Annotated in this window: 56 protein-coding genes, 4 tRNA genes and 2 pseudogenes; 8 read left to right on the top strand and 54 right to left on the bottom strand. The window is 71.0% G+C overall.

Annotated features, from left to right (window positions below):
• Positions 1 to 89: 89 nt before the first annotated feature.
• The 40 genes and pseudogenes from rpsQ to ABZ573_RS10590 form a co-directional block, all read right to left on the bottom strand.
• On the bottom strand, positions 90 to 368 hold the full coding sequence (rpsQ, locus tag ABZ573_RS10785; protein WP_151453331.1) for a 30S ribosomal protein S17: 279 nt from the start codon (positions 366 to 368) through the stop codon (positions 90 to 92).
• Positions 365 to 601: a 50S ribosomal protein L29 gene (gene rpmC, locus ABZ573_RS10780; RefSeq protein WP_007073028.1), complete on the bottom strand. Its 237-nt coding sequence runs from the start codon at positions 599 to 601 to the stop codon at positions 365 to 367. Before rpmC ends, rpsQ begins: the two co-directional genes overlap by 4 nt.
• A complete protein-coding gene (rplP, locus tag ABZ573_RS10775) occupies positions 601 to 1,026 on the bottom strand; it encodes a 50S ribosomal protein L16 (RefSeq protein WP_007465292.1) in 426 nt (141 codons plus the stop codon). Before rplP ends, rpmC begins: the two co-directional genes overlap by 1 nt.
• Before the next feature lie 3 nt (positions 1,027 to 1,029).
• A complete protein-coding gene (gene rpsC / locus ABZ573_RS10770) occupies positions 1,030 to 1,887 on the bottom strand; it encodes a 30S ribosomal protein S3 (protein ID WP_151453330.1) in 858 nt (285 codons plus the stop codon).
• On the bottom strand, positions 1,887 to 2,345 hold the full coding sequence (gene rplV, locus ABZ573_RS10765; protein ID WP_151453329.1) for a 50S ribosomal protein L22: 459 nt from the start codon (positions 2,343 to 2,345) through the stop codon (positions 1,887 to 1,889). Before rplV ends, rpsC begins: the two co-directional genes overlap by 1 nt.
• Before the next feature lie 40 nt (positions 2,346 to 2,385).
• The gene (gene rpsS / locus ABZ573_RS10760) at positions 2,386 to 2,667 is read right to left on the bottom strand and encodes a 30S ribosomal protein S19 (RefSeq protein WP_088647003.1); all 282 of its coding nucleotides are present in this window, start codon (positions 2,665 to 2,667) and stop codon (positions 2,386 to 2,388) included.
• A gap of 12 nt (positions 2,668 to 2,679) precedes the next feature.
• Positions 2,680 to 3,519: a 50S ribosomal protein L2 gene (gene rplB / locus ABZ573_RS10755; protein ID WP_091627702.1), complete on the bottom strand. Its 840-nt coding sequence runs from the start codon at positions 3,517 to 3,519 to the stop codon at positions 2,680 to 2,682.
• 12 nt (positions 3,520 to 3,531) lie between these two features.
• Positions 3,532 to 3,834: a 50S ribosomal protein L23 gene (rplW, locus tag ABZ573_RS10750; RefSeq protein WP_088998352.1), complete on the bottom strand. Its 303-nt coding sequence runs from the start codon at positions 3,832 to 3,834 to the stop codon at positions 3,532 to 3,534.
• Entirely contained in the window at positions 3,831 to 4,481 is a 651-nt protein-coding gene (gene rplD, locus ABZ573_RS10745) for a 50S ribosomal protein L4 (protein ID WP_151453328.1), read from the bottom strand. The genes rplW and rplD overlap by 4 nt, the downstream gene beginning before the upstream one ends.
• Positions 4,478 to 5,143, bottom strand: coding sequence for a 50S ribosomal protein L3 (rplC, locus tag ABZ573_RS10740; RefSeq protein ID WP_151453327.1), 666 nt, complete (start codon positions 5,141 to 5,143; stop codon positions 4,478 to 4,480). Before rplC ends, rplD begins: the two co-directional genes overlap by 4 nt.
• An 11-nt stretch (positions 5,144 to 5,154) precedes the next feature.
• Positions 5,155 to 5,463 (bottom strand): 30S ribosomal protein S10, encoded by a 309-nt coding sequence (gene rpsJ, locus ABZ573_RS10735; RefSeq protein WP_007073037.1) that lies wholly within the window; start codon positions 5,461 to 5,463, stop codon positions 5,155 to 5,157.
• 350 nt (positions 5,464 to 5,813) lie between these two features.
• A complete protein-coding gene (gene tuf, locus ABZ573_RS10730) occupies positions 5,814 to 7,007 on the bottom strand; it encodes an elongation factor Tu (protein ID WP_151453326.1) in 1,194 nt (397 codons plus the stop codon).
• Between the two features lie 217 nt (positions 7,008 to 7,224).
• Positions 7,225 to 9,321 (bottom strand): elongation factor G, encoded by a 2,097-nt coding sequence (gene fusA / locus ABZ573_RS10725; protein ID WP_151453325.1) that lies wholly within the window; start codon positions 9,319 to 9,321, stop codon positions 7,225 to 7,227.
• A 76-nt stretch (positions 9,322 to 9,397) separates the two neighbouring features.
• Positions 9,398 to 9,868 carry a 30S ribosomal protein S7 gene (rpsG, locus tag ABZ573_RS10720; RefSeq protein WP_077938296.1) on the bottom strand — a complete coding sequence of 157 codons (471 nt, stop codon included), beginning with the start codon at positions 9,866 to 9,868 and terminating at the stop codon, positions 9,398 to 9,400.
• A 1-nt stretch (position 9,869) separates the two neighbouring features.
• The gene (gene rpsL, locus ABZ573_RS10715) at positions 9,870 to 10,244 is read right to left on the bottom strand and encodes a 30S ribosomal protein S12 (protein ID WP_014440718.1); all 375 of its coding nucleotides are present in this window, start codon (positions 10,242 to 10,244) and stop codon (positions 9,870 to 9,872) included.
• Between the two features lie 493 nt (positions 10,245 to 10,737).
• Positions 10,738 to 11,085: a hypothetical protein gene (locus tag ABZ573_RS10710; protein WP_327029603.1), complete on the bottom strand. Its 348-nt coding sequence runs from the start codon at positions 11,083 to 11,085 to the stop codon at positions 10,738 to 10,740.
• A gap of 504 nt (positions 11,086 to 11,589) precedes the next feature.
• Positions 11,590 to 11,961, bottom strand: a complete 372-nt coding sequence (locus ABZ573_RS10705) for a hypothetical protein (RefSeq protein ID WP_132230900.1) — start codon at positions 11,959 to 11,961, stop codon at positions 11,590 to 11,592.
• A gap of 110 nt (positions 11,962 to 12,071) precedes the next feature.
• Entirely contained in the window at positions 12,072 to 15,959 is a 3,888-nt protein-coding gene (locus ABZ573_RS10700; RefSeq protein ID WP_151453324.1) for a DNA-directed RNA polymerase subunit beta', read from the bottom strand.
• An 80-nt stretch (positions 15,960 to 16,039) separates the two neighbouring features.
• Positions 16,040 to 19,471 (bottom strand): DNA-directed RNA polymerase subunit beta, encoded by a 3,432-nt coding sequence (locus ABZ573_RS10695; protein WP_132230898.1) that lies wholly within the window; start codon positions 19,469 to 19,471, stop codon positions 16,040 to 16,042.
• Positions 19,472 to 20,042: 571 nt separating this feature from the next.
• Positions 20,043 to 20,426, bottom strand: a complete 384-nt coding sequence (gene rplL, locus ABZ573_RS10690) for a 50S ribosomal protein L7/L12 (protein ID WP_132230897.1) — start codon at positions 20,424 to 20,426, stop codon at positions 20,043 to 20,045.
• 54 nt (positions 20,427 to 20,480) lie between these two features.
• Positions 20,481 to 21,026 carry a 50S ribosomal protein L10 gene (gene rplJ / locus ABZ573_RS10685; protein ID WP_132230896.1) on the bottom strand — a complete coding sequence of 182 codons (546 nt, stop codon included), beginning with the start codon at positions 21,024 to 21,026 and terminating at the stop codon, positions 20,481 to 20,483.
• 336 nt (positions 21,027 to 21,362) lie between these two features.
• Positions 21,363 to 22,052, bottom strand: a complete 690-nt coding sequence (locus ABZ573_RS10680; protein WP_358117419.1) for a hypothetical protein — start codon at positions 22,050 to 22,052, stop codon at positions 21,363 to 21,365.
• Entirely contained in the window at positions 22,049 to 22,903 is an 855-nt protein-coding gene (locus ABZ573_RS10675; protein ID WP_358117417.1) for an ABC transporter ATP-binding protein, read from the bottom strand. The genes ABZ573_RS10680 and ABZ573_RS10675 overlap by 4 nt, the downstream gene beginning before the upstream one ends.
• A gap of 76 nt (positions 22,904 to 22,979) precedes the next feature.
• Positions 22,980 to 23,696: a 50S ribosomal protein L1 gene (gene rplA, locus ABZ573_RS10670; protein WP_132230893.1), complete on the bottom strand. Its 717-nt coding sequence runs from the start codon at positions 23,694 to 23,696 to the stop codon at positions 22,980 to 22,982.
• 81 nt (positions 23,697 to 23,777) lie between these two features.
• Complete coding sequence (gene rplK / locus ABZ573_RS10665) at positions 23,778 to 24,209, bottom strand: 50S ribosomal protein L11 (protein ID WP_151453321.1); 432 nt, start codon at positions 24,207 to 24,209, stop codon at positions 23,778 to 23,780.
• A 183-nt stretch (positions 24,210 to 24,392) separates the two neighbouring features.
• Positions 24,393 to 25,115, bottom strand: a complete 723-nt coding sequence (nusG, locus tag ABZ573_RS10660) for a transcription termination/antitermination protein NusG (protein ID WP_358117412.1) — start codon at positions 25,113 to 25,115, stop codon at positions 24,393 to 24,395.
• A gap of 38 nt (positions 25,116 to 25,153) precedes the next feature.
• Positions 25,154 to 25,546 carry a preprotein translocase subunit SecE gene (secE, locus tag ABZ573_RS10655; RefSeq protein ID WP_088998337.1) on the bottom strand — a complete coding sequence of 131 codons (393 nt, stop codon included), beginning with the start codon at positions 25,544 to 25,546 and terminating at the stop codon, positions 25,154 to 25,156.
• Between the two features lie 214 nt (positions 25,547 to 25,760).
• Positions 25,761 to 25,833 (bottom strand) — tRNA-Trp (locus ABZ573_RS10650).
• A 128-nt stretch (positions 25,834 to 25,961) separates the two neighbouring features.
• A complete protein-coding gene (locus ABZ573_RS10645) occupies positions 25,962 to 26,354 on the bottom strand; it encodes a MaoC family dehydratase (protein WP_132230891.1) in 393 nt (130 codons plus the stop codon).
• 1 nt (position 26,355) lies between these two features.
• Positions 26,356 to 26,802 (bottom strand): MaoC family dehydratase N-terminal domain-containing protein, encoded by a 447-nt coding sequence (locus ABZ573_RS10640; protein ID WP_151453320.1) that lies wholly within the window; start codon positions 26,800 to 26,802, stop codon positions 26,356 to 26,358.
• Positions 26,803 to 26,928: 126 nt separating this feature from the next.
• Positions 26,929 to 27,096, bottom strand: a complete 168-nt coding sequence (gene rpmG / locus ABZ573_RS10635; protein WP_013288652.1) for a 50S ribosomal protein L33 — start codon at positions 27,094 to 27,096, stop codon at positions 26,929 to 26,931.
• A 132-nt stretch (positions 27,097 to 27,228) separates the two neighbouring features.
• Positions 27,229 to 27,301, bottom strand: a tRNA-Met gene (locus tag ABZ573_RS10630).
• A 25-nt stretch (positions 27,302 to 27,326) separates the two neighbouring features.
• Positions 27,327 to 27,399 (bottom strand) — tRNA-Thr (locus ABZ573_RS10625).
• Positions 27,400 to 27,495: 96 nt separating this feature from the next.
• Positions 27,496 to 30,024, bottom strand: a complete 2,529-nt coding sequence (locus ABZ573_RS10620) for a bifunctional diguanylate cyclase/phosphodiesterase (RefSeq protein WP_151453319.1) — start codon at positions 30,022 to 30,024, stop codon at positions 27,496 to 27,498.
• A gap of 51 nt (positions 30,025 to 30,075) precedes the next feature.
• Positions 30,076 to 30,219: a hypothetical protein gene (locus tag ABZ573_RS10615; protein WP_165947696.1), complete on the bottom strand. Its 144-nt coding sequence runs from the start codon at positions 30,217 to 30,219 to the stop codon at positions 30,076 to 30,078.
• A 403-nt stretch (positions 30,220 to 30,622) separates the two neighbouring features.
• A complete protein-coding gene (locus ABZ573_RS10610) occupies positions 30,623 to 31,618 on the bottom strand; it encodes a hypothetical protein (RefSeq protein ID WP_358117407.1) in 996 nt (331 codons plus the stop codon).
• A 225-nt stretch (positions 31,619 to 31,843) separates the two neighbouring features.
• Positions 31,844 to 32,251: an arsenate reductase ArsC gene (locus ABZ573_RS10605; protein ID WP_358117405.1), complete on the bottom strand. Its 408-nt coding sequence runs from the start codon at positions 32,249 to 32,251 to the stop codon at positions 31,844 to 31,846.
• 17 nt (positions 32,252 to 32,268) lie between these two features.
• Positions 32,269 to 32,784, bottom strand: coding sequence for an N-acetyltransferase family protein (locus ABZ573_RS10600; protein ID WP_358117402.1), 516 nt, complete (start codon positions 32,782 to 32,784; stop codon positions 32,269 to 32,271).
• A 20-nt stretch (positions 32,785 to 32,804) separates the two neighbouring features.
• Positions 32,805 to 33,512 (bottom strand): annotated as a pseudogene (locus ABZ573_RS10595) (MIP/aquaporin family protein); the annotation flags it as partial.
• Positions 33,509 to 33,880, bottom strand: coding sequence for a metalloregulator ArsR/SmtB family transcription factor (locus ABZ573_RS10590; protein WP_327029609.1), 372 nt, complete (start codon positions 33,878 to 33,880; stop codon positions 33,509 to 33,511). The pseudogene ABZ573_RS10595 and the gene ABZ573_RS10590, both read right to left, overlap by 4 nt.
• A 77-nt stretch (positions 33,881 to 33,957) precedes the next feature.
• On the opposite strand from ABZ573_RS10590, the gene ABZ573_RS10585 reads away from it, so the two are divergent.
• The 3 genes from ABZ573_RS10585 (at position 33,958) to ABZ573_RS10575 (ending at position 35,885) form a co-directional block, all read left to right on the top strand.
• Positions 33,958 to 34,110 (top strand): hypothetical protein, encoded by a 153-nt coding sequence (locus ABZ573_RS10585; protein WP_358117398.1) that lies wholly within the window; start codon positions 33,958 to 33,960, stop codon positions 34,108 to 34,110.
• 19 nt (positions 34,111 to 34,129) lie between these two features.
• Positions 34,130 to 34,588, top strand: a complete 459-nt coding sequence (locus ABZ573_RS10580; RefSeq protein ID WP_358117395.1) for an ArsI/CadI family heavy metal resistance metalloenzyme — start codon at positions 34,130 to 34,132, stop codon at positions 34,586 to 34,588.
• Positions 34,589 to 35,531: 943 nt separating this feature from the next.
• The gene (locus ABZ573_RS10575) at positions 35,532 to 35,885 is read left to right on the top strand and encodes a hypothetical protein (RefSeq protein WP_358117392.1); all 354 of its coding nucleotides are present in this window, start codon (positions 35,532 to 35,534) and stop codon (positions 35,883 to 35,885) included.
• A gap of 543 nt (positions 35,886 to 36,428) precedes the next feature.
• On the opposite strand, the gene ABZ573_RS10570 is transcribed toward ABZ573_RS10575, so the two are convergent.
• Positions 36,429 to 36,512: transfer RNA gene (locus ABZ573_RS10570), tRNA-Tyr, on the bottom strand.
• Positions 36,513 to 36,660: 148 nt separating this feature from the next.
• On the opposite strand from ABZ573_RS10570, the gene ABZ573_RS10565 reads away from it, so the two are divergent.
• Positions 36,661 to 37,155, top strand: coding sequence for a YajQ family cyclic di-GMP-binding protein (locus tag ABZ573_RS10565; RefSeq protein ID WP_089003198.1), 495 nt, complete (start codon positions 36,661 to 36,663; stop codon positions 37,153 to 37,155).
• 55 nt (positions 37,156 to 37,210) lie between these two features.
• On the opposite strand, the gene ABZ573_RS10560 is transcribed toward ABZ573_RS10565, so the two are convergent.
• The 8 genes from ABZ573_RS10560 to ABZ573_RS10525 all read right to left on the bottom strand — a co-directional run bounded on the left by ABZ573_RS10560 (position 37,211) and on the right by ABZ573_RS10525 (position 46,386).
• Positions 37,211 to 38,470, bottom strand: a complete 1,260-nt coding sequence (locus ABZ573_RS10560) for an MFS transporter (protein WP_151453806.1) — start codon at positions 38,468 to 38,470, stop codon at positions 37,211 to 37,213.
• 142 nt (positions 38,471 to 38,612) lie between these two features.
• Positions 38,613 to 39,488 carry a zinc metalloprotease HtpX gene (htpX, locus tag ABZ573_RS10555; RefSeq protein ID WP_151453805.1) on the bottom strand — a complete coding sequence of 292 codons (876 nt, stop codon included), beginning with the start codon at positions 39,486 to 39,488 and terminating at the stop codon, positions 38,613 to 38,615.
• 170 nt (positions 39,489 to 39,658) lie between these two features.
• Positions 39,659 to 41,176, bottom strand: a complete 1,518-nt coding sequence (locus ABZ573_RS10550; RefSeq protein WP_358117387.1) for a proton-conducting transporter membrane subunit — start codon at positions 41,174 to 41,176, stop codon at positions 39,659 to 39,661.
• Between the two features lie 120 nt (positions 41,177 to 41,296).
• On the bottom strand, positions 41,297 to 42,802 hold the full coding sequence (locus ABZ573_RS10545; protein WP_358117384.1) for an NADH-quinone oxidoreductase subunit M: 1,506 nt from the start codon (positions 42,800 to 42,802) through the stop codon (positions 41,297 to 41,299).
• Positions 42,799 to 44,730: an NADH-quinone oxidoreductase subunit L gene (locus ABZ573_RS10540; RefSeq protein ID WP_358117381.1), complete on the bottom strand. Its 1,932-nt coding sequence runs from the start codon at positions 44,728 to 44,730 to the stop codon at positions 42,799 to 42,801. The genes ABZ573_RS10545 and ABZ573_RS10540 overlap by 4 nt, the downstream gene beginning before the upstream one ends.
• Positions 44,727 to 45,155, bottom strand: a complete 429-nt coding sequence (gene nuoK, locus ABZ573_RS10535; RefSeq protein WP_358117378.1) for an NADH-quinone oxidoreductase subunit NuoK — start codon at positions 45,153 to 45,155, stop codon at positions 44,727 to 44,729. The genes ABZ573_RS10540 and nuoK overlap by 4 nt, the downstream gene beginning before the upstream one ends.
• Positions 45,152 to 45,763, bottom strand: coding sequence for an NADH-quinone oxidoreductase subunit J (locus tag ABZ573_RS10530; protein ID WP_358117375.1), 612 nt, complete (start codon positions 45,761 to 45,763; stop codon positions 45,152 to 45,154). Before ABZ573_RS10530 ends, nuoK begins: the two co-directional genes overlap by 4 nt.
• A complete protein-coding gene (locus tag ABZ573_RS10525) occupies positions 45,760 to 46,386 on the bottom strand; it encodes an NADH-quinone oxidoreductase subunit I (RefSeq protein ID WP_327029622.1) in 627 nt (208 codons plus the stop codon). The genes ABZ573_RS10530 and ABZ573_RS10525 overlap by 4 nt, the downstream gene beginning before the upstream one ends.
• Positions 46,387 to 46,480: 94 nt before the next feature.
• On the opposite strand from ABZ573_RS10525, the gene ABZ573_RS10520 reads away from it, so the two are divergent.
• Positions 46,481 to 47,056, top strand: coding sequence for a Uma2 family endonuclease (locus ABZ573_RS10520; RefSeq protein ID WP_358117371.1), 576 nt, complete (start codon positions 46,481 to 46,483; stop codon positions 47,054 to 47,056).
• Here the strand turns inward: ABZ573_RS10520 and ABZ573_RS10515 are convergent.
• On the bottom strand, positions 47,037 to 47,474 hold the full coding sequence (locus ABZ573_RS10515) for an ester cyclase (protein ID WP_358117368.1): 438 nt from the start codon (positions 47,472 to 47,474) through the stop codon (positions 47,037 to 47,039). The two genes, ABZ573_RS10520 and ABZ573_RS10515, sit on opposite strands and share 20 nt — an antisense overlap.
• Before the next feature lie 197 nt (positions 47,475 to 47,671).
• Between ABZ573_RS10515 and ABZ573_RS10510 the strand changes: the two genes are divergently transcribed.
• The gene (locus tag ABZ573_RS10510; RefSeq protein ID WP_358117365.1) at positions 47,672 to 48,742 is read left to right on the top strand and encodes a glutathione S-transferase C-terminal domain-containing protein; all 1,071 of its coding nucleotides are present in this window, start codon (positions 47,672 to 47,674) and stop codon (positions 48,740 to 48,742) included.
• Between the two features lie 78 nt (positions 48,743 to 48,820).
• Here the strand turns inward: ABZ573_RS10510 and ABZ573_RS10505 are convergent, their stop codons facing one another.
• Together ABZ573_RS10505 and ABZ573_RS10500 are read right to left on the bottom strand one after the other, a co-directional pair.
• Positions 48,821 to 49,783, bottom strand: coding sequence for a complex I subunit 1 family protein (locus ABZ573_RS10505; protein WP_088998320.1), 963 nt, complete (start codon positions 49,781 to 49,783; stop codon positions 48,821 to 48,823).
• A gap of 338 nt (positions 49,784 to 50,121) precedes the next feature.
• Positions 50,122 to 50,688, bottom strand: a pseudogene (locus ABZ573_RS10500) (NADH-quinone oxidoreductase subunit C); the annotation flags it as partial.
• A gap of 372 nt (positions 50,689 to 51,060) precedes the next feature.
• Between ABZ573_RS10500 and ABZ573_RS10495 the strand changes: the two are divergent.
• The gene (locus ABZ573_RS10495; protein WP_151457763.1) at positions 51,061 to 52,107 is read left to right on the top strand and encodes a glucose 1-dehydrogenase; all 1,047 of its coding nucleotides are present in this window, start codon (positions 51,061 to 51,063) and stop codon (positions 52,105 to 52,107) included.
• 6 nt (positions 52,108 to 52,113) lie between these two features.
• Here ABZ573_RS10495 and ABZ573_RS10490 read toward each other — a convergent pair whose 3' ends face one another.
• Complete coding sequence (locus ABZ573_RS10490) at positions 52,114 to 53,430, bottom strand: DUF2252 domain-containing protein (protein ID WP_358117362.1); 1,317 nt, start codon at positions 53,428 to 53,430, stop codon at positions 52,114 to 52,116.
• A 59-nt stretch (positions 53,431 to 53,489) separates the two neighbouring features.
• Positions 53,490 to 54,080: an NADH-quinone oxidoreductase subunit B gene (locus ABZ573_RS10485; RefSeq protein WP_132231313.1), complete on the bottom strand. Its 591-nt coding sequence runs from the start codon at positions 54,078 to 54,080 to the stop codon at positions 53,490 to 53,492.
• Between the two features lie 225 nt (positions 54,081 to 54,305).
• On the opposite strand from ABZ573_RS10485, the gene ABZ573_RS10480 reads away from it, so the two are divergent.
• Positions 54,306 to 55,235 (top strand): hypothetical protein, encoded by a 930-nt coding sequence (locus ABZ573_RS10480; protein ID WP_151457476.1) that lies wholly within the window; start codon positions 54,306 to 54,308, stop codon positions 55,233 to 55,235.
• Positions 55,236 to 55,284 lie beyond the last annotated feature (49 nt).

Raw genomic sequence — 55,284 nt, 5'->3', positions numbered from 1 at the left:
CCTATGTCTGCCGGTTCTCCGGCCGCGCATGGCGGCCGGAGCCTGGCGGAACCCGCGCCCGACTGACGCCGGGCGAGCTCGAGCCTTCGCTACTTGGCCTTTTCCAGGATCTCCACGATCCGCCACCGCTTCGTGGCGGACAGCGGCCGGGTCTCCATGATCATGACCCGGTCGCCGATGCCGGCGGTGTTCTGCTCGTCGTGCACCTTCAACTTGCGCGTACGGCGCATGATCTTGCCGTACAGCGCGTGCTTGACCCGGTCCTCGACCTCGACGACGACGGTCTTTTCCATCTTGTCGCTGACCACGAGGCCCTCACGCACCTTGCGGCGGGCCCGCGCGGCGGCGGTGGTGGTGTTCTCGCTCATGATGCAGTCACCTCAGTCGGCGCGGCCGAGAGACCCAGCTCGCGCTCACGCATGATCGTGTAGATCCGGGCGATCTCCCGACGGATGACCTGCAACCGCCGGTTGTTGTCCAGCTGGCCGGTCGCGGCCTGCACGCGGAGGTTGAACAGCTCCGCCTTGGCCTCGCGCAGCTTCGTGACCAGCTCCTCCTCGGAGAGCTCACGCAGCTCGGAGGCCTTAACGCCCGCTGCCATCAGGATTCACCCACTTCGCGCGTAACAATGCGGCACTTCATCGGGAGCTTGTGGATCGCGCGACGCATCGCCTCTCGCGCGATCTGCTCGTTGGGGAAGGACATCTCGAAGAGAACCCGCCCCGGCTTGACGTTGGCGACCCACCACTCGGGCGAGCCCTTACCGGAACCCATCCGGGTCTCCGCCGGCTTCTTGGTGAGAGCCTGGTCCGGGAAGATCGTGATCCAGACCTTGCCACCACGCTTGATGTGGCGGGTCATCGCGATACGCGCCGACTCGATCTGGCGGTTCGTCACGTACGCCGGCTCGAGAGCCTGGATCCCGAACTCGCCGAACACCACCCGGTTACCACCCTTGGACGCGCCACTGCGGTCCGGGTGGTGCGGCTTGCGGAAGCCCTTCGGGGGCTTGCGCGGCATCAGCATCTGTCAGCCCTCCTGCTGCGTTTCTGCCGCGGCGGCGACGGCGGCGGGATCCACCGCGTCACCACTCGGCGTCTCGGCCTGCTGCGCGATGGTCGTCGCGGCGGCGGCCCGGCCGGCCTCGGTCCCGCCGGCGGTCGTGCCGGACGAGCCGGACCGACCACGGCGCGGCCGCTCCGGGCGGTCGCCACGGTCACGGCGCGGACGCGACGGAGCCTCGGTCGGGGTCTCCCGGCCCGGCACCGCGTCGCCCTTGTAGATCCAGACCTTCACGCCGATCCGGCCGAAGCTCGTACGGGCCTCGAAGAAGCCGTACTCGATGTTGGCCCGCAGCGTGTGCAGCGGAACCCGGCCCTCGCGGTAGAACTCGGTCCGGCTCATCTCGGCGCCGCCGAGGCGACCCGAGACCTGGACCCGGATGCCCTTGCAGACCGGGTTCTTCATCGCGGACTGCATGGCCTTGCGCATCGCCCGACGGAAGCTGACCCGGCTGGAGAGCTGCTCGGCCACACCCTGTGCGACGAGCTGCGCGTCCGACTCGGGGTTCTTCACCTCGATGATGTTCAGCTGGACCTGCTTGCCGGTCAGCTTCTCGAGCTCGCCGCGGATCCGGTCGGCCTCCGCACCCTTACGGCCGATGACGATGCCCGGCCGGGCGGTGTGGATGTCGACGCGGACCCGGTCGCGGGTGCGCTCGATGTCGACCTTGGAGATGCCGGCGCGCTCGAGGCCCTTGGACATCATGCGGCGGATCTTGACATCCTCGCCGATGTAGTCCTTGTAGAGCTTGTCCGCGAACCAGCGGGACTTCCAGTCGGTCGAGATGCCGAGCCGGAACCCGTGCGGGTGAACCTTCTGACCCATTACTCGGCGCCCTCCGTCTTGCTCTGCGTCTCGGCCGGCTCCGCCTGCTTCGCCGGGGCAGCCTTCTTCGCGGCCGCCTTCTTCGGCGCGGCCGGCGCCACCGCCTCCACCGCGACGGTGATGTGGCAGGTGCGCTTGCGGATCCGGTACGCCCGGCCCTGCGCCCGCGGCTGGAACCGCTTCATGGTCGGGCCCTCGTCGACGTACGCCTCGCTGACGAGCAGCGCGTCGGGGTCCAGCCGCTCGTTGTTCTCCGCGTTGGCGATGGCGCTCGCGAGCACCTTGTACACCTGCTCGCTCGCAGCCTGCGGCGCGAACTGCAGCACCGTGAGCGCCTCCTTCGCGGGCAGGCCGCGGACGAGGTTGACCACCCGGCGCGCCTTCATCGGCGAGATGCGCACGTGCCGCGCAATCGCCCGCGCGCCCGGAAGCACCGGAGCGTCGCCCTTTCCTGGCATCGCTGTAACCCCTTGTTCCTCTATCCGTATGCCCGCGGCGTCAGCGCCGACGGCTCTTCCGGTCGTCCTTCTCGTGACCCTTGAACGTGCGGGTCAGCGCGAACTCGCCGAGCTTGTGCCCGACCATCGCCTCGGTCACGAACACCGGGACGTGCTTGCGTCCGTCGTGCACGGCGATCGTGTGGCCCAGCATCTCGGGGATGATCGTCGAGCGCCGCGACCAGGTCTTGATGACGTTCTTCGAGCCCTTGTCGTTCTGCGTCTCCACCTTCTTGAGCAGGTGGTCGTCGATGAACGGGCCCTTCTTCAGGCTGCGAGGCATGTCTTATCTCCCTCAGCCGCGCTTACGCGTGGCGTAGCGGCGGCGGACGATCAGCCGGTCACTCGGCTGGCCCTTACGACGGGTGCGGCCCTCGGGCTTACCCTGCGGGTTGACCGGGTGGCGACCACCGGAGGTCTTACCCTCACCACCACCGTGCGGGTGGTCGACCGGGTTCATCGCGACACCACGGACGGTCGGGCGCTTGCCCTTCCACCGCATACGGCCGGCCTTGCCCCAGTTGATGTTCGACTGGTCGGCGTTGCCGATCTCGCCGATGCTGGCGCGGCAGCGGACGTCGACCCGCCGGATCTCGCCGGACGGCATGCGCAGGGTCGCGTACACACCCTCACGGCCGAGCAGCTGGATGCCGACGCCGGCCGAGCGGGCCAGCTTGGCGCCGCCGCCCGGACGCAGCTCCACGTTGTGGATCGTGGTACCGACCGGGATGTTGCGCAGCGGCAGGTTGTTGCCCGGCTTGATGTCGGCGCCCGGACCCGACTCGACGCGGTCGCCCTGCTTCATGTCCTTCGGCGCGAGGATGTAGCGCTTCTCGCCGTCGGCGTAGTGCAGCAGCGCGATGCGCGCGGTGCGGTTCGGGTCGTACTCGATGTGGGCGACCTTCGCCGGCACGCCGTCCTTGTCGACCCGCTTGAAGTCGATCAGACGGTACTGGCGCTTGTGGCCGCCACCGTGGTGCCGCGCGGTGATCCGGCCGTGGGCGTTACGCCCGCCCTTCTTCGGCAGCGGAGCCAGCAGCGACTTCTCGGGCGTCGACCGGGTGATCTCAGCGAAGTCGGCGACGCTGGAGCCACGCCGGCCCGGCGTCGTCGGCTTGTACTTACGGATAGCCATTGTCTACACCCCTCAGCTGACCGGGCCGCCGAAGGCCTCGATACGGTCACCGTCAGCCAGCTTCACGATCGCCCGCTTGGTGGCCTTACGCTGCCCGAAACCGGTCTTGGTCCGCTTGCGCTTGCCCTGGCGGTTGAGCGTGTTGACCGTCAGGACGCGGACGTCGAAGATCTGCTGGATCGCGATCTTGATCTCGGTCTTGTTCGCGTCCGGGTGCACCAGGAAGGTGTACCAGTTGCGGTTCAGCTCGCTGTAGCTCTTCTCCGAGACGACCGGCGCCACGATGATGTCGCGCGGGTCGGCGATCGTGCTCACTTGCCACCCTCCTCGGTGGTCTCGGCGGGAACACCCAGGAACTCGTCCAGGGCGTCCTTGGTGAAGACCACGTCGTCGGCCACCAGCACGTCGTACGTGTTGAGCTGGCCGGCCTCGATCAGGTGCACCCGCGGCTCGTTGCGCAGCGACACCCAGTTCAGCTCGTCGGTGCTGCTCAGCACGACCAGGACCCGACGGGCCTCGGTCAGCTTGGTCAGCGTGGCCAGGGCGGCCTTGGTCGACGGCTTCTCACCCGAGACGAACGCCTCGACGACGTGCACCTGCCCGGCGCGGGCCCGGTCGGAGAGGGCGCCACGCAGGGCGGCGGCCTTCATCTTCTTCGGGGTCCGCTGGCTGTAGTCGCGCGGCACGGGGCCGTGCACGACGCCACCGCCGGCGAACTGCGGCGCGCGGATCGAGCCCTGCCGGGCGCGACCGGTGCCCTTCTGCTTGTACGGCTTCTTGCCGCCACCGGCGACCTCGCCGCGGGTCTTGACCTTGTGCGTGCCCTGCCGGGCCGCCGCGAGCTGGGCCACCACGACCTGGTGCATCAGCGCGACGTTGGCCTGGACGTCGAAGATGTCGGCGGGCAGCTCGACGGAGCCGCTCTTGGAGCCTTCGACGGTGAGGACGTCAACGGTGGTCACTTGGCCGCACCGCCCTTCTTCGCCTTGGTCTTGGCCGCGGTACGGACCAGGACCAGCGCGCCCTTGGGGCCGGGAATGGCGCCACGGACGAGCAGGAGGTTGTTCTCGGTGTCGACCGCCTGGACGGTCAGGTTCTGCACGGTGTAGCGCACGCCACCCATGCGGCCGGCCATCCGGGTGCCCTTGAAGACACGACCCGGGGTGGCGCAGGCGCCGATGGAGCCCGGCGAGCGGTGCTTGCGCTCGACACCGTGGCTGGCGCGCAGACCGTGGAAGCCGTGCCGCTTCATCGGGCCGGCGTAGCCCTTGCCCTTGGTCTTGCCGGTCACGTCGATGGAGACGCCGACCGGGAACTCCTCGACCGTGATCTCCTGGCCGAGCGAGTAGTCCGCCGCGTCGGCGGTGCGCAGCTCGACGATGTGCCGGCGCGGCGCGACGTCGGCCTTCGCGTAGTGCCCGCTGATCGGCTTCTTGACCTTGCGCGGGTCGATCGTGCCATACGCGAGCTGGACCGCGGAGTAACCGTCCTTCTCGGCGCTACGAACCTGGCTGATGACGCACGGGCCGGCCTCGACCACGGTCACCGGGACAACACGGTTGTTGTCCCAGACCTGGGTCATGCCGAGCTTGGCGCCCAGGATCCCCTTGACTTGCCTGTCCATTTGTCCGGTCCCTACAGCTTGATCTCGATGTCGACGCCAGCCGGCAGGTCGAGGCGCATGAGCGAGTCGACCGTCTTCGGGGTCGGGTCGATGATGTCGATCAGCCGCTTGTGCGTGCGCATCTCGAAGTGCTCGCGCGAGTCCTTGTACTTGTGCGGCGAGCGGATAACGCAGAAACGGTTGATCTCCGTGGGCAGCGGCACCGGGCCCGCGACCTGCGCCCCGGTACGCGTCACCGTCTCGACGATCTTCCGAGCCGAGGAGTCGACGACCTCGTGGTCATAGGCCTTGAGCCGGATGCGGATCTTCTGTCCCGCCATGGTGGCTTCTGTTCCTTCTCTCGATGCCGCTGTGTTGCGGGCGCCTGTACCGGCTGGCACAGGCCCACTTCGCCGACCCCCGCGGTCGGGCGTGTCGCGCCCTCGGGCCAGGCTCCGCCCCGGGACTCCGGAGCGACTCTGACCGCGCGGTGGGTCAAGGCGTCGATCGCACTACCGCGACCTGAACGCCGTGCGAGGGTGGTTGGCGGACGGGCCGCCAACCACCCTACGCTCGACTGCTCTGCCACCCGGAGGTTCAGCGAAAGCCGAACACAGGCAGCGAACTGTCGTTACGCAACCTGACTAGTATGCCGCACGACCGGCGGCGGGTCTAATCGGGGTTACCTAGCTCACTTGATGATCTTGGTGACGAACCCGGCGCCGACGGTGCGGCCACCCTCGCGGATCGCGAACTTGAGGTTCTCCTCCATGGCGATGGGCTGGATCAGCTTCACCGTCATGGTGGTGTTGTCACCCGGCATGACCATCTCGGTGCCCTCGGGGAGGGTGACGACACCGGTGACGTCCGTGGTCCGGAAGTAGAACTGCGGACGGTAGTTCTGGAAGAACGGGGTGTGGCGGCCACCCTCCTCCTTGGAGAGGATGTAGACCGTCGCCTCGAACTCCGTGTGCGGGGTCGTGGTGCCCGGCTTGATGACGACCATGCCGCGCTCGACGTCCTCGCGCTTGATGCCACGCAGCAGCAGACCGACGTTCTCGCCCGCGCGGGCCTCGTCGAGCAGCTTGCGGAACATCTCGATGCCGGTGCAGGTGGTCTTCATCGACTTCTCGCGGATGCCGACGATCTCCACCTCCTCGTTCGGCTTGAGCACGCCACGCTCGGCGCGGCCGGTGACGACCGTGCCACGACCGGTGATCGTGAAGACGTCCTCGATGGGCATGAGGAACGGCTTCTCGGTCTCGCGCTCCGGCTGCGGGATCGCGGTGTCGACCGCGGTCATCAGGTCCAGCAGCTTGCCGGTCCACTCGGGGTCACCCTCGAGGGCCTTCAGCGCCGAGACCCGCACGACCGGCAGGTCGTCGCCCGGGTACTCCTGGTTCGACAGCAGCTCACGGACCTCGAGCTCGACGAGCTCCAGGAGCTCCTCGTCGTCGACCATGTCGCTCTTGTTGAGCGCCACGACGATGTACGGCACGCCGACCTGGCGGGCCAGCAGCACGTGCTCGCGGGTCTGCGGCATCGGGCCGTCGGTCGCCGCGACCACCAGGATCGCGCCGTCCATCTGGGCGGCACCGGTGATCATGTTCTTGATGTAGTCGGCGTGACCGGGGCAGTCGACGTGCGCGTAGTGCCGCGCCTCGGTCTGGTACTCGACGTGCGCGATGGAGATCGTGATGCCGCGGGCCTTCTCCTCCGGCGCCTTGTCGATCTCGTCGAACGGCGTGTACGGGTTCAGGTCCGGGTACTGGTCGTGCAGGACCTTGGTGATGGCCGCCGTCAGCGTCGTCTTACCGTGGTCGATGTGACCAATGGTGCCGATGTTGACGTGCGGCTTAGTCCGCTCGAACTTCGCCTTCGCCACTGGGTCCTCCTGTGGACTTCTTGGTTCGTACGCCCGGCGCGCCGGTCGGCGCTTAGGACTCTGTCGACAGCCTTTCCGGCCTGACGGCCGGAGAGCTTTGGTGGGTTCTGCGGCGATGAAGCCTACAGGCCCGGTCTCACGCGTTCCGACCGAGGTGGTCGCGGGCGGGAGCACCCTCCCGCGACCGCCTCGGATCATCGATCACGTCAGGTGAGGGTCACTCACCCGTCGCCTTGGCGATGATCTCCTTCGCGACCGAGGACGGAACCTCGGCGTAGGAGTCGAACTGCATGCTGTAGCTAGCCCGGCCCTGGGTCTTCGACCGCAGGTCGCCGACGTAGCCGAACATCTCCGACAACGGCACCAGAGCCTTGACGACGCGGGCGCCGCTGCGCTCCTCCATCGCCTGGATGATGCCGCGGCGGGAGTTGAGGTCGCCGATGACGTCACCCATGTTCTCCTCAGGAGTGGTGACCTCAACGGCCATCATCGGCTCGAGGAGCGCGGGGTCGGCCTTGCGAGCCGCCTCCTTCATCACCATCGAGCCGGCGATCTTGAATGCCATTTCCGACGAGTCGACCTCGTGGTACTGGCCGTCCAGCAGGGTGAGCTTGACACCCACCAGCGGGAAGCCGGCGAGGATGCCGTACTGCATGGCGTCCTGCGCGCCCGCGTCCACCGACGGGATGAACTCCCGGGGGATGCGGCCACCGGTGACGGCGTTGGCGAACTCGTAGGTCGGGGCGTCGTTGCCGAGCGGCAGCGGCTCCAGGCTGATGATCACCCGGGCGTACTGGCCGGAACCACCGGTCTGCTTCTTGTGGGTGTACTCGACCTTGTCCACCTTGCGGCGGATGGTCTCGCGGTACGCCACCTGCGGCTTACCGATGTTGGCCTCGACGTTGAACTCGCGGCGCATCCGGTCGACCAGGATGTCCAGGTGCAGCTCGCCCATGCCGGAGATGACCGTCTGACCGGTCTGGTCGTCCAGCTTGACGCGGAAGGTCGGGTCCTCCTCGGCCAGCCGCTGGATGGCGGTGCTGAGCTTCTCCTGGTCGGCCTTGGTCTTCGGCTCGATGGCGACCTCGATGACCGGCTCCGGGAAGGTCATCGACTCCAGGATGACCGGGTTCGCCGGGTCGCACAGGGTGTCACCGGTGGTGGTCTGCTTGAGACCCTGCACCGCGATGATGTCGCCAGCCTGGGCCGAGCTGCGCTCTTCCCGCTTGTTGGCGTGCATCTGGTAGATCTTGCCGATCCGCTCCTTGCGGTCCTTGGTGGAGTTGACCACCTGGGAGCCGGACTCGAGCGTGCCGGAGTAGATCCGCACGTAGGTGAGCTTGCCGAGGTGCTTGTCCGTCTGGATCTTGAAGGCGAGGCCCGAGAAGGGCTCCGACTTCGACGGCTTCCGCTGCAGCGGGGTCTCGCCGTCGGTGGCCGTACCCTCGATCGCGGGGATGTCCAGCGGCGACGGCAGGTACGCGATGACCGCGTCCAGCATCGGCTGGATGCCCTTGTTCTTGAAGGCGGTGCCGGTGAGGACCGGGTTGGCCTTGCCGGCGATGGTGGCCCGACGGATGGCGTCCTTCATCTCCTCGACGGAGATCTCCTCGCCCTCCAGGTACTTCTCCATCACCGCGTCGTCGACGTCGGCCAGGGTCTCCACCAGCTTCTCGCGCCACTCCGCGGCGGAGTCGGCGAGGTCGGCCGGGATCTCCTCGATCGCGTAGTCCTCACCCTTCTGCGTCTCGCCGCGCCAGGTGAGGGCCCGCATCTCGACCAGGTCGACCACGCCGATGAAGTCGGACTCGGCGCCGATCGGGATCTGGAGGACCAGCGGGGTGGCGTTGAGCCGGTCGATCATCATCTGCACGCAGCGGAAGAAGTCGGCACCGGTCCGGTCGAGCTTGTTGACGAAGCACATCCGGGGGACGTTGTACTTGTCCGCCTGCCGCCAGACGTTCTCCGTCTGCGGCTCCACGCCGGCGACACCGTCGTAGACCGCGACCGCGCCGTCCAGCACCCGCAGCGACCGCTCGACCTCGACCGTGAAGTCGACGTGGCCGGGCGTGTCGATGATCTGGATCGTGTGGCCCTTCCACTCACACTTGGTAGCAGCGGAGGTGATGGTGATACCACGCTCCTGCTCCTGCTCCATCCAGTCCATGACGGCACCGCCCTCGTGGACCTCACCGATCTTGTACGTGATGCCGGTGTAGAACAGGATCCGCTCGGTGGTGGTGGTCTTACCGGCATCGATGTGGGCCATGATGCCGATGTTGCGTACGTTGGCGAGCGCGTCTGCGGCGGCCACTTCAATCCCTACTTATCGTCGTCTCGACACAACTGGTGGCGGTTCCGGCGCCCTCGCGGGCGCCGGAACCAGGGTGTTACCAGCGGTAGTGCGCGAAGGCCTTGTTGGACTCGGCCATCTTGTGCGTGTCCTCGCGCCGCTTGACGGCGGCACCGAGGCCGTTGCTCGCGTCCAGCAGCTCGTTCATCAGCCGCTCGATCATGGTCTTCTCACGACGGGCGCGGGAGTAGGTGACCAGCCAGCGCAGGCCCAGGGTGGTCGCCCGGGCGGGGCGGACCTCGACCGGGACCTGGTAGGTGGCGCCACCGACGCGGCGGCTACGCACCTCGAGAGTCGGCTTGACGTTGTCCATCGCCCGCTTGAGGGTGACGACCGGGTCGGTGCCGGACTTCTCACGGCAGCCCTCGAGGGCGGCGTAGACGATGCGCTCGGCGAGCTGACGCTTACCGCGCAGGAGGATCTTGTTCACCAACTGGGTGACCAGCGGCGAGTTGTACACCGGGTCAGCGACCAGCGGCTTCCGCGGAGCGGGTCCCTTACGCGGCATGTCAGCTCTTCTCCTTCTTCGCGCCGTAACGGCTGCGCGCCTGCTTGCGGTTGCGGACACCCTGGGTGTCCAGCGAACCGCGGACGATCTTGTAACGCACGCCGGGGAGGTCCTTCACCCGGCCGCCGCGGACGAGCACGATCGAGTGCTCCTGCAGGTTGTGGCCGACGCCCGGGATGTAGGCGGTCACCTCGATCTGGCTGCTGAGCTTGACACGAGCGACCTTGCGCAGCGCCGAGTTCGGCTTCTTCGGGGTGGTGGTGTACACGCGGGTGCACACGCCGCGCCGCTGAGGGGAACCCTTCAGCGCCGGGGTCTTGGTCTTACTCGTCTTAGCCTGGCGGCCCTTTCGGACCAGCTGCTGGATCGTGGGCACCGGGTTTCTCCGCTCCCTTCGACCGCCTGGTGGCGGCCGCACCGTCTGCCGTAGCCGACCAGATGGTCGACTCTCCTACATTCCGACCAGGGCCACCTCGCGGTGGTCCCGGCACCCGCGGTCGGGCGTGTCGCCCAGCTCACGGCCCCGCCGCCGACGCTCGCGCGTTGTCGACGGGGTCTTGCACCGGCGCACGGCAGGCCGCGCGCCGGATCTTTGGCTTTGTCGTGCTCCCACGCGATCTCCGGCTCACCGGATCCAGCGCACGCACGAGTTGCCCGGGCTGGCCCGGGCACAAGGGGAAAGAGTACCTACCACAACCGCACAGGTCAAAACGGAGCGGCCTGCGGAGCGTCCACCGCCTGCCGATCGAACCCGTCGCGCCTACCCGCCCGTGGTGGGCACCTACGGACCCAAGTGTACCGGCTTCCGCGCGGACCGGCCCGTCGACCCCGTCACGGCCGCCGTCACGCCTCACGGGCGGGCGCGGGCGTCACCCGAGCGTCAGCAGCAACGCCAGCCCCAGGCCGAGCAGGCTGAGCAGCAGCCCCGCCCCGCCACAGCTGACGCCGGCCACCGCCAGGCCCCGCCCGGTGAACCGGACCGCCGGCGGGGCGGCCGGACGCCGGATCTGCCGCATCCCCAGCAGGCCGGCCACGACGGCGCCCGCGCCGGCCAGGACGCCCAGCACCGTGAAGGCGCCGGCCGCCCAGGCGCCGCCCACGCCGCCGACCGCGCCGACACAGATCACGAGCAACGCGACAAGCGTCGAGACGATCCCGGCCACCAGCGAACCCACGGCCAGGCCGGAGGTGACCGGCGGCACGTCGAGGTGCACCACGCCGAAGGACGTGCCCGCGACCGGGTCGACCCGCTTCGGCGGCCGGGCGGCCTCGCGCGGCGGCGATGGCGGGGCGAACGGGCCCGGACCCCACCCCGGGGCCGGCGACGGCCCCCCTGCCCCGGGCGAGGCACCCCACGGGGACACCGACGACGGGCCCGGGACCCCTGCCCCGGGCGAGGCGCCCCAGGGCGACGCCGGCGGCGGGCCCGGGTCCCCTCCCCCGGACGGGGCGTTCATGGGCGCCACCGGCGGCGGGTACCCCGGCGCGACGGACGGAGTGCCCGCGTCGGGTCGCGCCCACGGCGTCCCGCCGGGCGGGGCGTCGGGATGCGCGGCGGGGTGCGCCACGGGATCGCCGCCCGGGTAGCGCGCCGGTTCCGTCACGGGTCCTCCTGTCGACGTCTCGGCGTCCACCGCCGCGCGACGGACACCGGGCCAGGCTACCGCCGCCGGCCCGACGGCCCGCGCCCGGCGCGAGACCCGTTCCGCTCGGGCGGTCGGTCAGTCCATGTTCGGTGCGAAGTCCTGCCCGTAGGGCGTGTCGGCGAGCCGGACCACCCCGAGCACCACCGCGGCCACCACGCTGACGGCGACGAGCACCAGGCCCGTCCAGGCCAGCCGCTCCCCCCGCCGCAGCCAGGCGGAGCCGGTCAGGAAACCCCCCGAGGCGTACGCCTCCCGGCGCGCCTGGCGGGCGAGCTGGAGCGCCACCGTGGCCGGCACCACGCCGCCGATGAACAGGCCGGTCAGCGCGCCGATCAGGCCGAGTGCGAAGACCGCCCGCGCCTTGGTGGCCCGGGCCGGGTCCGGGTCGAGCGGATGGCGGGGCAGCCCCGGCTGGGCGACGGGCGCCTGCCCGGGTGCGGTCGTCATGCCCCCATCATGCCCCGGTGCGCTCCGCCGCGGCGCCCGCACGGGCCACCCAGGCCCCGGGACGCGACGAGGCCCCCGGCGCGTGCCGGGGGCCTCGTCGATCGTGCTGCTTAGCGGTACGACCCGAAGTCGAAGTCGTCCAGCGGAACCGCCTGGCCGCTGGCCGGCCCGAAGCCGTAGTCGGTCTCCGGGTAGCCGGTCATCGAGTAGACCTTGGCCTTCGCCTCCTCGGTCGGCTCGACCCGGACGTTGCGGTACTTGCTGATGCCCGTACCGGCCGGGATGAGCTTACCGATGATCACGTTCTCCTTGAGGCCGACGAGCGAGTCGCTGCGCGAGTTGATCGCCGCGTCGGTCAGCACCCGGGTGGTCTCCTGGAAGGAGGCCGCCGAGAGCCAGGAGTCGGTGGCCAGCGAGGCCTTGGTGATACCCATCAGCACCGGACGGCCGGCGGCGGGCTCGCCGCCCTCGGAGACGAGTCGGCGGTTCTCCGACTCGAACAGCGCCCGGTCGACCAGCACGCCCGGCAGGAACTCGGTCGAGCCGGAGTCGATGACCGTCACCCGCTTGAGCATCTGGCGGATGATGATCTCGATGTGCTTGTCGTGGATGAGCACACCCTGCGAGCGGTAGACCTCCTGGACCTCACTGGTCAGGTGGACCTGGACCGCACGCGGACCCATGATCCGCAGCAGCTCGTGCGGGTCGATGGTGCCCTCGGTCAGCTTCTCGCCGACCGCGACGTGACCGCCGTCGTGGGTCCGCAGCCGGACCCGCTTGGAGATCTTGTCGTAGACGATCTCGTCGCTGCCGTCGTCCGGCACCACGATGATCTTCCGCGAGCGCTCGCCGTCCTCGATCCGGATCCGACCCGGGGTGTCGGCGATGGGCGCCTTGCCCTTCGGGACCCGGGCCTCGAAGATCTCCTGGACACGGGGCAGACCCTGGGTGATGTCCTCACCCGCGACGCCACCGGTGTGGAAGGTACGCATCGTCAGCTGCGTACCGGGCTCACCGATCGACTGGGCGGCGATGATGCCGACCGCCTCGCCGACGTCCACGGTCTTGCCGGTCGGCAGCGAGCGGCCGTAGCACGCACCGCAGACGCCCAGCTTCGACTCGCAGGTGAGCACGCTGCGCACCCGGACCGTCTCCGTACCGGCGGCGACGATCTTGTCGACCAGGATCGAGTTGATGTCCTGACCCCGCTCGGCGACGACGACGCCGTCCGGCCCCTTGATGTCGTCGGCCAGCGTCCGGGCGTGCACGCTGGTCTCGGCGTGCTCGTGCACGACCAGCTTGCCGTCGATCCGCTCGCCGATCTGCATCGGGATGGCGCGGTCGGTGCCGCAGTCCTCCTCGCGGATGATGACGTCCTGCGAGACGTCCACCAGACGACGGGTCAGGTAACCCGAGTCGGCGGTACGCAGGGCGGTGTCCGCGAGACCCTTACGGGCACCGTGCGTGGAGATGAAGTACTCCAGCACGGACAGACCCTCCCGGTAGCTGGCCTTGATCGGCCGCGGGATGATCTCGCCCTTCGGGTTGGCCACCAGACCACGGATCGCCGCGATCTGCCGGAGCTGGAGGAGGTTACCGCGAGCACCCGAGTTGATCATCTTCCACAGCGGGTTCTCCTGCGGCAGAGCGGTGTCCATCTCCTTGGCAACCTCGTTGGTCGCCTTGGTCCAGATCTGGATGAGCTCGCCGCGACGCTCCTCCGGGGTCATCAGACCGCGCTGGTACTGCTTGTCGATCTGGTCGGCTTCCTTCTCGTACCGCTCCAGGATCTCCCGCTTGCGCGGCGGGGCGATGACGTCCTCCATGCCGATCGTCACGCCGGACCAGGTGGCCCAGTGGAAGCCGGCCTCCTTGAGCCCGTCCAGGGTGGCGGCCAGCGCCACCTTGGGGAAGCGCTCGGCGAGGTCGTTGACGATCGCGGAGAGCTGACCCTTGCGGATCTCGTAGTTCACGAAGCGGTAGCCCTGCGGCAGCGTCTCGTTGAACAGCACCCGACCGAGGGTCGTCTCGACGGTCAGCGGCTCGCCCTCGACCCAGCCCTCCGGGGCGGTCCACGCCTCGGCGCCGGCGCCGTTGTCGACCCCGACCACGCCACGCAGGCGGATCTTCACCGGGGCCTGCAGGTGCAGCTCGCCGTTGTCGTACGCCATCCGCGCCTCGGCGTCCGAGCTGAACGCCCGGCCCTCGCCCTTCTCGCCCGCCGTGAGGTGGGTGAGGTGGTAGAGGCCGATGACCATGTCCTGGGTGGGCATGGTGACGGGCTTGCCGTCGGCCGGCTTGAGGATGTTGTTCGACGACAGCATCAGGATCCGCGCCTCGGCCTGGGCCTCGGCGGACAGCGGCACGTGCACCGCCATCTGGTCACCGTCGAAGTCGGCGTTGAACGCGGTGCAGACCAGCGGGTGGATCTGGATGGCCTTGCCCTCGACGAGCTGCGGCTCGAAGGCCTGGATGCCCAGGCGGTGCAGGGTCGGCGCCCGGTTCAGCAGGACCGGGTGCTCGCCGATGACCTCTTCGAGCACGTCCCACACGACCGGGCGCTGCCGCTCGACCATCCGCTTGGCGGACTTGATGTTCTGCGCGTGGTTGAGGTCGACCAGCCGCTTCATCACGAACGGCTTGAACAGCTCCAGCGCCATCTGCTTGGGCAGGCCGCACTGGTGCAGCTTCAGCTTCGGGCCGACGACGATGACCGAACGGCCGGAGTAGTCGACGCGCTTGCCCAGCAGGTTCTGCCGGAACCGGCCCTGCTTGCCCTTGAGCATGTCGGAGAGCGACTTCAGCGGGCGGTTGCCCGGCCCGGTGACCGGCCGGCCGCGGCGGCCGTTGTCGAACAGCGCGTCGACGGCCTCCTGGAGCATCCGCTTCTCGTTGTTGACGATGATCTCGGGCGCGCCGAGGTCGATCAGCCGCTTGAGGCGGTTGTTCCGGTTGATCACGCGGCGGTACAGGTCGTTCAGGTCGGAGGTCGCGAAGCGGCCACCGTCGAGCTGCACCATCGGGCGCAGGTCCGGCGGGATGACCGGCACGCAGTCGAGCACCATGCCGAGCGGCGAGTTGCGGGTGTTCAGGAACGCCGCGACGACCTTGAGCCGCTTGAGCGCCCGGATCTTCCGCTGGCCCTTGCCGGAGCGGATGGTCTCGCGCAGGTTCTCGGCCTCGGCGTCGAGGTCCATGTTCTGGACCAGCGCCTTGATGGCCTCGGCGCCCATGCCGCCGGTGAAGTACTCGCCGAACCGGTCCCGCAGCTCGCGGTAGAGCAGTTCGTCGGTGACGAGCTGCTTCGGCTCCAGCTTGCGGAAGGTGTCCAGCACCTCGTCTAGGCGGTCGATCTCGCGCTGGGCCCGGTCGCGGATCTGGCGCATCTCGCGCTCTCCGCCCTCCTTGACCTTGCGCCGGACGTCCGCCTTGGCACCCTCGGCCTCCAGCTCGGCCAGGTCGGCCTCGAGCTTGGTGGCCCGCTTCTCGATCTCCGAGTCGCGGCTGTTCTCGGCCTGCCGCTTCTCGGCCAGGATCTCGTTCTCGATCGTCGAGAGGTCACGGTGACGCGACTCGGCGTCCACGCTCGTCACGACGTACGAGGCGAAGTAGATGATCTTTTCGAGGTCCTTGGGGGCGAGGTCCAGCAGGTAGCCCAGCCGGCTCGGCACGCCCTTGAAGTACCAGATGTGGGTCACCGGCGCGGCGAGCTCGATGTGCCCCATCCGCTCGCGGCGGACCTTCGACCGCGTCACCTCGACGCCGCAGCGCTCGCAGATGATGCCCTTGAACCGGACCCGCTTGTACTTACCGCAGTAGCACTCCCAGTCCCGCTGCGGACCGAAGATCTTCTCGCAGAAGAGCCCGTCCTTTTCCGGCTTCAGGGTGCGGTAGTTGATCGTCTCAGGCTTCTTGACCTCACCGTGCGACCACTGACGGATGTCGTCAGCGGTGGCGAGGCCGATGCGCAGCTCGTCGAAGAAGTTGACGTCGAGCACTATGTCCCCTATGTCGTCGTCTGTACTGCTAGCTAGTGGGTGGGGTCGGGAGCCGGCGAGCCGGCCCCCGACCGCTCACCTCAGACCTCTTCGACCGAGCTCGGCTCGCGCCGGGACAGGTCGATGCCCAGCTCCTCCGCGGCGCGGAACACCTCGTCGTCGGTCTCGCGCATCTCCAGGGCCACGCCGTCGCTGGACAGCACCTCGACGTTGAGGCACAGCGACTGCAGCTCCTTGAGCAGCACCTTGAACGACTCCGGGATGCCCGGCTCCGGGATGTTCTCGCCCTTGACGATGGCCTCGTAGACCTTGACCCGGCCGAGGACGTCGTCGGACTTGATCGTCAACAGCTCCTGCAGGGCGTACGCGGCGCCGTACGCCTGCATCGCCCAGCACTCCATCTCGCCGAAGCGCTGGCCACCGAACTGCGCCTTACCACCCAGCGGCTGCTGCGTGATCATCGAGTACGGACCGGTCGACCGGGCGTGGATCTTGTCGTCGACCAGGTGGTTGAGCTTCAGGATGTAGATGTAGCCGACCGCGATCGGGTCCGGCAGCGGCTCGCCGGAGCGACCGTCGAACAGCTGCGCCTTGCCGGTGGAACCGATCAGCTGCTTGCCGTCCCGGTTGGGCAGGGTCGACGCCAGCAGGCCGGAGATCTCCTCCTCGCGGGCACCGTCGAAGACCGGCGTGGCCACGTTGGTGTCCGGCTCCGACTCGTGCGCCTCGATGGAGCGCAGCTGGCGCTTCCACTCGGCGTCGTCGCCGTCGACGCTCCAGCCCGTCTTCGCCACCCAGCCAAGGTGTGTCTCCAGCACCTGGCCGATGTTCATCCGGGACGGCACACCGAGCGGGTTGAGCACGATGTCGACGGGCGTGCCGTCCTCCAGGAACGGCATGTCCTCGATCGGCAGGATCTTGGAGATGACGCCCTTGTTGCCGTGCCGGCCGGCGAGCTTGTCGCCGTCCTGGATCTTCCGCTTCTGGGCGACGTAGACCCGGACCAGCTCGTTGACGCCCGGCGGCAGCTCGTCGCCGTCCTCGCGGGAGAAGGTACGCACGCCGATGACCGTGCCGGTCTCGCCGTGCGGCACCTTCAGCGAGGTGTCGCGGACCTCGCGCGCCTTCTCACCGAAGATCGCGCGGAGCAGCCGCTCCTCCGGGGTCAGCTCGGTCTCGCCCTTGGGCGTGACCTTGCCGACCAGGATGTCGCCGGGGACGACCTCGGCGCCGATCCGGATGATGCCGCGCTCGTCGAGGTCGGCGAGCATCTCCTCGCTGACGTTCGGGATGTCGCGGGTGATCTCCTCCGGGCCCAGCTTGGTGTCCCGGGCGTCGACCTCGTGCTCCTCGATGTGGATCGAGGTGAGCACGTCCTGCTGCACGAGGCGCTGCGACAGGATGATCGCGTCCTCGTAGTTGTGGCCCTCCCAGCACATGAACGCCACGAGCAGGTTGCGCCCGAGCGCCATCTCGCCCTCGTCGGTGCACGGACCGTCGGCGATGACCTGACCGGCCTCGACGCGGTCGCCCTCGAAGACGACCGGCTTCTGGTTGACACAGGAGCCGGCGTTGGAGCGGCGGAACTTGTGCAGCAGGTACGTGCGGCGGTGGCCGTCGTCCTGGTGGATGGTGATGTAGTCGGCGCAGAGGTCCTCGATGACGCCGCCGACCTCGGCGACGACCACGTCACCGGCGTCGACCGCGGCACGGTATTCCATGCCGGTGCCGACGAGCGGGGACTCGGCCTTGACCAGCGGCACCGCCTGGCGCTGCATGTTGGCGCCCATCAGCGCCCGGTTGGCGTCGTCGTGCTCGAGGAACGGGATCATCGCGGTGGCGACCGAGGTCATCTGCCGCGGCGACACGTCCATGTAGTCGACGGCGCTCGGCACCACGTCCTCGGTCTCGCCGCCCTTACGGCGGCACAGGACCCGGTCCTCGGCGAACGTGCCGTCGGCCTTCAGCGGCGCGTTGGCCTGCGCCTTGACGAACCGGTCCTCCTCGTCCGCGGTCAGGTAGTCGATCTGGTCGGTGACCCGACCGTCGACGACCTTCCGGTACGGCGTCTCGATGAAGCCGAACGGGTTGACCCGGGCGAAGGTGGACAGCGCGCCGATCAGACCGATGTTCGGGCCTTCCGGCGTCTCGATCGGGCACATCCGGCCGTAGTGGGACGGGTGCACGTCGCGGACCTCGAAGCCGGCCCGCTCCCGGGACAGACCACCCGGGCCGAGCGCGCTCAGCCGGCGCCGGTGGGTCAGGCCCGCCAGCGGGTTGGTCTGGTCCATGAACTGGGACAGCTGCGACGTGCCGAAGAACTCCTTGATCGCCGCCACCACGGGACGGATGTTGATCAGGGTCTGCGGCGTGATCGCCTCGACGTCCTGGGTGGTCATCCGCTCGCGGACGACCCGCTCCATCCGGGACAGACCGACCCGGACCTGGTTCTGGATCAGCTCACCCACGGTACGCAGGCGCCGGTTGCCGAAGTGGTCGATGTCGTCGGCCTCGTAGCCGTCCTCACCGGCGTGCAGCCGGCAGAGGTACTCCACGGTGGCGACGATGTCGTCCTCGGTCAGGGTGCCGGTCGTGATCGGCACCTCCAGCTCGAGCTTCTTGTTGAACTTGTAACGACCGACCTTGGCGACGTCGTACCGCTTCGGGTTGAAGAAGAGGTTGTCGAGCAGGGTCTGGGCGTTCTCGCGGGTCGGCGGCTCGCCAGGGCGGAGCTTCCGGTAGATGTCGAGCAACGCCTCGTCCGCGCCGGCGATGTGGTCCTTCTCGAGCGTGGTCATCATCAGCTCGGACCAGCCGAACCGCTCGCGGATGCGCTCGGCCGACCAACCGACGGCCTTGAGCAGGACGGTGACGGCCTGCCGGCGCTTGCGGTCGATGCGGACGCCGACCGTGTCGCGCTTGTCGATGTCGAACTCCAGCCAGGCGCCCCGGCTGGGAATGACCTTGACGCTGGTGAGGTCGCGGTCGGAGGTCTTGTCCGGCTGCTTGTCGAAGTAGACGCCCGGGGACCGGACGAGCTGGCTGACCACGACGCGCTCGGTGCCGTTGATGATGAAGGTGCCCTTCGGCGTCATCATCGGGAAGTCACCCATGAACACCGTCTGGCTCTTGATCTCGCCGGTGGTGTTGTTGGTGAACTCCGCGGTCACGAAGAGCGGGGCGCAGTAGGTCAGGTCCTTCTCCTTGCACTCCTCGATCGAGGCCTTGACCTCGTCGAAGCGCGGAGCCGAGAAGGAGAGCGACATGGTGCCGGAGAAGTCCTCAATGGGACTGATCTCGTCGAGGATCTCCGCGAGACCCGAGCGTGCGTGCGGGTCGTCCGCCGACCGGCCCTGCCAAGCCTCGTTGCCGACGAGCCAGTCGAAGGACTCGTTCTGGATGGCGAGGAGGTTGGGGACCTCGAGGTGTTCGGTGATCCTGCCGAATGAAACTCGGCGGGGAGCGAATGCGCTCGACGTACGACTGGTCTTCGCAGGGCGGGAAGCTGCCAAGATGCGTCCTTCCGAGGACCGGTGCTGCAGAACGGCTGGTACGCGTGCACTCCAATGACCCCACCAGAAATATCCGTAAACGGACATTTCCGAGCAGGGGTCAAGTCGGAAGGCAGCGCAAACTAGCAGTGTAGCCGAGAGGCTAACCGCTGTCCAGCCCAACCCGCAGGTCGTCGCGGAACGTGCCTCGGGACCCCTGAACCGGGGTCGAACCGGGCCGCTCGGAACGCGACGTTCCTGCCGGGCCGCTCAGGTGCCGCGGCCGATGGTGTCGCCGCTGCCATTACCCAAGTGGTGGCCGTTGCAAGCGCGGAAGGTCTTGCTGTGTCAGCGTGCCTGTCGGTGCGGGGCCGCGTCAAGGCCCGGCATCCGGGTCGCCGCTTCTTTCCCACCGACGGGCTACTCCCGGGCCCCGGTCGCCGACCGTGGCGGCGCGTCGACGCCCTGCTCACTGCCCCTGTCGCCGGATCCACCACGAAGGCGGGCGGCGATCCAGTGTCGGATCACCGCCCGCCGTGACGCGGTGTGCCCCGGCTCACCGAGCCGGACACGCGCCTGGTGGTACGTCAGGTCACTTGAGGGTGACCTTGGCGCCCTCGCCCTCGAGCTTGGTCTTCGCCTTCTCGGCGGTCTCCTTGTTGGCCTTCTCCAGGACGGCCTTCGGAGCGGCCTCGACCAGGTCCTTGGCCTCCTTGAGGCCCAGGCCGGTCAGCTCGCGCACGACCTTGATGACCTGGATCTTCTTGCCGCCGTCAGCCTCGAGGATGACGTCGAACTCGTCCTTCTCCTCCTCGACCGGAGCGGCGGCGGCCGGGCCGGCCGGGCCGGCGACGGCGACCGGAGCGGCCGCGGTGACCTCGAAGGTCTCCTCGAACTGCTTCACGAACTCGGAGAGCTCGATCAGCGTCATCTCCTTGAACGCGTCAAGCAGCTCGTCGGTGCTGAGCTTCGCCATGTCTGGCGTCCTTTCCTGAATCTGTTAGGTAAGAACTGGGTGCGCCGCGGGGCCTCAGGCCGCCTCGGCGCCCTCCTTCTCGCGCTTGTCCTGCAGGGCGGCCGCCAGACGGGCGGTCTTCGACAGCGGGGCCTGGAACAGGGCCGCGGCCTTGCTCAGGTTGCCCTTCATCGCGCCGGCCAGCTTGGCCAGCAGCACCTCACGGGACTCCAGGTCGGCGAGCTTCGTGACCTCGGCCGCGGTAATGGCCTTGCCCTCGAAGACACCGCCCTTGATGACGAGCTTCGGGTTGGCCTTCGCGAAGTCGCGAAGCCCCTTCGCCGCCTCGACGACGTCGCCCGAAACGAAAGTCAGCGCGGTAGGACCGGAGAACATCTCGTCGAGGCCGGAGATACCAGCGTCGGTCGCGGCACGCTTCGCGAGCGTGTTCTTCGCAACGGTGTAGCTGGTCTCCTTGCCGAGCGAGCGCCGCAGCTGGGTGAGCTGGGAAACCGTCAGACCGCGGTACTCGGTCAGCACCGTGGCACCCGCGTTGCGGAAGCTCTCGGTCAGCTCAGCGACGGCCGTGGCCTTGTCGGCCCGGATCGGCTTGTCCGCCATGTCCCTCCTCTCTCGTTACTCGAGGCCGGTCACCGTCGTCGGCCGGAGCTTTCGACGGGGGCGCAGGTGCCACGACAACGAGAAAGGCCCCGGCGCAGGGCGCACGGGGCGAGGGCCGGCACACGGACACGGTCGGCGGACCATGCTCAGCACCGATTTTCGCTTACCGCCCTGCGCGGGTCGCCCGTAGTCGCGGGACCTTCGACCGTGCCGGGGCACGGTGACCAGCGGTCTCTGGGTGGAACTTCGCGGCCTAGGTTACGCGAGGAGCCCCGCGACCACCAAATCGCCCCCCGGTGGGCCGGGTCACTCCCCCGCACCCCGAGGGGCCGACGGTCAGGGTCGGTGACGCCGCCGCCACAGATACGCCGCTGCGGCCGCCGCGCTCCAGGCCACGGCCCAGGCGGTGAGCAGGCCCACCGTGGACGCGACCAGGCCGTCGGCGGCGGCCCGCGCGGTGGCCATCACCGGCGGCGCCAGCCACGGCGCCACCGAGCCGCTCAGGCCGAGGGCGACCGCGCCGACCCCGCCGAGCGCGAGCACCGCGACGCCGTAGCCGGCGCTGCCCGTGGAGGCGCGGCTGGCCAGCGCCCCGAGCGCCACCGCCGCGGGTACGGCCAGCAGGTGCGCCCACAGCCCGACGGCGATCCCCACCGGCACCGACCGGTCGCCCGGCCCCACCGGACCGGCGACCCCGCCCACCAGCCACGGGAAGACCAGCGCGACGGCCACCGTGCCGAGCCCGGCCACGCCGGCCGCCAGCAGCCCGGCCAGTCGCTCCCGGCGCACCCCGACGAGCGCCTGCGCCAGCCGGCGCTGCACGTCCGGCTCGACGTCCAGCAGCACCTTGGTCTGCCAGGCGAGCACCGGGAAGAGCACCACCGCCGAGACGCCGTACGCCTCCCCCGGCTGCGCCCGGCCGCCGCCGTAGAGGATGCCGAGAGCCACCAGGCCGGCCAGCAGCGGGGCCAGCGCCCGTCCCGTACGCAGGAAGCCCGCCAGCCGCAGCCGGAGCAGTGCGGTCACCGCGGCCCCCCGGTGGTCCCGCCCGTGGCCTCTGGCGCCCGGGCGACGGGCGGCGCGGCGGGGTCCACGGTCGCCGTCGGCGGCCCCTCGGCGTCGTCCGGGGCGGCCACGCCGGGTCGGGCGGGCCGGCGTACGCGAAGGATCCGGTGCCCCTCGGCGCGCAGCCGGGCGACGGTGCCGTCGACCCGCGCCACCGGGACCGCGACCTCGACCACCGCCAGCGCCGCCTCCGCCGACGGGGCGGCCTCGGTGACCGTGCCGTCCGCCACCGTCCACCGGCGGGCACCCGGCAGCCGGGCGATCTCGCCCCGGTGGTCGCTGACCAGCACCGAACCGCCCGCCGCCGCCACCTCGTCGATCACCTCGGGCACGAGGTCCCGGGTCGCGGCGTCGAGGCCCTCCCACGGCTCGTCGAGGACCAGCAGGCCGGGCGGACGCAGCATCGCCTGGGCCAGGCCGACCTTCTGGGCGGTGCCCTTGGACAGCTCCGGCAGGCGGACCCGGCGGAACCCGGACAGGCCCAGCCGGGAGGTCCAGTGGTCGACCGCGTGGCCGGCGGCCGCCGGGTCGAGGCCGGCGACACGTCCCATGGCGGTCAGGTAGTGCTCGACGGTGAAGGGTTGGTCGGCCGGGAAGCGCTCCGGGACCCACCCGACGTGCCGGGGTCGACCGGTGACCCGCCCCCGGCTCGGCCGCAGCACCCCGGCCGCCACCTGGAGCAGGGTCGACTTGCCCACACCGTTGCGGCCGAGGACGACCACGACCTCACCGGGGCCGATCCGCACCGCGGCTTCCCGCAGCACCCACGGGCCCCGCCGCCGGTAGCGCAGCCAGACGTTCTCCAGGCGCACCGGCCGAGCATGCCACAACCGACACGGAACGGGGCGCCGCCACGATGTGGCGACGCCCAGTCACGGGTACGGATGCTCAGGCCTCGGCCGGAGCCTCCTGCAGGTTCTTCACCACGTTGGGGTCGACCGGGACGCCCGGGCCCATGGTGGTGGTGAGGGTGACCTTCTTGAGGTACTTGCCCTTCGCGGCGGACGGCTTGGCCCGCAGGACCTCGTCGAGGACCGCCGCGTAGTTGTCGATCAGCTGGGTCTCGGAGAACGAGGCCTTGCCGATGATCAGGTGCAGGTTGGAGTGCTTGTCCACCCGGAAGGTGATCTTACCGCCCTTGATGTCCGAGACCGCCTTGGTGACGTCCATGGTCACCGTGCCGGTCTTCGGGTTCGGCATGAGACCGCGCGGGCCCAGGATCCGCGCGATCCGGCCGATCTTGGCCATCTGGTCCGGCGTGGCGATCGCCGCGTCGAAGTCGAGCCAACCGCCCTGGATCCGGGCGACCAGCTCGTCGGTGCCCACCTCGTCCGCACCGGCGGCGACGGCCTCCTCGGCCTTGGCACCGGCGGCGAAGACGATCACGCGGGCGGTCTTACCGGTGCCGTGCGGCAGGTTGACCACGCCACGGACCATCTGGTCCGCCTTGCGGGGGTCGACGCCGAGGCGCATGGCGACCTCGACCGTGGCGTCGAACTTGGCGGAGGTGGTGTCCTTGGCCAGCTTCACGGCCTCGGCGGGGGTGTAGAGCTTCGACCGGTCGATGACCTCGGCGGCCTTGCGGTAGCTCTTGCTGCGCTGCATTTTCTACGTACTCCTGTGGTCTATGGCGGGCCGCGGCTTCCCGCGCGCCCTCCCACGAACTGGATCTGGCGGTGACCGAGGTCAGTCGTTGACGACGATGCCCATCGACCGGGCGGTGCCGGCGATGATCTTCGCAGCCTGGTCGATGTCGTTGGCGTTGAGGTCGACCATCTTCTTCTCGGCGATCTCACGCACCTGGGCCTGCGACACCGAGCCGACCTTGTCCTTCTGCGGGACGCCCGAGCCCTTCTCCACCCCGGCGGCCTTGAGCAGTAGCCGGGCGGCGGGCGGGGTCTTCAGGACGAAGGTGAAGCTGCGGTCCTCGTAGACGCTGATCTCGGCGGGGACGATGTCGCCCCGCTGAGCCTCGGTCTGCGCGTTGTAGGACTTGCAGAACTCCATGATGTTCACGCCGTGCTGGCCGAGCGCGGGGCCGACCGGCGGCGCCGGCGTGGCCTGGCCCGCCTTCAGCTGAAGCGTGAAAGTCTTGACGAGCTTCTTCTTCGGAGGCATGTCTCTTCCTGGGGCTTGGAACTGGGAAAGGTGCCGGCCGCAGGCGCGCACGGTCAGCGCGATGCGACAGCGGCGACGTTCTAGAGTAGCGCAGCGTCCCGCCGCCGCCTGCGCCGAGGTCGGGCGGGGGGCGGAACAGGTACGCCGGCGGCGGGCCGCTGCCCACCGCCGGCGCTCCCGACGTCAGATCTTGGCGACCTGGTTGAAGTTCAGCTCCACCGGCGTCTCGCGACCGAAGATCGACACCAGCACCTTGAGCTTCTGCTGATCGGCGTTGATCTCGCTGATCGTCGCCGGCAGCGAGGCGAAGGCGCCGTCGGTGACGGTGACCGAGTCGCCGACCTCGAAGTCGAGGACCTTGATCTCGGGCTTGGCCTTCTTCTGCTCGGTCTCGACGGCCGGCGCCAGCCACTTCAGCACCTCGTCGAGCGAGAGCGGGGCCGGGCGGTCGGCCCGGTCCGTCGCGCCCACGAAGCCGGTGACACCCGGCGTGTTGCGCACGCAGGAGTAGGACTCGGCGGTCAGCTCCATCCGGACCAGGATGTAGCCCGGGAAGACCTTGGCCTGGATCTGCGACCGCTTCCCGTTCTTGACCTCCACCTCTTCCCGGGTCGGCACCTCGACCTGGTAGATGTAGTCCTCCATGTCGAGGCTCGTGATCCGGGTCTCGAGGTTGGTCTTGACCTTGTTCTCGTAGCCGGCGTACGAGTGCACCACGTACCAGTCGCCCGGCGCGTAGCGCAGCTTCTGCCGCAGCTCGGCGACCGGGTCGTAGTGCTCGTCCGGCGCGGGCTCGGTGGTGGGGAACTCCGGCTCGCTGGCGGCCTCGACCGACTCGTCACCAGCCGCCGTCGCCACCGTGGACTGCTCGTCCGTGGTCTCGGCGGTCTCGTCGTACTCAGGCACGCTCGCTCACTTCCGTCACTATCGGCTCAGTCGGCCGGTCAGCTGGGGTTGCCGAAGACCCACAGCACGCCCTTCGCGAAGGCGAAGTCAAGGCCGGCCACGATCGTCAGCATCACCGCGACGAAGGCGACCACAACGGCCGTGTAGGTCAGCAGCTCCTTGCGGGTCGGCCAGATGACCTTACGCAGTTCCGCCACGACCTCGCGGATGAATCGGGCGATGCGGCCGAACAGACCGACCCGGTCGGTTTCCGCCTTGGTCTTCGGCTTGCTGTCCGCCGAATCCGCCTTCGCCCGCGAGCGCGTCGCGGTGCCGCCCCGGGATACCGGCTCCTCGGCGTCGGTGGCGTCGTCATCGGCCACGTCGTCGACGACCTCGTCGTGCAGACGGTCGTCGCCGGCGTCCTCGCCGCGCCGCTTCTTGTCGGCCACTTCGCCCTCCGTCGCGGGATGTCGGGGTCGCACGCTGTCGGGCGTGCGCGGCGCTTGGTCACGCCGGCCGGACCAACCGTCCCGCGACGGGCCGCGGCCGGCGGATCAGCCGGGAGGGCCCGAATGCCTCGGGGCCACCCCGCCGATGCCACCACCACGGGCCGGACGCCGCCGTAAGGCGGCGCGACCCACGGGAACGGTCAGGCCTGAGGCGCAGGGGTGACAGGACTTGAACCTGCAGCCTGCGGTTTTGGAGACCGCTGCTCTGCCAATTGAGCTACACCCCTGTGCGGCAATGCTCACCCCGCCCGGTCATGCACGACCGTGCAGGGGTTACTTGCCCCACGGCGGACCAGTGTACGGGTAGCGGCACCACTTTCCCAACCGGTCTGCCCCTCGCGCGTCGGATGCCTGGTCAGCGGGCCGTCCGGACGGTCGCGCGAGCCTGCGAGAGCACCTTCTCCCCCCGGCAGACGGCGGTCACGTCGAGCCTGGTCAGGCCGTCCTCGGTGACCTCCCGGACCACGGCCGTGACCTCGATCTCGGTGCCCTCGTCGTCGTCCGGGACGACCACCGGCCGGGTGAAGCGGACGTTGTAGTCGACGATCGCGTCGGGCGCCCCGGCCCACTCCGCCACCGCGCGGCCGACCAGCGCCATGGTGAACATGCCGTGGGCGATCACGCCGGGCAGACCCACCTTCGTGGCGGTCCGGTCGTTCCAGTGGATCGGGTTGAAGTCCCCCGAGGCGCCGGCGTAGCGGACCAGGTCCGCGCGCGTCACCCGGAACGTCCTGGCTGGCAGTTCCATCTCAGCCCTCCCCGCGTACGACGAGCTTCGACCAGACGGTCACGACCGGCTCACCGGCCGGGGTGGCGACCTCGGTGCGGGTGGTCAGGAAGCCGTGCCCGCCACGGCTGCTGACGTCGTCGATGACGCTGACGCAGACCAGCTCGTCCCCCGCCACCACCGGCCGGGCGTAGGCGAAGCGCTGGTCGCCGTGGACGACGCGGCTGTAGTCGACGCCGAGGGCCGGGTCGTCGATGATCTGCTGGTTGGCCGCCATCGTGAGCACGATGGGGAAGGTCGGCGGGGCGACCACGTCCGGGTGGCCGAGCGCGCGGGCGGCCTCCGGGTCGTGGTGGGCCGGATCGGCGGCGCCGATCGCCGTGGCGAACTCGCGGATCTTTTCTCGGCCCACCTGGTAGGGGGCGGTCGGCGGATACGTCCGGCCGACGAAGGACGGGTCCAGGGACATGCCGCGAACCTACACGCAAACGCCGATCGCCGATCCGTACGGTCGGCGGCGGCCGGAGCCGCGCCGTCCCTACGGACCGGCGATCGGGAAGTGCCTGAGGACCGGGCCGGCGGTGCCGGCCGTGGGTCAGCGGGTCTCGCGGTGGACCGTGTGCTTGCCGTCCCGCGGGCAGAACTTCTTCAGCTCGATGCGGTCGGGGTCGTTACGACGGTTCTTGCGCGTGATGTAGTTGCGCTCCTTGCACTCCACACACGCCAAAGTGATCTTCGGCCGGACATCGGTCGCCTTCGCCACGGCGGAGTGCCTTCCTCGCTACGGGTAACAACTACGGCGCATCAGCCTACGCGCTGACGGCGCGGACATGCAAAGTGGGCGCCAGTGGCGCCCATCCCACCGACCGCCGGGAGCTGGCCCGGTGGACGAGAGTAGCGGTGGCCGGACTTGAACCGGCGACACAGCGATTATGAGCCGCTTGCTCTACCATCTGAGCTACACCGCCGTGGCGGGTCCAGCCGGACCCTCTGAGCCCCCTTACGGAATCGAACCGTAGACCTTCTCCTTACCATGGAGACGCTCTGCCGACTGAGCTAAGGGGGCCTGCGCGATCTCCCCGGGGGGTGACGCGCAGGGGATACATTACACGGCCGTGCGGCGGAGATGAAATCGGATCCCCCACAGGCGCGTCTCCGCAGTTCAGGGCACGGCCCGCAGCCGGGGCAGCTCCCCCGGGGAGATCGTCTCCGGGTCCACCTGGGCGCCGAACCAGGCCTCCAGCCGCTCGTACGGCAACGGGCGGCTGAACAGGAAGCCTTGGCCGATCTCGCAGCCGATGTCCTGGAGCAGCTCCAGGGTCAGCTCGCTCTCCACGCCCTCGGCGACCACGGCCAGGCCGAACTGCTGGGAGAGCGTGACCACCGCGTTGACGATCGCCAGGTCGCCCGGGTCCGTCGCCATGCCCTGCACGAAGGAGCGGTCGACCTTCACCTCGTGCACCGGCAGGCGGCGCAGGTGGGCCAGGGACGAGTCGCCGGTGCCGAAGTCGTCCACCGACAGCCGTACGCCGAGGTCCCGCAGTCGCCGCAGGGTCGGGATGGGCCGGTCGGTGCCGTCCAGCACCCCGGCCTCCTTGATCTCCAGCGTGAGCAGCTGCGGCGGCACGCCGTACTCGTCGAGCAGCTCCTTGACGCGGGCCGGGAAGTGCTGGTCGGTGAGCGTACGCGCGGAGAGGTTGACCGCGACGGCGAGCGGCTGGCCGGCGTGCGTCCAGTCCCGGCTGCGCCGCAGCCCCTCGCGGAGCACGAACTCGGTGAACCGGCCGAGCTGGCCGGTGTGCTCGGCCACCGCGACGAAGTCCTCCGGGGCGACCGTGCCGTGCGCCGGGTGCTCCCAGCGGGCCAGGCACTCCACGCCGACCAGCCGGCGGTCGCGCAGCGTCACCTTGGGCTGGAAGTAGACCTCCAGCTCGTCGGCGTCCAGCGCGCGCCGCAGGTCGCCGGCGAGGCCGAGCCGCCGCAGCGACCGCGACTCCAGCGTCGGGCTGAACAGCTGCACGCTGCCCGGCACGGACTTGGCCGCCGTCGCCGCCAGATCCACCCGTTGCAGCAGGGCGACGGCGTCGCTGCCGTGGTCGGGGTGCACGGCGACACCGACGGCCGTGTCCACGTCGAGGGTGAGCGCGTCGAAGACCATCTCGTCGCGGATCTGCTCGCGCAGCTGCGCGGCCAGCTCCATCGCCGCCTCGGCGCTCTCCAGGCGCAGCGTCACCAGGAACTCGTCCCCGCCGGCCCGCCCGACCAGGGCCGCCGAGGGTACGCAGGAGCGCAGCCGGTTGGCGACCTCCACCAGGACCTTGTCGCCGGCGGCGTGCCCGAGCGACTCGTTGACCTGGCGCAGCCGGTCGACGTCGAACAGCAGCAGGGCCACCACCTCGCCGGGCGCCCGGATCTTGACGGCCTCCTCCAGCGCGCCCGTGATCCGTCGCCGGTTCGGCAGCCTGGTCAGCGTGTCGTGGCTGGCGTCGTGCCGGAGCCGGTCGACCAGCCGCGAGTTTTCCAACGCCACCGCCGCGTGCGCCGCCACCGTCTCGAAGAGCGGCACGTCGGTGCGGACGAAGTAGTTGCTGTCCCCCAGCCGGTTGGCCACCTCCAGCGTCCCGATGACCGCCTGGCCGGACCGCAGTGGAAGGACGATCACGTCCTTGACCCGGTGCGTCGAGAGGGGGGCGCGCAGGTCGCCGTCGGTCGTCAGTCCTCGACCGACGGCCACGGTGCGGCCCTCGTCCCGGGCCCGTTCCCGCAGGGCGGCCGGGGTCTTGGCGAAGTCGAGCAGACCGGGGGCGTCGTTGCGCGCGGTCAGCAGCACCTCGGGGTGCCGGCCCTGGGCGGGCAGCCAGAGCGTCGCGTACTCGGCCTGCATGAGCGCCCGTACGCGGCCCAGGAGGGCGTCGGGCAGCGTGCCGTACTCACCGCTCTCGCTGACCGCGCGGCTCAGCTCGTACATGTCGGTGAGGGTGCGGTGCTGCCGGAAGAACTGCGCGTACGCCCGGTAGACGAAGGCCAGCGCGACGAGGAGCGCCCCCAGCAGCAGCAACGACCACCAGGTGGCCGCGATGAGGATGAGGACGATGATGCCGATGGCAATATTGATCATCGCTGCCAGGAGCCCCGGCATCGACTGCCGGAACGCGCCCCGGCCCGCCTGCCAGCCCTGCAACAGTGTGTGCACGCCGGCGACCGAGGCCATGCTCAGCAGGTTCACCATGCTGGCCGCGAAGAACAGCTTGAGCCAGGTGGCCGGGCCGACATCCTCGACGGGCGGCAGGGCCTGGAGCACGAGGACGGCCAGGGACGAACCCGCGGCCGCGCGGCCCACGTTGAACCAGAACTTCGTCGGGCCGAACCGGTGCCTGAGGTGCGACACGGCCGACGCGACCGTGTAGATCATGACAACCGTCAGCGGTTCGACGAGATAGAACGCCAGGACCAGTGGGATCTCGGTCAGGGTCACGCCGAGGGACTGCCGCCGAACGGTGAAGTTCAGTACCGGGATCCCGGCGGCCACCATGGCCACGAGAAGTGGCAGCGCGAGCGACCACCCGCCGAACGGCTGCGGCGCGACCAAGCCGACCGCCGTCGTGCAGACGATGGCGATCAGGGCCAACGGCCCGGTGATCAGCCACGCGTATTCAGTCGAGCGGGGGCCGGTGGGGCCACGACCCGCCATCCCGTGCCCCCTTACCGGCCCGCCGGTGTCACGTCATCGAGCGGTGGTCACTCAACGAGGCGCGGGCATGTTCCAGATGATGTCGGCGGTCTGGAGATCTCCGAATCCCTGGAGGTCACCGACCAGGACGCCGCTCGCGAGAACGGCGAGCGCGAAAAGCGAGCCAAGCAGCTGGCCGAGCTTTCGACGAGACATGGTTGCTCCTGCAGGGGAAGTGTCACGGGGATGGTGGAGGTTCCACGATCGTGCCACAAGGCAGGTACCCAGAAAAGCGGTGCGTGTACCGCCGGGCCGAGCGTCGGCGACGTTCCGCCGTTCGGCCCACGGGCCGCCCCGACCGAGCCCTGATCACGGGGGCTGAGTGGGCATCATGCACTTCGCACATTGCGGATTGCGACCTTCCGCGCAATTCGGGGAAGGTCCGGGAGTCCGGGCGTACCCACCTTCACCGTGGGTGACCTCCTGCCCGGGAGGAGGCCCGGCCGGACATCGACCACCATACTCGTTCTGCGCCAGCGCGCCAGGGCTGAGACGACGGACCGACAAAGCTCCGCCACGAACCCGGGTAAGAGCATTCAGGACGGCGGTCCCGTGGCTGCTATCTGCCGCAGGCTGGGCACCGCTCGCGCACCGGTACCGCCGGGGTGTCGGCCGCCGCGCCGGAATGTGCCCGGACTGCGAGCGCCCCGGCCAGAGACGCCGCGCCCGCGAGAAGGACGGCGACGGCGGTCCCGGCGCCGACGCGGAAGTCGGCATGGCCGGCGCCGACCACGGGCGCGACGTTCTCGGTCAGGGGACCCAGGGCGAGCAGTCCGACGGGGGTGAGCAGGACGAGAAGAGCCCAGATGCCCCGGGCGTCGCCGCGCAGGGACAGCACGGCCGCGGCGAGCATGGCGGCCAGCAGAAGGACCGCGCCGGTTTCCGGGAGGAACGCGCCCCCGTAGCTGAACCGGTAGAACCACGCGCCCTTCCCGGCCAGGACCCCGACTGCGACGAGAGCCGACCCCAGTGCGATCGGCAAGGGTACGAGGCGGTGGCGTAGCGCTGTGTGGGAGGGAAGTGCCAGTGCCAACACGCCCAGGGCCGCCTGAGGAAGCAGAACGAACAGGTACGGGCGGGGCAGCCCGAACAGGGCGGCGACGGGCACCACGGCGACGGTGGACACCAACGCCAGTCCGATCGCGGCGCGGGCCCACCGGGCCGGCCCGAGAACATGAACGACAGCGGCCAGCAGCCAGCAGGCCCAGACGACGATGCCCGTGGTGGCGAACGGCCCGAAGGCCGGCGAGCCCCACACACCCGGCGTGGTGACCACTTCGGCGGCGGCCCAGAAGCCAGCGAGGGCGGTCGCGGTCAGGTGGCTCAGAACAGCGGCGAGGCGTACGCCGGGTATGAGGTCGGCAGCGCCGGCGGCGCGCAGGCGCTCACGCCCACCCCCGGCCAGCACGTCCCCCACGTCGAGGATCGACGGCCAGCGGCGGTCGGGCGCGGCCAGGTCGAGATACGTGCCGACGATCTCGCCGCCCCGTGCCTGGCGGTACGCGGCGGGATACGCCCGCAGCAGTTGCCGGTAACGGCGTTCCAGGTCCCTCACGCCAGTCCTCCCGGGGCAGGCGGGGTGACGGGCCGGGCGGCGGTACGGGCCGAGAGGGTCGGTTCCACCGGCGGTGTGTCCACGACTCGAAATGTATCGGCTACGAAGGCATTGGGCGGCGGAACCGCCACAGCCACGCATTGGGGCGTGCGGCCTGCACCCCTCAGACCGGCGCCGGGCGACAGGGAGCGCAGGGTCACCTGCTCCCGCCATGGTCCCGGGTGCTCAGCCGTGTTGCTCGATGCTGACCAGCAACTGCGTAACCCGAGTCCTGATGTCGTCGCGAACCTGGCGGACGATGTCGAGGGGTTGGCCGGCGGGGTCGGTGAGCTTCCAGTCCTCGTAGCGCTTGCCGGGGAAGACGGGGCAGGCGTCGCCGCAGCCCATGGTGATGATGACGTCGCTGGCTTCGGCCGTGTCCCAGGTGAGTGGGGCCGGCGTCTGGTCGACGATGTCGATGCCGACCTCCCGCATGGCGTCGACGGCGACGGGGTTGATCTGGCCGGCGGGTGCGCTGCCAGCGGAGCGGACCTCGATGGTGTCTCCGGCGAGGTGGCGCAGCCAGGCGGCGGCCATCTGGGAGCGGCCGGCGTTGTGGACGCAGACGAACAGGACGCTGGGTTTGTGGCTCATCGGTGATGTCCTTCCCATCAGATGACGTTCGGGCTGCGGCGCTCGATGAGGGTGACGTCGCGCCAGGTTCCGTGGTGACGGCCGACGCGTTCGCGGGTGCCGACGGTGCGGAAGCCGCAGGCGGCATGCAGGGCGAGGCTGGCGGAGTTCTCGGGAAAGACGCCGGATTGGATGGTCCAGATGCCGGCCTGCTCGGTGGAGGCGATCAGGGCGTCGAGCAGGAGGCGGCCGATTCCCTGGCCGCGGGCGTCGGAATGGACGTAGACGGAGTGCTCGACGACCCCGGCGTAGACGCACCGGTCGGAGACGGCGGAGCAGGCGACCCAGCCGAGGACCCGGCCGGTGGGGTCGATGGCCACCCAGCGGTGACCAGGTAGCCGACTGGCGGTGAACTGCTCCCAAGTGGGCGGCTCGGTCTCGAAGGTGGCGTTGCCGGTGGCGATGCCGAGCCGGTAGATGTCCAGCACGGCGTCGGCGTGCTGATCGCCCATGGCGGCGACGGTGATGCCGGTGGCGCCGGCGGGGGCGGTCATCGGTTCTCCCGGGCGAGGTGCGGCACGACGACGTTGTCGGCGGAGTCGGCGGCGTGGGGATACCAGGCGGCGAGGGCGGCGACGGCGACCAGGCCGCCGACGAGCTGGGCGGCGACGAAGCCGGGCACCGACGCCGGGGCGATGCCGGCGAAGGTGTCGGTGAACGCGCGACCGATGGTGACGGCGGGGTTGGCGAACGAGGTCGACGAGGTGAACCAGTAGGCCGCGCCGATGTAGGCGCCGACGGCGGCAGGGGCAGCGGAGGTGCGGCCGGTGTGGGCGAGGGCGAAGACCAGGACGACGAGACCGGCGGTGGCGACCACCTCGGCCAGCCACAGGTTCCCGCCGGTCCGCTCGGTACGCGACCAGGCCACGGCCGGCAGGTCGAACATCAGGCCAGCCAGCACCGCCCCGGTGATGGCTCCGCCGGTCTGGGCGGTGGTATAGGCGGCGAGGTCGCGGGCGGTCAGGCCGGTGCCGGCGCGGCGGCCGAGCCACCAGTCGACGGCGGAGACGACCGGGTTGAAGTGCGCCCCGGACACCGGCCCGAACATGAGGATCAGCGCGCCCAGGGCGAGGGCGGTGGCGATCGCGTTCTCCAGGAGCTGGAGCCCGACGTCGTTGGGAGAGAGCCGGGAGGCGGCGATCCCGGAGCCGACGACGGCGGCGACCAGCAGGGCCGTACCGGTGAACTCAGCCGATGCCCGGCGGGCCAGGGTGAGGGTCACGCGGTGGCCTGCGCGGACCCGGCGGGGAGGTCCAGCAGCGCGCCGAGCTGCCGAAATGCTTCCGGGCGGGCCCGGTACCACACCCAGGTGCCGCGACGGTCGGAGTCGACCAGGCCGGCCTCGCGCAGCACCTTGAGGTGGTGGGAGATGGTCGGCCCGGACAGGTCGAACGCCGGGGTCAGGTCGCAGACGCAGATCTCCGGCACGGAGGCGATCATCGACATCAGCCGCAGCCGGATCGGGTCGCCCAGCGCCTTGAACATCGGCGCGACCACCGCCGCCTGCTCGGCCTCCAGCGGACGGACCGCGATCGGGGAGCAGCAGGCCACGGCTTTGAGGTCCACCACCGGAAGCGCTTGTTTCGACATGCCTCTAGGTTGACAGATCTCGAAACAGGGTGCAACGTAGGTCCTGCTTCGAAGAACATCTAGGCAAGGGCGAAGTGATGCTCAAGCTGTTCCTCCGTCGTCGCAACACCCGCGTTCGAGACGTGACGCTCTGCGAGTCGTGCGGGCAGGTCTGCACTGCGGACTGCCACGCCGACGCCCGTTACGAGCGCGCCCGCACCACCGCTCTCACCAGCCACCACATCCGCTGAATCCGTCAGGAGGGGAACCATGTCCCGCGTCCAGCTCGCCCTGCGTGTATCCGACCTCGAAGGCTCCATCGCCTTCTACTCGAAGCTGTTCGACACCGAGCCGGCCAAACGTCGCCCCGGCTACGCCAACTTCGCCATCGAGAACCCGCCGCTGAAGCTCGTGCTCCTGGAGGGCGAGGCCGGCCAGCCCACCGTGATGGACCACCTGGGCGTCGAGGTGTTCAGCACCGACGAGGTCAACGCCGCCACCAGGCGCCTCACCGACGCCGGCCTGATCACCCTGGAGGAGAACAGCACCGAATGCTGCTACGCCCTCCAGGACAAGGTCTGGGTACGCGGCCCCGGCAACGAGCCCTGGGAGGTCTACACCGTCAAGGCCGACTCCGACCAACTGGACAAGGTCACCGAGAGCGCATGCTGCACCCCCGCCACCGACAGGGAAGCGGCCACCACCGGAGCCCAGGGAAACTGCTGCTGACCGCTGCGAATCCGCGCCCGCCCTCGAGTCAGAGGGTGGGCGCGATTGCGCCGGGCGGCCTCGGTCCGCAGAACGCTTGGTGCATCCACTCGGCGGCGGATATCTCGGAGACAACTCCGGCTTGGCAGCGGACCGTGTACCGATGCACAGCGAGAATGCCCTCACCCGCCTTCAAAACGCCGCCATCCTCTGGAGCGTCGGATCGAGTACGGCGGCCGACGTAATCCAGGCAGCCTGTGACTGCCTCGTTGCAGGCGTAGACAGTCCAACCCTTCAAATCCTGGCAGGCGTTTCGCCGGCCCGAGGCAGCGAGAATGAGGAGTTGCGCCGTTGGCTCGAAGGCGCACTCGTGGAACTTTCCCTGACCTACTACCGGGGGGGGAAGCCGAGAGGGTGAAGAGGAAGCCCTCCGGATCTGGCCCGCCGACTGCTCGCACAAACCGTCACGCCTCGCGATCTGTCGTCCTGGGCATACCGGTTCATCACCTATGACGGCACTCCCCTGGCAGCCGATCTGATCGCTCTCGAGAGCGCCTACGACTACGTCGACTCCGTCTACAACGGGCACCCGTACACGGGTACAACGACTGCGGACCTCGACGCAGACGTCATCGCAGAAGCTCGGCGTTTGATCGGCGACGCCACAGCCGAGAGCAGCTGAACCACTGACGTTCATCCGAGGGCATCGCCGATCTTGTCGTTCATGGTGTGGTCTCCCCCCTTGGATCCCTGGCCCGGCAAGCTTCGTCCGAGGTAGCGCCATGCGGGCCGCCCGCGACCCCGGCTGAGGGTTGGCAGTCGGGGTCGGGGCGTCAGGGGCCAGGACGGGCAGGGTCGGAGCCGTCATCGGTTCACTCCCGCCTTGAGCCGGATGCGGTGGTGCCGGTCGCTGGTCCGCCGGTACTGTCCGGGCTCACCATGAACCCGAAACGGCGGAGTCGAGATGAACAGCGGTGGCGGAACGACGGTGCTGTGGCGCCCGACCGGACCGGAAGAACTCGGCCTCGTTCGCGACTCGGGATGGCGAAAGTGGCCGCCGCGACTGCCGGACCAGCCGATCTTCTACCCGGTCCTCAACGAGGACTACGCGGTCATGATCGCCCGAGACTGGAACGTGCCCGCTTCCGGCGTCGGGTACGTGACCCGCTTCCACGTCGAGACGGACTTTCTCAGCCGCTATCCGGTGCGGCAGGCCGGTGGTGACACCATCCTGGAGCTGTGGGTGCCAGCCGAGGAGCTAGACAAGTTCAACGCGCACATCGTCGGGCTGATCGAGGTCGTGCACGAGTTCCGGTAGCCGAACGACGGCATGCATGGCCGTCATCGGGTGATCCCGACGGCCTAGGGCCGCTTGGGCTGTACGACGGGAGGCAGAACCCGCAGCCGGGGCTGGGGCGGACCGCCGGGGCGGGCACGGTCCGCTCAGCCGATCGCTGCAAGGGCGGGGGTGAGCCGCTGCAAGCCGCCGGACGGCCGCCCCCAAGAGCGGCACGATCAAGGCCAGGCGGTACGGAAACCGAACGGATCGGCGTGGTCGGCGCTCAGGGCTTCCGACTGCCGCCCGAGTCCAACCCCGGGACTGACTTGCACCCGGCCCATCTCCTGCGGCTACCCCCAGCGCGGTGCCCTCATCCGGTCGTCACACGCACGACCCGCGCCAACCCCATAGGTACCAACAGCACCAGCAGTCACATCCTCAGCGGTGCCCTCTAAAGAATGATCGGCCCGTCCACGATCTGCCCAGAACGAGTCGTATTCGGTTGGACCAGTCGGACTCCGCTAGATCAACGACAACGGCCCCCGATCAGCATTCCTGCTGGTCAGGGGCCGTTGGTGCTCCTGGTGGCGGGTAGAGGATTCGAACCTCTGTAGCTTTCGCGACGGATTTACAGTCCGCTCCCATTGGCCGCTCGGGCAACCCGCCAGGGCACCCCACCGCGTCGTAACGCGGCAGCGGAAGCAAGGATAGCGGCTCACCCCGGCATCAGCGCAACCGGGTACCGTCAGGGGGTCGTACCGCTGGTCAGCGGGGGACGAAGGACCACAGACCGCCGGACAGCAGGAGCATGAGCATGGCAGCGAACCCGTCGTTCGACATCGTGAGCAAGGTCGACCGCCAGGAGGTCGACAACGCTCTCCGTCAGGCGGAGAAGGAGCTCGCGACGCGGTTCGACTTCCGGGGCACCGGCGCCGAGATCTCCTGGTCGGGCGAGGAGGCGATCAGCCTCCAGGCGGAGACCGAGGAGCGGGTGCGGGCGGCACTGGAGGTCTTCAAGGAGAAGGTGATCAAGCGGAACATCTCGCTGAAGTCGCTGGACGCCGGTGACCCGCGCTCGTCCGGCAAGATCTTCAAGATCGACTGCAAGGTGATCCAGGGCATCGACTCGGACAAGGCCAAGGCGATCAGCAAGAAGATCCGCGACGAGGGTCCGAAGGGCGTCCAGGCCCAGATCCAGGGCGACCAGCTCCGCGTCACCGGCAAGAAGAGGGACGACCTCCAGGCCGTCATCGCGCTGCTCAAGGGCGAGGACTTCGGCGTCGCCCTCCAGTTCACCAACTACCGCTGACGATGACCGGTCGGCCCCGCCGCGGTGGGGCCGACCGGGTCAGAACCCGCGGGCGTCAGGCCGGCAGCAGCTCCTCGGTGCGTACCGCCGTGGTCTCCGCGCGGGAGATGGGCCCGGCGGGCAGGGCCGCGACCCCGGCCCCGACGGCGACCGCGGCCCCGGCGAAGACGAACGCCCAGGGCACGCCGCCGCCGTGGTCGACGATCAGGCCAGCCCCCGCGCCGCCGGCGGCGCTGGCCCCCACCGACATGGTCACCACCCAGGTGTACGCCTCGTTCAGCATGCTGGTCGGGGAGATCCGGCCGACCAGGGTGTTCTCCAGGGTGAGCGCGGGCGCGATCATGGCGCCCCCGATCACCAGGGCGGTGCCCAGCGCCACCGGCGTGGGCATCACCGCGAAGACGGCGAAGCTGGCGGCCACGCCGCCGAGCAGCAGCGAGAACTGCCGGGTCATGTTCCGCGCCGGCTTGCGGACGCCGAACCAGAAACCGCCGACGGCGCTGCCGACGCCCCAGACGGCCAGCAGCACCCCGGCGAGGCTGTCGGGGTCGTCGGACGTGTAGGCGGTGGCGAACGCCGGCACGGTCACGCCGGCCGCGCCGAAGGCGATGCCCAGGCTGGCGACGCAGAGCAGCAGTGCCGGGAAGCCGGGCACGCGCAGCGGGCCGAGCCCTCTGGTCTGGTGCTCGCGCGGGTGCGGCTGCCAGCCGCGCATGACCCGGCCGAGGGCCACCGCCATGGTGCCGGCCAGGGTCACCACGGCTGAGCCGACCAGGGCGGCACCGGCGTCGGCGAACAGGATGAAGCCGGCGACCAGCAGCGGACCGAGCACGAAGACGATCTCGAAGAGGGTGGTCTCGGCGGCGAGGGCGGTGTTGCGCAGGTGCCACCGGCCGGACGACGGCGAGGTCAGCTCGTTCCAGGCGCCCCGGATCGCGGCGGTCAGCGGCGGGTAGGTGGCGCCGGCGATTCCGGAGGCCACGAAGACCAGCGTCAGGCTGCCGGCGTCGGAGCGGGCGGACCAGAGCAGGCCGAGCAGGGCGAACGGGTGGGCGATCGCGGTGCCGACGAGCACCGGGGTGGGACCGATCCGATCGGCGATCCGGCCGGCCACGGGGCTGAGCGCGGCGCCGGAGAGGGCGTAGATGCCCCCGGCGACGGCTGCCAGCGAGTAGCGGCCGGTGACCTGCTCGACGACCAGCAGCAGCGCCAGCGGCGTCATGCCGATCCCGAGCCTGCCGACGATGCCGGTGAGCAGCAGCATCGGCGCTCCGGGAATCCGCCAGACGCCCAGGTACTGGCGCAGTGCGGCCACGGTCGACCTCCAGGGGATGTAACGAGCGGGGAACCTTTCGACCCTAACGCCGCCGGAGGCGTGGAAGGAACGGTTAACGCGCTCACACGGCGTTCCGCCCGTGTCCGGCTGACCGGACACGGGCGGAAAGGTGATCAGCGCCTCAGCGCTGGAACTGCACGGGGCCGCTGTTCGCGGCCATCCGCTCCAGCCGGGTGACCCGCTCCTCCATCTTCGGGTGGGTGGAGAAGAGCGCCGCCACGCCGCCGCCCTTGAACGGGTTGGCGATCATCAGGTGAGCGGTGCTGGTGAGCTGCCCCTGAGCCGGCAGCGGCCGACGCTGGGCACCCATGTGGATCTTCCGTAGGGCGCTGGCCAGGGCCAGCGGGTCCTTCGTGAGCCTGGCCCCGGAGGCGTCCGCCTGGAACTCCCGGCTGCGGCTGATCGCCAGCTGGATGACGGTGGCCGCGATCGGCCCCAGGATGATGGTGAGCAGCAGCACGGCCGGGTTCGGGGAGTCCTCGTCGTCGCCCCCGCCCAGCGGGATGAACCAGGCGATGTTCGCCAGCATGGTGATGATGCCGGCCAGACCGGCCGCCACGCTGGAGATGAGGATGTCCCGGTTGTATACGTGCGACAGCTCGTGCCCGATCACGCCCCGCAGCTCCCGGTAGTCGAGGATCTCGGTGATCCCCTGGGTGACGCAGACGGCCGCGTGCTGCGGGTTCCGCCCGGTGGCGAACGCGTTGGGCTGCGACGTCGGGCTCACGTAGAGGCGCGGCATCGGCTGCCCGGCCTCGGTGGCCAGTTCGCGCACCATCCGGTACAGCTCGGGGAACTGTGCCTCGCTGACCGGTTGCGCCCGCATCGAGCGCAGCGCGAGCTTGTCGGAGTAGAAGTAGGTGACGCCGTTCATGAGCAACGAGACGACGACGGCGATGACCAGGCCGCCACTGCCGCCGAACCAGTAGCCCACCGCCAGGATCAGCGAGGTGAGCAGGCCGAGCAGCGCGGCGGTCTTCAGACGGTTGTGGTGCACGATCACTCCTTCGGTGCAGCACGGGATCGCTCGGGATCCGCTGACCGGTTCAACAACCCGGTACCCGCCAACCATCCGTCTCATGGCTGTGAGTTGCCTGAGATGTCCGAAGTGCCCGTCGGGACTGAAGCCCCCGAAGACGGGAAGACCGTCCGACGCGAACCGCCGCGTCAGCGGGCGGCGACGTCGAGCACGAACTGCGGGGCGAAGCCGAGCACCAGCGCCGCTGCCGTCGCCACGGCCAGCACCACACCGACCGTCCGGGCCCGCACGGGGGCCACGGCCGAGACGCCACCGGATCCGACGCCCGGCGCGGCAGCCCCGCCCACCGGCCCCTCGGCCGGCGCGGCCCACAGGGCGGCGGTGAGACGCAGGTAGTAGGCCAGGCCGACCACCGCGTTCACGGCCACCACCACGGCCAGCCAGCCCGCGCCGCCGTCCAGCAGCGAACGGACCACGGTCACCTTCGCGAAGAGACCGGCCAGGCCCGGCGGCAGGCCGGCGAGCCCGATCAGCGCCAGCCCGAGCGCCGCCGCCCGCCACGGGTGGCGCCGGGCCGCCCCGCGCAGGTCGTCGACCGTGCCGCCGTCCGCGCCCGCCGGGCGCAACGCCACCACGGCCGCGAAGGCCGCCAGTTCCAGCAGCACGAAGAAGACGGCGTACGCCACGGCGGCCGCGTACGCGGCGGTGCGGGCGTCGGCGGTGCGCCCGGCGGTCAGCGCCAGCGCGCCGAGCGGGGCGAGGATGTAGCCGGCCTGGGCGACCGAGGACCAGGCGAGCAGCCGGACCGTACGCCGCTGGCGCAGCGCCACCAGGTTGCCGACGGTCATCGTCAGCACCGCGAGCAGGGCGAGCACCGGGCCGGTCACGTCGGCGGGCAGCGCGTGCTGCACCACGGCGAGCAGCGCCACCACGCCGCCCAGCTTGGAGGCGGTGGACAGGTACGCCGCCACCGGCAGCGGCGCGCCGTCGTAGGCGGCCGGCGCCCAGGCGTGGAACGGCACCGCCGCCACCTTGAACGCCAGCCCCAGCACCACCAGCGCCACGGCGGCGGTGGTCAGGGGCAGGTCGAGCAGGTCCGTGCGGTCGGCGAGGATCGCGCCGATCCGGCCAAGGTGCAGCCCGCCGGTGGCCGCGTAGAGCAGCGCCGCCCCGAGCAGCGTCAGCGTGGTGGCGACCACGCTGACCACGAAGAAGGTGACGGCCGCCTCGGCGCTGGCCAGGCTGTCCCGGCGCAGCCCCACGAGGACGTAGAGCGGGAGGGTGAGCGTCTCCAGCGCCACGATCAGGGTGATCAGGTCGCCGGCCGCGCCGAGCACCACGCCGCCCGTCATCGAGCAGGCGAGCAGGAAGCAGTACTCCCCCGCCGGCGACTGCCCCGCCCGCAGCAGCGGGCCGGACAGCGCGAGCACGCCGAGGGTCAGCAGGGCGACGACGACGGCGACCAGGGCGGCCCGGCCGCCGAAGACGTACGAGCAGTCGGGGCCCACGCAGAACGTCCGCCGCTCGCTCCCGGCGCCGACCAGGGCCGCGCCGAGCGCCGTGGCCGCCGCGCCGACGGCGGCCGTGGCCAGCGTGACCCGGGCGCGGGCGACCAGCAGGTCGGCGAGCAGCACCAGCACGGCCGTGCCGGCGGCCAGGTAGGCCGGGAGCAGCGCCACGTTGTCGACGCTCTGCACCACGCTCATGCCGGCACTCCGCTCCGCTGCGTGCCGTCATGAGACATCAGCGCACAAAGCCCGATGATTCGCTCGCTCCGCTCGCTCATGCCGATATCCCGTCACGTCCGTACCGCCGACCCGGATCGCTCACCGCAGCACCTCCACGAGGGCGTCGACGGGGGCCTCGGCGACGCCGAGCACCAGGGTCGGGGCCAGGCCGACCGCGAGGGCGAGCAGCACCAGCGGCGCCCACGCGAGCAGTTCCGCGCCGGCCAGGCCGGGGGTCAGCCGTCCGACCGCCGGGCTGGGCCGCCCGTGCGTCACCCGCCGCAACAGCCGCAGCAGGTACGCGGCGGTGAGCGCCCCGCCGATCGCCGCCAGCACGCCCAGGGTGGTCCAGAGCGTCCCGCCGACCTCGACGGCGGCGACCACGGCGAACGCCTCGCCCCAGAAGCCGGCCAGCCCGGGCAGGCCGAGCGAGGCGACGGCGGCGAAGCCGAGCAGCCCGGCGAGCCGGGGGGCGGTCTCCCGCAGCCCGGACAGCTCGTCCAGCGACCCGGTGTGCGTACGGTCCTTGACCGCGCCGGCGAGGAAGAAGAGCAGGCCGGTGATCACCCCGTGCGCGACGTTGCCGATCAGGGCCGCCTGGATGCCGGTGGTGGTGAGCGTGGCGACCCCGAGCAGCACGAAGCCCATGTGCCCGACGCTGGAGTACGCGATCAGCCGCTTCAGCTCCCGCTGCGCCAGGCAGACCAGCGACCCGACGAGGATCGCCGCGACCGCCAGCACGCCGAGCACCGGGGCGGCCCAGCGGGCGCCCTCGGGGGCCACCCCGACCGCGATCCGGACCAGCCCGTACGTGCCCATCTTGAGCAGCACCCCGGCGAGCACGACGCTGCCGACGGTGGGCGCCTGCGTGTGCGCGTCGGGCAGCCAGGAGTGCAGCGGCCAGAGCGGGCTCTTCACCGCGAAGGCCAGCGCCAGCAGCGTGAACGCCGCGAGCTGGGTGCCCCGGGACAGGCCCGTGCCGCCCGTGAGCGCCACCACGTCGGCCGTCCCGGCGGCGGCCACCACCACGAACACGCCGACCAGCAGCAGCACCGAGCCGAACAGCGTGTAGAGAGCGAACTTACGGGCCGCCCGCCGCCGGTCCGCGCCGCCCCAGCCGGCGATGATCGCGTACATGGGGAGCAGGACGACCTCGAAGAAGACGAAGAAGAGCACGAGGTCGAGGGCGAGGAAGGTGCCGAGGATGCCGACCTCGACGACCAGCAGCAGGGCCACCAGGGCCCGCCCGCTGCCGCCGTCGGGCACCTTCCACAGGGTGTAGGCGCAGCAGAGCAGGGTGAGCAGGGCGGTCAGCACGACCAGCGGCCAGGAGATGCCGTCCACGCCGAGGTGGAAGCGCAGGTCGAGGCCGGGCACCCAGGGCAGGTCGAGCCGGTGCCAGGGGCGCACGGCGGGGGTGTCGGCCGCGTAGCTGGTCCAGCCGCGGTCGCCGAGGAAGAGCAGCGCGGCGGCCACCAGGGTCAGCGCGGCGACGACCGTGCCGACCGCCCGGGCCGCCCGGTCCCGGGGCGTCGCCGCCACCGCGAGCGCACCGAGCGCCGGCAGCGCCAGCACCGCCACCAGCAGGAACTCCCCCAACCTCATGCGGCCACTCCGATCACGACGGCCGCCAGGCCGATCAGCAGCGCCCCGGCGAGCACGCCGGCCGCCGCGCGCGGCAGCGCCGCGCGGTGCAGCGACGCCAGGCCGCCGCCGAGGCCGAGCGCGGCCCGGCCGCTGCCCTCGACCGCGCCGTCCACCACCACCTCGTCGGCGGTACGCGTGGCGCGGGCCAGCGCCTTCGCCGGGCGTACGACCAGGGCACGCTGGACGTCGTCGAGCCGGAACGCGGCGGCGAAGACCGGCCGCAGCGGACCCAGCGCGGTCGCCGGGTCGGCGGCCGGGTCCCGCAGCCAGCGCAGCCAGGCCAGCCCCGCCCCGACGACCAGCAGCGCCAGCGGCAGCAGCAACTCCGGGCCGACGTGGATCAGCAGATGCTCCGGCGCGCTGGCGGTGGGCGTGAGCAGCAGCCGGCGGGCGAAGGCCCAGTCGAAGCCGGCGAGGCCGAGCAGGGCGGCCGGCACGGCGAGCAGCAGCACCGGCCAGCGCATCACCGCGGGCGGGTCGTGCGGGTGCGCCAGCGGCATCCGCGTCTCGCCGAAGAAGGTGCGCAGCAGCAGTCGGGTGGCGTACCAGGCGGTGACCGCGACGCCGACCAGCCCGGCCAGCCAGACCAGCCAGCCGACCCAGGCCGGGGCCGGACCGGTGCCGTGCAGGGCGGCGTCCTGGGCGACGGTGAGCACGCCGTCCTTGCTCCAGAAGCCCGACAGCGGCGGCACCCCGGCCAACGCCCCGAGCCCGATCACCGTGCACCAGAAGGTGACCGGCATGCTGCGGCGCAGCCCGCCCATGCGGGACATCAGCGTGGTGCCGACGGCGTGGATCACCGCGCCGGCGGCGAGGAACAGCAGCGCCTTGAACGCGGCGTGGGTGAGCAGATGGAACAGGGCGGCCGGGGTGGAGCCGACCGCCAGCGCGCCCGTCATGTAGCCGATCTGCGAGACCGTCGACCAGGCCAGCACCCGCTTGAGGTCGTCCTGGGCGGTGGCGGCGAACGCGCCGAGCAGCAGGGTGACCGAGGCCATGACGCCGAGCACGGCCAGCGCGGTCGGCGTCACCTCGAACAGCGGGTAGAGCCGGGTGACGGCGTACACGCCGGCGGCGACCATGGTGGCGGCGTGGATCAGCGCCGAGATCGGCGTCGGGCCGGCCATCGCGTCCGGCAGCCAGGTGTGCAGCGGGAACTGGGCGCTCTTGCCGGCCACCCCGGCGAGCAGCAGCAGGCAGGCGGCGGTCAGCGTACCGGTGGCGTGGTCGTGGGCGAGCACGTCGGCGATCCGGAAGCTGCCGGCCGAGACGCCGAGCAGCGCGATGCCGAGCAGGAAGCCGACGTCGCCGACCCGGGTCACCAGGAACGCCTTCATGGCGGCGGCCGGCGCCTCGGGCAGCCGGCGGTCGTGGGCGATGAGCAGGTAGGAGCAGATGCCCATCACCTCCCAGCCGACCAGCAGCAGGATCAGGTCCCCGGCGACCACCACCAACAGCATGGCGGCGGTGAAGAGGCTGATCTGGGCCGCGTACGGCGGGTAGCGGTGGTCGGTGTCGACGTCGTCGTGCGGGCCCCGGCGCAGGTAGCCGACCGAGTAGACCTGCACGGCCAGGGCCACCGCGGCGACCGCGACGGCGACCAGCGCGGCGGCGGAGTCCAGCCGTATCCCGAGGCTCACGGTCAGCCCGCCCAGGTCCACCCAGGTGGTGGACGCCTCGGCGGGCCGGTCGAGGGTGACCAGCAGGGCGACGGCGAGCGCCAGCGCCCCGGCCGCCCCGGCCACGCCGAGCGCGATCGCCACCCGCCGGGCCGGGCCCCCGTCCGTCCCGGCGTCGCGCGGCGCCGGCGGCAGCAGCAGGCCGAGCAGTCCCGCCACCAGCGGTACGGCCGGCAGCAGCGCGCCGAGCAGGGTGGTCGTGCTCACCGCTCCCCCTCCGGGCGGTCGGCGGACCCGGGCCGGGCATCCGTCCCGGCAGCGGCACCCGGGTCGGCCCCGGCAGTGGCGCCGACCGTGACCGGCCCGGCCAGAGGCGCGCCGGGCAGCGGCTCGGTCAGCGGCACCTCGTCGACGGCGACGGTGGCCCGCAGCCGGTAGAGCTGGAGCACGATCGCCAGGCCCACCCCGATCTCGGCGGCGGCCAGCACGATCACGAAGAGCGCGAAGACCTGCCCGCCGTGCGGCAGTTGGGCGCGCACCGTGGTGTCGGCGGTGACCAGGATCAGGTTGACCGCGTTGAGCATCAGCTCGACGGCCATCAGCACCAGCACCGCGTTGCGCCGGCGCAGCACGCCGTAGACGCCGAGGCCGAACAGCAGCGCGGCGGTGACGTACGGGATGACGGGTCTCACCGCGACCGCCCGCCGTCGTCGTGCGGCTCCGCGCCTGCGACGGCCGTGCCCGACCGGTCGGCGCGGGACCTGCCCGCGTCGGGCCGGTCGGCGGGTGGGTCCCCGGCCCTCGGCCGGCCGATGTCGGGTCGGGAGATCACGATGGCGCCGACCAGGGCGGACAGCAGCAGCACCGAGAGCACCTCGAAGGGCAGCACCCAGCTACGGAAGATCTGGTCGCCCAGGCGTTCCGCGGTGCCCGCGTCGGGCAGCTCCACGGCCGTCCAGCGGTACGCGTCGACCAGCAGGGCGGCCAGCCCGAGCCCGGTGCCGCCGCCGATCAGCGCCGCCGCCCAGCCCGGCCGGTCCAGGTCGTCGGAGGCGCCGATCGGGGCGCGAGTGAGCATCACCGCGAAGAGCAGCAGCACGACCACCGCGCCGACGTAGATCAGCACCTGCACCCAGGCCACCAGCTCGGCGGTGAGCACCAGGTACATCCCGGCCAGCGCACCGAGGCAGAGCACCAGGTAGAGGCCGGCGCGCACCAGGTGCCGGGTCGCCACCACCAGCACCCCCGAACCGACCGCCAGCGCGCCGAGGGCGAGCAGCAGCACGTCCGCACCGGTCATGCGCCGGCCTCGGGCTCGGGGCGTACGGCCGGGGCGGCGGGACGGGCGGCGGGCGCGGCGGGGACCGCGGCCTTGCGCGCGGCGGCGGTCTCCTCCTTCGCCGGCTCACCGTTCGGGTCGTGCGCGGGCGGCGGCGGCACGGTGGCCATCCACTGCCCGAGGTGGTCCTTGTCGTGCAGCAGGTCCTTGATGTCGTACTCGGAGTATTCGAACTCCGGCGACCAGTAGAGGGCGTCGAAGGGGCAGACCTCCACGCAGATGCCGCAGTACATGCAGAGCGAGAAGTCGATGTCGAACTTGTCGAGCACGTTGCGCTGGCGGGGGCGGGCGGCGCCGGGCACCGCCACCTCCTCCTTGTGCGAGTCGATGTAGATGCACCAGTCCGGACACTCCCGGGCGCACAGCATGCAGACCGTGCAGTTCTCCTCCAGCAGCGCGATCACCCCGCGCGAGCGGGGCGGCAACTCGGGGGCGACGTCCGGGTACTGCTGGGTGGTCGAGCGGCGGGTCATCGTCTTCAACGTGACCGCGAGCCCCTTCACCAGGCCCGCGCCGGGCAGGCCACGGTCTCCGCCGGCGCCGCCCGGCTCGCTGCGCTCGCTGCGGTCGGTCATGCCGACCATCCTGCCCTGTGGCCGCGGCGCGCGCGACCACCCCCCGAGGTCTGCCGGCGGTACGGTGAGGCGGGGAGAACGACGCATCGGAAAGGACCAACCGATGACCGCCGCGCTGCAGAGCGACTACCCGCCCGAGGGCGGGTGGACGACGGACGATCTGGACGCGCTGCCCGAGGACGGCCACCGCCGCGAACTGCTCGATGGAGTGCTGATCGTGATCCCCTCCCCCACAAGGATCCACCAGACCATCGCCATGCGGCTCGGCGTTGCGCTGGAAGAGGACTGCCCTGAGGACTACGACGTCACCCAGAGCGTCGAGGTACGCATCAGCCGCACCCGCTCGTTCATCCCCGACGTCCTGGTGACCACCTCGACCGCCGCACGCCGCCACCCGTCGAAGTACGAACCGCACGAGGTGGTGCTCGCCGTGGAGATCGTCTCGCCGAGTACGCAGTCGATCGACCGGGTGCTCAAGCCCGCGCTCTACGCACAGGCCGGCATCCCGTATTTCTGGCGGATCGAGGTGGAGGGGAGCGCACTGGTCGTCCACACCTGCAAGCTCGACCCGGTGAACGAGGTCTACACCGAGACCGGACGGTGGACGAAGTTCATCGACACTGGCGAGCCGTTCCCGGTCAACCTGCCGCTCAGCCGGATCACGCCCCGGTTCCTCTGACGCCTCCCTCCAGCGCCGGCGGCAGCATCTCGACGCCGAGCTGCTGGAGGAGTTGGAACAGCTCGTTGCAGCTCCACACGTCGATGATCCGGCCCGCGTCGTCGAAGCGCAGGAAGCTCGCCCCCGAGTAGCTGACCACCTGCCCGGTCGGCGGCACCGGACCGAACTGGCCGGCGTGGGTGCCGGCCGCCCGCCAGTGCACCGCCACCCGGTCCCCGGCAGCCACCACGTCCACGAGCTTGTAGCGCAGGTCGGGGAAGGCCGCCCGGCGCTCCCGGTGCCACGCCAGCGTCGCCTCCGGCCCCTCGCCGCCCAGCCCCGGGCACTCCGGCGACACCAGTTCGTACGCCGACTCCTCCCGCGCGCCGTTCCACACGTCGGCGATGAAGCGTCGGGCCGCCGCCTCCACATCGGTCATCGCGGCAGCCTAACCGGCCACCGGGGCCGACCGACCGGTCCCGGCGCGCCACCTCCGGCCTCGACCCGCCGCCTTCGGACTCGGCGCGCCCGGCAGCGGAGGCCAGCACACCGCGCGGAGGTCGGCACTCGGCGCGCCCGGGAGCGGTGTAGCCGCCATGATGGGACGAGCGACGGACGACGGCGGAGGGGGCGGGCATGGGCGGGACGACCGAGGGCGGCGCGGCGACCAACGCGGACGAGGTGCTGATGCGGGCCGGCGGCCGGTACGTCGAGCCGGGCGGCGAGTTCACCCGGGACCAGCGCTACATCGCCACCCGGATCACCGCCGACGCCCGCGACGGCTGGCCCGTGGAGCCCGGCCGGTACCGGCTGGCGGTCAGTCGCGCCTGCCCCTGGGCGAACCGGTTGATCATCGTCCGGCGGCTGCTCGGGTTGGAGGACGCGATCTCGCTGGCGGTGGCCGGCCCGACCCACGACAAGCGGAGCTGGACGTTCGACCTCGATCCGGGCGGGCGCGACCCGGTGCTCGGCATCGAGCGGCTGGCCGAGGCGTACTTCGCCCGGTTCCCCGGCTACGAGCGGGGCATCACCGTGCCGGCGATCGTGGACGTGCCCACCGGGCAGGCGGTCACCAACGACTTCGGGCCGATGAGCCTCGACCTGTCCACCGAGTGGACGGCGTACCACCGCGAGGGGGCGCCCGACCTCTACCCGGAGCGGCTGCGCGACGAGATCGACGAGGTGAGCACGCTGCTCTTCCGGGACGTCAACAACGGCGTCTACCGGTGCGGCTTCGCCGGCGACCAGGCGGCGTACGAGAAGGCGTACCACCGGCTGTTCGACCGGCTGGACTGGCTGGGCGAGCGGCTGGCCGGGCAGCGCTACCTGGTGGGGGACACCATCACCGAGGCGGACGTGCGGCTGTTCACCACGCTGGTCCGCTTCGACCCGGTCTACCACGGGCACTTCAAGTGCAACCGGAGCAAGCTGACCGAGATGCCGGTGCTCTGGGCGTACGCCCGGGACCTGTTCCAGACGCCGGGCTTCGGCGACACGGTCGACTTCGACCACATCAAGCGGCACTACTACGAGGTGCACCGCGACATCAACCCGACCGGGGTGGTGCCGCTCGGCCCCGACCTGGCGAACTGGCTGACCCCGCACGGCCGCGAGGCCCTCGGCGGCCGTCCCTTCGGCGACGGCACCCCGCCCCCGCCGCCCCCGCCCGCCGAGCGCGTCGACCCCGCCCACACCCCGCTGCCCTGACGGCGCGCCCCACCGCGCGACGCGCCCTACAGCGCGACGCGGACGGCGCGCCCTACAGCGCGACGCGGACGGCGCGCCCTACAGCGCGACGCGGACGGCGGCGGTGAGGACCAGTTGGCCCAGGGAGACGGGGACCAGGACGAGCCAGCAGAGGCGCTGGAGCTGGTCCTCGCGCAGGCGGGGATAGGACACCCGGATCCAGATGATCAGGAACGAGACGGCGAAGACCTTCAGCAGGGTCCACAGCCAGCCGAGCTGCGCGTCGGCGAACGGGCCCTGCCAACCCCCGAGGAAGAGCACGGTGGTGAGGGCGGCGATCACCACGATGCCGACGTACTCGGCGAGCAGGAAGAACGCGAACCGCAGGCCCGTGTACTCCGTCATGTAGCCGAAGACCAGCTCCGAGTCGGCGACCGGCATGTCGAACGGCGGGCGGCGGATCTCGGCGAGCCCGGCGAGGAAGAAGACGACCATGGCGGGGGCCTGCCAGAGCAGCCACCACGGCTGCCACGCCTCGACGATGCCGGAGAGGCTGAGCGTGCCGGCCGCCATGGCCACCGACGCGGCGGCCAGCACCAGCGGCAGCTCGTAGCCGAGCAGCTGGGCCGCGCCGCGCAGGCCGCCGAGGAGGCTGTACTTGTTTGCCGACGCCCACGCCGACATCAGCACCGCCACGACGCCCACGCCCACCACGGCCAGCACGAAGAACAGGCCGATGTCCAGCGGCTGCCCGACCAGGTCGTCCGGGCCGAGCGGGATCACCAGCAGGACCAGCAGGTAGGGCACGAGGGCGACCGCCGGGGCGAGCCGGAAGACCGCCCGGTCCGCCTCCCGGGGCGTGACGTCCTCCTTCTGCACGAACTTCACGCCGTCGGCGACCAGCTGGGCCCAGCCGTGGAAGCCGCCCGCGTACATCGGGCCGAGCCGGCCCTGCATGTGCGCCATCACCTTGTGCTCGGCCTGCCCGACCAGCAACGGCAGGGTGAGGAAGGCGACGAGCACGCCCCCCACCCGGATGACCAGCTCCAACCACAGTGGCATCAGGGCGTACCTCCGTCGTCGCCGGAACGCTCCGACGCTGCCGGGCCCTCGGGCGCGGGCCGATCCGCCGTCGGGCCGGAGCGGGCGGTCCGGCCGCCGGGCGCGCCGGGCGGCGGTCCGGCGTCGGCCCCCGGGTCGGCGGGACCGGTGACCGCCGGGCCGGCGGGTGCCGGGCCGTCGGCAGGTGCCGGGCCGTCGGCGGTGGCGGCGGGCCGGGCGGTACGGGGTGGACGGGCCCCCGGGGCCGGTCGGGCGGGCCGCTCCCGGGCCGGGCGGGCCGGGGTGCCGCCGCGCGGCCCCTCGCCGACCCCGCCCGCGCCGGCAGGTGTCGGTGTCGTTCCCCACTCCCCCGGCGCGGGCACGCCCGGCGGGCGGATCGGGCGACGCCCGCCGCCGGCCTCGGACTCGCCCGGTTCCTTCGCGCCCGGCCAGGGCTTCGCCACCCGGGAGGCGAGCACGAACTCCTTGCGCAGCGGATGCCCCTCGAACTCGGGCGGCAGCAGCAGCGGCGCCAGCCCGGCGTGACCGGGAAACTCGATGCCGAACATCTCGTGCGTCTCCCGCTCGTGCCATGCGGCGCCCGGGTAGACGTCGACGACCGAGGCGACCGCCGGGGCGTCCCGGGGCACCCGGGTACGCAGCAGGATCCCGTGCCGGCGGGTGGTGGACCAGAGGTGCGCCACCACGTCGAAGCCGCCGGCGAGCTCGTCGACGGCGGAGAGCCAGTCGAAGTAGTCGCAGGCCAGCTCGGCGTCGTCGCGGGCCGCGCGGAGCGCGTCCGGCCAGTTCGCCGGCGGTACGTCGACGGTGGCGCGGGCGTGCGCCTGGCCGCCGGAGACCGACGGGGTCACCTCGGCGGGCGCGAGCAGCGCCACCATCCGCTGGCCGACCTCTTCCGGAGTCATGCCGCTGATCCTAGGTCCTCCCCCGCACCCCCCACCCAACCGAACGCCCCACGCCCCGCGCCCACCCCGCCCCCGATCCCCCACCCCTCCTCAGCCCCTCCGCCGCCCCTCCGCCGAGACGATCATGCAGTTGTGGTGCCCGGTTCGGCAGGGAAAGCGACCCTCATCCCCCACCACAACTGCATGATCGAGCGGGCGCGGGGCGCGGGGCGCGGGGCGCGGGGCGCAGGGCACGGACGTGCGGGATGCGGGGCGCGGGGGCGGGCGCGGGTGCGGGGTGCGGGCGCGAAGTGCGGGGCGCGGGAGTGCGGGATGCGGGGTGGATGTCGGGCTTTGGCGGCGGGCGGGCGGGGGGCGGGGAAGGATGAGGGCGTGCGCGCTGTGACTGTCAACCCGGGTGTCGCCGACTCGCTGCGGCTGGTCGACGATCATCCGGAGCCGCCGCCCGAGGAGGGCGCGATCCTGGTCGAGGCACTGGCGGTGGGGATCTGCGGCACCGACCACGAGATCATCGCCGGCGACTACGGCGAGGCGCCGCCCGGCGCGGACCGGCTTGTGCTGGGGCACGAGTCGCTGGGCCGGGTGCTGGAGGACCCGTCGGGCACGCTGCAACCCGGCGACCTGGTGGCGGGCGTCGTCCGGCACCCCGACCCGGTGCCCTGCCCGAACTGCGCGGTCGGCGAGTGGGACATGTGCCGCAACGGTCGGTTCACCGAGCACGGCATCAAGGCCCTGCCCGGCTTCGCCCGGGACCGCTGGCGGCTGCAACCCCGGTTCGCCGTGGGGCTGGATCGGGCCCTCGCCTCGGTCGGCATGCTGCTGGAGCCGACCAGCGTGGTGGCGAAGGCGTGGGAGCACATCGAGCGCATCGGTGCCCGCGCCGAGTGGCAGCCGCAGACCGTACTGGTCACCGGGGCCGGGCCGATCGGCCTGCTGGCCGCGCTGCTCGCCACGCAGCGCGGGCTCGCCGTGCACGTGCTGGACCGCAACACCACCGGGCCGAAGCCGGATCTGGTCCGGGCGCTCGGGGCGACCTACCACACCGTGCCCGTCAGCGAGCTGGACTTCGAGCCGGACGTGGTGCTGGAGTGCACCGGGGCGCCGGTCGTCGTCCTCGACGTGATGTACAAGGCCGCGCCGACCGGCATCGTCTGCCTGACCGGCGTCTCCAGCGGCGGGCGGACCATCGACCTCGACGCTGGGGCGCTCAACCGCGCGCTCGTGCTGGAGAACAACGTGGTGTTCGGCTCGGTGAACGCCAACCGCCGGCACTGGGACCTCGCCGCCGCGGCGCTGGCCCGCGCCGACCGGTCGTGGCTCGACGCGCTGATCACCCGCCGGGTGCCGGTGGAGGCGTACACCGGGGCGTACACCTCCGAGCCGGACGACATCAAGGTGGTGCTGGAGTTCGGTTCCTGACGCCGCTCAGAGGCCGGGCAGCCGGCCGTTGCGGAACAGGTCGACGAAGAGCTGGTGGTCCTGCCGGGCGCGGACGCCGTACGCGTGGGCGAAGTCGACCAGGTGCGTCACGAAGCCCGCCTCGTCGGCGTCCACCGCCGCCACGATCGCCTCCTCCGTGGAGTAGTCGACCAGGTCGTGACTGGATTCGTCGTCGGCCACCGAGTGCATCCGCGCGACCGCCCGGCCCAGGTCGGTCAGCACGCCGGCCAGGTCCTCCGGCTCGTTCACGTCCGCCCAGTCGAGGTCGGCCGCGTACGGGGACACCTCGGCGACGAGCTGCCCGGCCCCGTCCAGCTCGGTGAAGCCCAGCCACGGGTCGGCGTGCGCCTGAAGTGCCCGCTGCGACTCGGCGGTGCGGTGCCCCTGGTGCTGGAAGTAGCCCGCGACCGCCTCGTCGGCGATGTGCCGGGCCACCGCCGGCACCTGGGCCTGCTTCATGTAGATGACGACGTCGTTCTCCAGCGCCTGGGTGTGCCCCTCCAGCAGCAGGTTGTACGACGGCAGCCCGGCCGAGCCGATGCCCACCCCCTTGCGCAGCACCACGTCCTTGATCTGGGTGGCCACGGGACGGAGCTGGGCGGAGGAGGCGGGCAGCGTGCCGAGGTAGTCCTCGAACGCGGCGCAGACCCGCTCCCGGGTCTCGGCGTCGATCTCGAAGACGCCGTCGCCCAGCGAGAACCGGCGCTCGTAGTTGTCGATGGTGGTCTGCGTGGCGAGCAGGTCGACCCGGGTGTTGAGCCGCGCCTGCTGGAGCACCCGGCGGAGCACCCCGTCGGCGTTGTCCAGGGTGATCGAGCCGATCGCGTCGTCGCCCCCCTCGGCGATGGCGCGCAGCTCGGTCAGGTACGACCGCGCGAAGCCGGTGACCAGGTCGCTGATCGCCCGATCGGAGAGCGCCTTGGCGTAGCCGATCAGCGCCACGCTGGCCGCCAGCCGCTTCAGGTCCCAGCTGAACGGCCCCACGTACGCCTCGTCGAAGTCGTTGACGTTGAACACGAGCTGCCCGGACGCGTTCATGTACGTGCCGAAGTTCTCCGCGTGCAGGTCGCCGTGGATCCACACCCGGCTGGTCCGGTCGTCGAGGAACCGCTCGTCGGCGAAGTCGCCGACCTGGTCGGCATAGAAGAGCGAGGCGCTGCCCCGGTAGAAGGCGAACGGGGACGCGGCCATCTTGCGGAACTTGCGCCGGAAGGCTGCCGGGTCGAGAGCCATCGACGCGCCGAACTCCTCGGTGAGCACGTCGACGATGTGGGCGGAACGCTGGTCGGCGGAGTGGTTCATGGTGCGCAGGCTAGCCCCCGCCGGCCAGCCGGGGCCCTCGTCCGACCGGACGGTACGGCTCAGGGGGTGGGCGGGCGGACCGGCGGGGCGGTCAGCGACTCCGCCGAGCGTGGGAGCACCCCGGTCGAGCCGGCGTCGGCGGGCGGGGCGTCGACCGGCGGGGCGAGCGCGTCCGGCCGGGGCACGCCGCCGATCCCGGACTGCTCGGCGGCGATCTTCTCCTGGAGGCGCAGGATGCCGTGCAGCAGCGCCTCGGGCCGGGGCGGGCAGCCGGGCACGTAGACGTCGACGGGGATGAGCTGGTCGACGCCCTTGGTCACCGAGTACGAATCCCAGTAGGGGCCGCCGCAGTTGGAGCACGCGCCGAACGAGATGACGTACTTCGGCTCGGGCATCTGGTCGTAGAGCCGCTTGATGGCGGGGGCCATCTTGTCGGTGACCGTCCCGGAGACGACCATGAGGTCGGCCTGCCGGGGCCCGTGCGCGAACGGGATCACGCCGAGGCGCATGAAGTCGTGCCGGCCCATGCTGGTGGCGATGAACTCGATCGCGCAGCAGGCCAGGCCGAAGTTGAAGACCCAGAGCGAGTAGCGGCGGCCCCAGTTCAGCACGAACCGGATCGGCTCACCGAGCACTCCCGGCACCTGCACGACCGCCCCCTTCCCGAGCACCGCCACCAGTCAACCACAGCCGCCGTCGACGCCGACCGGTCGCTCGGTCCGCGCCGTCCCGGGCGCAGCGCTGTCGGGTGAGCGACACCGGTTCATGTTCATCGGTCGCAACCGCTCCCGGCGATGAGGGGTGTCCTACCCGTAACACCGCCCGCCGGCGCGAAGGCTGCGGGCGGAACCACGGGGATCTGGAGGACACGCACAATGGCACGTACCATCGCCCGTCGGCTCGCTGCCGGCGTCCTGGGCGCGGGGCTCGCCCTGCTCGGCATGGCGGCGCCCGCCGCGCAGGCCGCCGCTCCGGCCGACACGTCGGTGTCCGTCGGCCGGCTGGTGCTCAACCCGACCGACCGGGGGTACGTCGGCAGCCTGCCGGTGACCGTCGACTACCGAGGGGAGCAGCCGGCGTACCTCAACCTGACCGTGACCGAGCCGGTGCCGGGTTCCAACACGGGCATGACCCCGTCGGCACCCTGCGCGTACGGTCGCGAGCAGCCGCTGCGGAACGTCTACTGCGCGGTCCCGGGTGACGCCCTGCAACCGGGTGAGCGGCGTCGGTTCACGATCGAATTCCAGGTGCTGACCACTCCGCAGGCCCACGCCATGTCCACCCCCGGCGGCCGGGTGACGGTCGAGACCGGGGACGCGAACCCGGCCAACGACAGCCGGGCGTTCGACACCCTGTTCCGTTCCACCTCCGGCTCGCTGCGCCACCCACGGTCGTACGTCTGGGACACGCGAACCGACGCGTCGCTGACGGTCGGGCCGGCGGCCGTCCTCGCCAGACAGGGGGACGGAAGCTGGCTGGGCCGGCTGCCGGTGACCGTGCGGGTCGCGGGCGACGCCGCGCACGACGGGTACTCGCTGGACCCGACGCTGCCGGCCGGGGTGCACGTCGCCGGCATCGAGCCGGTGGACGTCTGCACCGGCACCTGCTCGGTGCCGGGCGGGCGGTTCATGCCGGGTGAGGAGCGCTCGGTCTCGCTGCTGCTCCGCGCGCCCGCCGAGGTCACCCCGGGCGACCTGGGCGCGGGCTCGTTGCGGCTGTCCGCGATGTTCGGCTGGAACAACGAACTGGTCGACGTCGACCCGGCCGACAACACCGCCGCGTTCACCGTCAGCGCCGCCGGCTGACGACGGTGGACTAGGCAGGCGCGCGGGCGGGGGGGGCCCCCCCCGCCCC

It is taken from the genome of Micromonospora sp. NPDC007220 (assembly GCF_040634035.1).
Classification (GTDB): domain Bacteria; phylum Actinomycetota; class Actinomycetes; order Mycobacteriales; family Micromonosporaceae; genus Micromonospora; species Micromonospora reichwaldensis.
This window is presented reverse-complemented; position numbering and strand designations above follow the sequence as displayed.

What these genes read in the sequence shown, in the direction of transcription:
- rpsQ (WP_151453331.1), bottom strand. Translation starts at nt 368, where the DNA reads ATGAGCGAGAACACCACCACCGCCGCCGCGCGGGCCCGCCGCAAGGTG.
- rpmC (WP_007073028.1), bottom strand. Translation starts at nt 601, where the DNA reads ATGGCAGCGGGCGTTAAGGCCTCCGAGCTGCGTGAGCTCTCCGAGGAG.
- rplP (WP_007465292.1), bottom strand. Translation starts at nt 1,026, where the DNA reads ATGCTGATGCCGCGCAAGCCCCCGAAGGGCTTCCGCAAGCCGCACCAC.
- rpsC (WP_151453330.1), bottom strand. Translation starts at nt 1,887, where the DNA reads ATGGGTCAGAAGGTTCACCCGCACGGGTTCCGGCTCGGCATCTCGACC.
- rplV (WP_151453329.1), bottom strand. Translation starts at nt 2,345, where the DNA reads ATGCCAGGAAAGGGCGACGCTCCGGTGCTTCCGGGCGCGCGGGCGATT.
- rpsS (WP_088647003.1), bottom strand. Translation starts at nt 2,667, where the DNA reads ATGCCTCGCAGCCTGAAGAAGGGCCCGTTCATCGACGACCACCTGCTC.
- rplB (WP_091627702.1), bottom strand. Translation starts at nt 3,519, where the DNA reads ATGGCTATCCGTAAGTACAAGCCGACGACGCCGGGCCGGCGTGGCTCC.
- rplC (WP_151453327.1), bottom strand. Translation starts at nt 5,143, where the DNA reads ATGGACAGGCAAGTCAAGGGGATCCTGGGCGCCAAGCTCGGCATGACC.
- rpsJ (WP_007073037.1), bottom strand. Translation starts at nt 5,463, where the DNA reads ATGGCGGGACAGAAGATCCGCATCCGGCTCAAGGCCTATGACCACGAG.
- rpsG (WP_077938296.1), bottom strand. Translation starts at nt 9,868, where the DNA reads ATGCCGCGTAAGGGACCCGCTCCGCGGAAGCCGCTGGTCGCTGACCCG.
- ABZ573_RS10705 (WP_132230900.1), bottom strand. Translation starts at nt 11,961, where the DNA reads ATGACGACCGCACCCGGGCAGGCGCCCGTCGCCCAGCCGGGGCTGCCC.
- rplL (WP_132230897.1), bottom strand. Translation starts at nt 20,426, where the DNA reads ATGGCGAAGCTCAGCACCGACGAGCTGCTTGACGCGTTCAAGGAGATG.
- rplJ (WP_132230896.1), bottom strand. Translation starts at nt 21,026, where the DNA reads ATGGCGGACAAGCCGATCCGGGCCGACAAGGCCACGGCCGTCGCTGAG.
- rplA (WP_132230893.1), bottom strand. Translation starts at nt 23,696, where the DNA reads ATGCAGCGCAGCAAGAGCTACCGCAAGGCCGCCGAGGTCATCGACCGG.
- rplK (WP_151453321.1), bottom strand. Translation starts at nt 24,209, where the DNA reads ATGCCTCCGAAGAAGAAGCTCGTCAAGACTTTCACGCTTCAGCTGAAG.
- ABZ573_RS10645 (WP_132230891.1), bottom strand. Translation starts at nt 26,354, where the DNA reads ATGGAACTGCCAGCCAGGACGTTCCGGGTGACGCGCGCGGACCTGGTC.
- ABZ573_RS10640 (WP_151453320.1), bottom strand. Translation starts at nt 26,802, where the DNA reads ATGTCCCTGGACCCGTCCTTCGTCGGCCGGACGTATCCGCCGACCGCC.
- ABZ573_RS10620 (WP_151453319.1), bottom strand. Translation starts at nt 30,024, where the DNA reads ATGGCGGGTCGTGGCCCCACCGGCCCCCGCTCGACTGAATACGCGTGG.
- ABZ573_RS10615 (WP_165947696.1), bottom strand. Translation starts at nt 30,219, where the DNA reads ATGTCTCGTCGAAAGCTCGGCCAGCTGCTTGGCTCGCTTTTCGCGCTC.
- ABZ573_RS10605 (WP_358117405.1), bottom strand. Translation starts at nt 32,251, where the DNA reads ATGAGCCACAAACCCAGCGTCCTGTTCGTCTGCGTCCACAACGCCGGC.
- ABZ573_RS10600 (WP_358117402.1), bottom strand. Translation starts at nt 32,784, where the DNA reads ATGACCGCCCCCGCCGGCGCCACCGGCATCACCGTCGCCGCCATGGGC.
- ABZ573_RS10590 (WP_327029609.1), bottom strand. Translation starts at nt 33,880, where the DNA reads ATGTCGAAACAAGCGCTTCCGGTGGTGGACCTCAAAGCCGTGGCCTGC.
- ABZ573_RS10585 (WP_358117398.1), top strand. Translation starts at nt 33,958, where the DNA reads ATGCTCAAGCTGTTCCTCCGTCGTCGCAACACCCGCGTTCGAGACGTG.
- ABZ573_RS10580 (WP_358117395.1), top strand. Translation starts at nt 34,130, where the DNA reads ATGTCCCGCGTCCAGCTCGCCCTGCGTGTATCCGACCTCGAAGGCTCC.
- ABZ573_RS10575 (WP_358117392.1), top strand. Translation starts at nt 35,532, where the DNA reads ATGAACAGCGGTGGCGGAACGACGGTGCTGTGGCGCCCGACCGGACCG.
- ABZ573_RS10565 (WP_089003198.1), top strand. Translation starts at nt 36,661, where the DNA reads ATGGCAGCGAACCCGTCGTTCGACATCGTGAGCAAGGTCGACCGCCAG.
- ABZ573_RS10550 (WP_358117387.1), bottom strand. Translation starts at nt 41,176, where the DNA reads ATGAGCGTGGTGCAGAGCGTCGACAACGTGGCGCTGCTCCCGGCCTAC.
- ABZ573_RS10545 (WP_358117384.1), bottom strand. Translation starts at nt 42,802, where the DNA reads ATGAGGTTGGGGGAGTTCCTGCTGGTGGCGGTGCTGGCGCTGCCGGCG.
- ABZ573_RS10530 (WP_358117375.1), bottom strand. Translation starts at nt 45,763, where the DNA reads ATGACCGGTGCGGACGTGCTGCTGCTCGCCCTCGGCGCGCTGGCGGTC.
- ABZ573_RS10525 (WP_327029622.1), bottom strand. Translation starts at nt 46,386, where the DNA reads ATGGTCGGCATGACCGACCGCAGCGAGCGCAGCGAGCCGGGCGGCGCC.
- ABZ573_RS10520 (WP_358117371.1), top strand. Translation starts at nt 46,481, where the DNA reads ATGACCGCCGCGCTGCAGAGCGACTACCCGCCCGAGGGCGGGTGGACG.
- ABZ573_RS10515 (WP_358117368.1), bottom strand. Translation starts at nt 47,474, where the DNA reads ATGACCGATGTGGAGGCGGCGGCCCGACGCTTCATCGCCGACGTGTGG.
- ABZ573_RS10510 (WP_358117365.1), top strand. Translation starts at nt 47,672, where the DNA reads ATGGGCGGGACGACCGAGGGCGGCGCGGCGACCAACGCGGACGAGGTG.
- ABZ573_RS10505 (WP_088998320.1), bottom strand. Translation starts at nt 49,783, where the DNA reads ATGCCACTGTGGTTGGAGCTGGTCATCCGGGTGGGGGGCGTGCTCGTC.
- ABZ573_RS10490 (WP_358117362.1), bottom strand. Translation starts at nt 53,430, where the DNA reads ATGAACCACTCCGCCGACCAGCGTTCCGCCCACATCGTCGACGTGCTC.
- ABZ573_RS10480 (WP_151457476.1), top strand. Translation starts at nt 54,306, where the DNA reads ATGGCACGTACCATCGCCCGTCGGCTCGCTGCCGGCGTCCTGGGCGCG.